This is a genomic window from Carboxylicivirga sp. M1479 (genome assembly GCF_007097485.1).
In the GTDB taxonomy this organism is placed as follows: Bacteria; Bacteroidota; Bacteroidia; order Bacteroidales; family Marinilabiliaceae; genus Carboxylicivirga.
The window spans coordinates 115,343-173,013 of record NZ_VKDE01000004.1 but is presented as its reverse complement, the minus strand read 5'-3'; the positions used below and the strand labels follow the sequence as shown (position 1 = coordinate 173,013).

30 protein-coding genes and 2 tRNA genes (2 of these 32 running past the window's edge) are annotated in these 57,671 nt (G+C 38.1%); 10 read left to right on the top strand and 22 right to left on the bottom strand.

Features of this window, described 5'->3' with window-relative positions; genetic code table 11:
* From mnmA to FNN09_RS04175, 7 genes are all read right to left on the bottom strand, one after another.
* Positions 1-72: the 5' end (the start) of a tRNA 2-thiouridine(34) synthase MnmA gene (gene mnmA, locus FNN09_RS04205; protein ID WP_255434006.1), read on the bottom strand. 1,035 nt of this gene lie to the left of the window's left edge; 72 of the gene's 1,107 nt are visible here — the first part of the coding sequence; it begins with the start codon at positions 70-72; its stop codon lies off the left edge, out of view.
* Positions 73-257: 185 nt separating this feature from the next.
* Positions 258-1,034 carry a prephenate dehydrogenase/arogenate dehydrogenase family protein gene (locus FNN09_RS04200; RefSeq protein ID WP_143300230.1) on the bottom strand — a complete coding sequence of 259 codons (777 nt, stop codon included), beginning with the start codon at positions 1,032-1,034 and terminating at the stop codon, positions 258-260.
* Between the two features lie 76 nt (positions 1,035-1,110).
* Positions 1,111-2,208 (bottom strand): bifunctional 3-deoxy-7-phosphoheptulonate synthase/chorismate mutase type II, encoded by a 1,098-nt coding sequence (locus FNN09_RS04195; protein ID WP_143300229.1) that lies wholly within the window; start codon positions 2,206-2,208, stop codon positions 1,111-1,113.
* Between the two features lie 2 nt (positions 2,209-2,210).
* A complete protein-coding gene (locus tag FNN09_RS04190) occupies positions 2,211-3,392 on the bottom strand; it encodes a pyridoxal phosphate-dependent aminotransferase (protein ID WP_143300228.1) in 1,182 nt (393 codons plus the stop codon).
* A 4-nt stretch (positions 3,393-3,396) separates the two neighbouring features.
* Positions 3,397-4,296: a prephenate dehydratase gene (locus tag FNN09_RS04185; protein ID WP_143300227.1), complete on the bottom strand. Its 900-nt coding sequence runs from the start codon at positions 4,294-4,296 to the stop codon at positions 3,397-3,399.
* Positions 4,297-4,612: 316 nt separating this feature from the next.
* The gene (locus tag FNN09_RS04180) at positions 4,613-6,697 is read right to left on the bottom strand and encodes an ATP-binding protein (protein WP_143300226.1); all 2,085 of its coding nucleotides are present in this window, start codon (positions 6,695-6,697) and stop codon (positions 4,613-4,615) included.
* A 22-nt stretch (positions 6,698-6,719) separates the two neighbouring features.
* Complete coding sequence (locus FNN09_RS04175; protein ID WP_143300225.1) at positions 6,720-8,588, bottom strand: ABC-F family ATP-binding cassette domain-containing protein; 1,869 nt, start codon at positions 8,586-8,588, stop codon at positions 6,720-6,722.
* Between the two features lie 183 nt (positions 8,589-8,771).
* Between FNN09_RS04175 and FNN09_RS04170 the strand changes: the two genes are divergently transcribed.
* Positions 8,772-9,107: a hypothetical protein gene (locus FNN09_RS04170; RefSeq protein WP_143300224.1), complete on the top strand. Its 336-nt coding sequence runs from the start codon at positions 8,772-8,774 to the stop codon at positions 9,105-9,107.
* Between the two features lie 113 nt (positions 9,108-9,220).
* On the opposite strand, the gene FNN09_RS04165 is transcribed toward FNN09_RS04170, so the two are convergent.
* Complete coding sequence (locus FNN09_RS04165; RefSeq protein ID WP_143300223.1) at positions 9,221-10,357, bottom strand: 1-acyl-sn-glycerol-3-phosphate acyltransferase; 1,137 nt, start codon at positions 10,355-10,357, stop codon at positions 9,221-9,223.
* 231 nt (positions 10,358-10,588) lie between these two features.
* Between FNN09_RS04165 and FNN09_RS04160 the strand changes: the two genes are divergently transcribed.
* Positions 10,589-10,933, top strand: coding sequence for an STAS domain-containing protein (locus FNN09_RS04160; RefSeq protein ID WP_185968864.1), 345 nt, complete (start codon positions 10,589-10,591; stop codon positions 10,931-10,933).
* A gap of 18 nt (positions 10,934-10,951) precedes the next feature.
* On the opposite strand, the gene FNN09_RS04155 is transcribed toward FNN09_RS04160, so the two are convergent.
* Positions 10,952-11,299 (bottom strand): carboxymuconolactone decarboxylase family protein, encoded by a 348-nt coding sequence (locus FNN09_RS04155; RefSeq protein WP_143300221.1) that lies wholly within the window; start codon positions 11,297-11,299, stop codon positions 10,952-10,954.
* A 36-nt stretch (positions 11,300-11,335) separates the two neighbouring features.
* Complete coding sequence (gene miaB, locus FNN09_RS04150) at positions 11,336-12,697, bottom strand: tRNA (N6-isopentenyl adenosine(37)-C2)-methylthiotransferase MiaB (RefSeq protein ID WP_143300220.1); 1,362 nt, start codon at positions 12,695-12,697, stop codon at positions 11,336-11,338.
* A gap of 301 nt (positions 12,698-12,998) precedes the next feature.
* Here miaB and FNN09_RS04145 point away from each other — a divergent pair, with 301 nt between their 5' ends.
* The 3 genes from FNN09_RS04145 to FNN09_RS04135 all read left to right on the top strand — a co-directional run bounded on the left by FNN09_RS04145 (position 12,999) and on the right by FNN09_RS04135 (position 16,341).
* Positions 12,999-13,838 carry a universal stress protein gene (locus FNN09_RS04145; protein WP_143300219.1) on the top strand — a complete coding sequence of 280 codons (840 nt, stop codon included), beginning with the start codon at positions 12,999-13,001 and terminating at the stop codon, positions 13,836-13,838.
* A 39-nt stretch (positions 13,839-13,877) separates the two neighbouring features.
* Complete coding sequence (locus tag FNN09_RS04140) at positions 13,878-14,321, top strand: SPOR domain-containing protein (RefSeq protein ID WP_143300218.1); 444 nt, start codon at positions 13,878-13,880, stop codon at positions 14,319-14,321.
* Positions 14,322-14,439: 118 nt separating this feature from the next.
* Positions 14,440-16,341 carry an amidophosphoribosyltransferase gene (locus FNN09_RS04135; protein ID WP_143300217.1) on the top strand — a complete coding sequence of 634 codons (1,902 nt, stop codon included), beginning with the start codon at positions 14,440-14,442 and terminating at the stop codon, positions 16,339-16,341.
* Between the two features lie 351 nt (positions 16,342-16,692).
* Here FNN09_RS04135 and aspS read toward each other — a convergent pair whose 3' ends face one another.
* Entirely contained in the window at positions 16,693-18,450 is a 1,758-nt protein-coding gene (gene aspS / locus FNN09_RS04130; protein WP_143300216.1) for an aspartate--tRNA ligase, read from the bottom strand.
* Positions 18,451-18,645: 195 nt separating this feature from the next.
* Here aspS and FNN09_RS04125 point away from each other — a divergent pair, with 195 nt between their 5' ends.
* Complete coding sequence (locus tag FNN09_RS04125) at positions 18,646-19,092, top strand: nucleoside deaminase (RefSeq protein ID WP_143300215.1); 447 nt, start codon at positions 18,646-18,648, stop codon at positions 19,090-19,092.
* Between the two features lie 60 nt (positions 19,093-19,152).
* Here FNN09_RS04125 and FNN09_RS04120 read toward each other — a convergent pair whose 3' ends face one another.
* Positions 19,153-28,989 (bottom strand): T9SS type A sorting domain-containing protein, encoded by a 9,837-nt coding sequence (locus FNN09_RS04120; RefSeq protein ID WP_143300214.1) that lies wholly within the window; start codon positions 28,987-28,989, stop codon positions 19,153-19,155.
* A 410-nt stretch (positions 28,990-29,399) separates the two neighbouring features.
* Here FNN09_RS04120 and FNN09_RS04115 point away from each other — a divergent pair, with 410 nt between their 5' ends.
* A complete protein-coding gene (locus tag FNN09_RS04115; RefSeq protein WP_143300213.1) occupies positions 29,400-29,756 on the top strand; it encodes a PleD family two-component system response regulator in 357 nt (118 codons plus the stop codon).
* A 409-nt stretch (positions 29,757-30,165) separates the two neighbouring features.
* On the opposite strand, the gene FNN09_RS04110 is transcribed toward FNN09_RS04115, so the two are convergent.
* Together FNN09_RS04110 and FNN09_RS04105 are read right to left on the bottom strand one after the other, a co-directional pair.
* Positions 30,166-35,994: a GEVED domain-containing protein gene (locus FNN09_RS04110; protein ID WP_143300212.1), complete on the bottom strand. Its 5,829-nt coding sequence runs from the start codon at positions 35,992-35,994 to the stop codon at positions 30,166-30,168.
* Between the two features lie 207 nt (positions 35,995-36,201).
* A complete protein-coding gene (locus FNN09_RS04105) occupies positions 36,202-38,583 on the bottom strand; it encodes a T9SS type A sorting domain-containing protein (RefSeq protein WP_143300211.1) in 2,382 nt (793 codons plus the stop codon).
* A gap of 326 nt (positions 38,584-38,909) precedes the next feature.
* Here FNN09_RS04105 and FNN09_RS04100 point away from each other — a divergent pair, with 326 nt between their 5' ends.
* Positions 38,910-39,602, top strand: coding sequence for a DNA-binding domain-containing protein (locus FNN09_RS04100; RefSeq protein WP_143300210.1), 693 nt, complete (start codon positions 38,910-38,912; stop codon positions 39,600-39,602).
* Between the two features lie 174 nt (positions 39,603-39,776).
* Here FNN09_RS04100 and FNN09_RS04095 read toward each other — a convergent pair whose 3' ends face one another.
* On the bottom strand, positions 39,777-40,871 hold the full coding sequence (locus FNN09_RS04095; protein ID WP_143300209.1) for a MaoC family dehydratase N-terminal domain-containing protein: 1,095 nt from the start codon (positions 40,869-40,871) through the stop codon (positions 39,777-39,779).
* A 708-nt stretch (positions 40,872-41,579) separates the two neighbouring features.
* Here FNN09_RS04095 and FNN09_RS04090 point away from each other — a divergent pair.
* Positions 41,580-41,652: transfer RNA gene (locus FNN09_RS04090), tRNA-Lys, on the top strand.
* A gap of 67 nt (positions 41,653-41,719) precedes the next feature.
* A tRNA-Lys gene (locus FNN09_RS04085) sits at positions 41,720-41,795 on the top strand.
* A gap of 290 nt (positions 41,796-42,085) precedes the next feature.
* On the opposite strand, the gene FNN09_RS04075 is transcribed toward FNN09_RS04085, so the two are convergent.
* From FNN09_RS04075 to FNN09_RS04045, 7 genes are all read right to left on the bottom strand, one after another.
* Positions 42,086-42,898 (bottom strand): DUF4843 domain-containing protein, encoded by an 813-nt coding sequence (locus FNN09_RS04075; protein WP_185968863.1) that lies wholly within the window; start codon positions 42,896-42,898, stop codon positions 42,086-42,088.
* A gap of 16 nt (positions 42,899-42,914) precedes the next feature.
* Entirely contained in the window at positions 42,915-44,375 is a 1,461-nt protein-coding gene (locus tag FNN09_RS04070) for a RagB/SusD family nutrient uptake outer membrane protein (protein WP_185968862.1), read from the bottom strand.
* Between the two features lie 38 nt (positions 44,376-44,413).
* Positions 44,414-47,320: a TonB-dependent receptor gene (locus FNN09_RS04065; protein ID WP_143300206.1), complete on the bottom strand. Its 2,907-nt coding sequence runs from the start codon at positions 47,318-47,320 to the stop codon at positions 44,414-44,416.
* A 71-nt stretch (positions 47,321-47,391) separates the two neighbouring features.
* On the bottom strand, positions 47,392-47,814 hold the full coding sequence (locus FNN09_RS04060) for a DUF4625 domain-containing protein (protein WP_143300205.1): 423 nt from the start codon (positions 47,812-47,814) through the stop codon (positions 47,392-47,394).
* Between the two features lie 135 nt (positions 47,815-47,949).
* Positions 47,950-50,172 (bottom strand): T9SS type A sorting domain-containing protein, encoded by a 2,223-nt coding sequence (locus FNN09_RS04055; RefSeq protein WP_143300204.1) that lies wholly within the window; start codon positions 50,170-50,172, stop codon positions 47,950-47,952.
* A gap of 114 nt (positions 50,173-50,286) precedes the next feature.
* The gene (locus tag FNN09_RS04050; RefSeq protein WP_143300203.1) at positions 50,287-52,236 is read right to left on the bottom strand and encodes a T9SS type A sorting domain-containing protein; all 1,950 of its coding nucleotides are present in this window, start codon (positions 52,234-52,236) and stop codon (positions 50,287-50,289) included.
* Positions 52,237-52,292: 56 nt separating this feature from the next.
* Positions 52,293-57,671 carry the 3' portion of a S8 family serine peptidase gene (locus tag FNN09_RS04045; RefSeq protein ID WP_143300202.1) on the bottom strand. 2,256 nt of this gene lie beyond the right edge of the window, so only the last 5,379 of its 7,635 coding nucleotides appear in the window; the start codon falls outside the window, past its right edge — the gene reads right to left on this strand; its stop codon occupies positions 52,293-52,295.

The following is a 57,671-nucleotide window of genomic DNA, read 5'->3' as shown; positions in this document are numbered from 1 at the left end:
TTTATCTCTCATATGTGCTAAAACTGCTGCTAAATTAGTAAAAGAGGATGATATGTTTACTTTTTCTCGCACGATCCCGAACTGTGGGAGGCAGCGCTCCCTTACCTCAGGAATGTAGGTGTATTTAGCTTGGGATCGATAACTCCCAGCCTACGGGAGATTGTAGAACAGTATATTTCGTTGTAGCATTACTTTTAAAAAAAATGCCTGCCAATCACATTTGATTAGCAGGCATAGTTATCACTATTATTGGTGTTCTACTCCTTTATATTTTCTCGTACTTTATTTAAAAATACCTGCATACCCTCCGTATCCTTTGCATCAATAAGTGCTAACAAGTGCTTTAATTGAAAGCGAATATTTTCAACCTGCTCGTAGGTAAAAGGATTAAAAAGAATTTCAGTCAACAAATGATCTTCTTCGGACAACAAACCTTTAGCAATATTCATGTGCTTGTTAAAAGTTGTACCTGGAGCCTTCTGGTGTTTCATACATGCACCAAAAACCAAAGAAGAAGAGAAAGGTATTGATAAAGAGTAAGCAATTGTTTCATCATGACCATCAAAACTATACTCATGAATATTAAGTCCTAATGATGCATAAAAATCTTTGAAAAAAGCTTTACCCAAATGATCACTCTGCGTAATAATAATGGCATGATGCATGCTTAAATCCTTCAGGTTAGCAAAGGTTGGTCCAAACATCGGGTGAGTAGATACATAGCGTAAACCACTGTTTTCGTAAAATGATTGCAAACCTGTTTTTACTGATGCAATATCAGATAATATGCAATCTTTTGGCAAATAAGGCAGTACCTCTTCAAAAGCTGGCAAAGTATACTTTAAACTCACCGCATTGATGAGTAGCTCGGGACCAAATTCAGTTATTTCTTCAAATTTAGTCAGTCGCTGTGTATTAAACACATATCGAAGTCGTGCTACATCTTTATCAAATATAGCTACTTCGTGCTGAAGGCAAAGGGCATCGGTTAGCCAAGTGCCCATTTTACCAGCTCCTAGAATTAGAATTTTCATAGTTGTTGTTTCAAGTAGTGAGAAATGAGAAGAGAGTTTGTTCATGCTCTCGTTTCTCACCTTTTTTATCTCTTTTCTATTTCTTTGCCAATTCCTTGTTCATCACAATATTCTGACGATTAATCGACTCCTCGTGAATATGTTCGTAAACTTTTACTACAAACTCAGGATTTAAACCTACATCCTCAGCCTGCTTACGGCGGTTGTTCATTACCTCATCGTAGCGACGTGTTTGGAGAATGGTAATGTTATTTTCGTGCTTGTACTTACCAATTGCCTCCGAAATTTTCATACGTGACTTTAATCCTTCAAGCAATTGCTTATCAAGGCTATCAATTTTCTGACGTAATTCATCCAAGGTAACACGCGGCGTATCGCCAATGGCAGAACGACGTACTACCAAATTACTCTTAATTTCGCCAAGCACCTCTGGCGTTACCTGCTGACTAGCATCACTCCATGCTTTCTCAGGACACATGTGCGACTCAATAATTAATCCGTTGAAGTTAAGATCCATGGCCTCCTGAGATAAACCAGCAATCATTTCACTCTTACCGGTAATGTGACTCGGGTCTGTAATAATAGGTAACTCAGGAATACGACGACGCAACTCAATAGGAATTTGCCATTCAGGATTATTTCTGTATTGGCTTTTATCGTAGGTGCTAAAGCCACGATGGATAGCACCAATCATTTTTACACCAGCACGATTAACACGCTCAATGGCACCAATCCATAACTCTAAATCTGGGTTAACCGGATTTTTAATTAATACTGGTTTATCAACACCTGCCAAGGCATCAGCCACCTCTTGTACAGCAAATGGGTTAGCTGTTGTACGGGCACCTATCCATAACATATCAACACCAAATTTAAGTGCTTCGTATACATGGTGAGCATTGGCCACCTCAACAGCCACAAACATACCTGTTTCTTCTTTTACCCTTTTCAACCAAGGTAAACCAACAGTTCCAACACCTTCAAAGGCGCCTGGTCGTGTACGGGGCTTCCATATACCTGCTCGGAATATTTTTACGCCTTGAGCAGACAACTGACGAGCGGTTTCTAATGTTTGTTCCTCTGTTTCTGCACTACATGGTCCTGCAATTATTATCGGACGCTTTAATTCTAAGCCTGGTAATGCTAAAGGTTGTAAATCTAGTTTATGTTCCATGGTTAATTATTTTTTATTGCTATAATTCGTTGTTTTGCTTCTTCTAAAACGGTTTGGTTCGTACATAAACTAATGCGTATGTACTTTTCTCCTTTACTACCGAATATAAATCCTGGCGTGATAAAAACATCACAACCATATAATATCTCATCAGACAGCTCTCCACTATCGGCATAAGAATCTGGTATTCGTGCCCAAACAAACATACCTGTTTGATTAAGGTCGTATGAACAATTTAACAGATCCATTATTTCATATACCAATACCCGACGCTTTCTATACTCAGCATTGACTGTGTTGTACCAATCGGATCCTAATGAGAGTGCTTTGGCGGCTGCCAACTGCAGGGGCTTAAACATGCCTGAGTCCATGTTGCTTTTCACCCTCAAAATGTATTGAATAAATTCAGGGTTCGAAACAGCCATGCCAACCCGCCATCCTGCCATATTGTGAGATTTACTCAGCGAGTTTAGCTCAATGGCCACCTCTTTTGCTCCTTCAATTTGCATAATGCTTTGTGGCGCATCATTCAAAATAAAGCTATAGGGATTATCGTTAACGATGACAATGTTATGCTTGCGACCAAAATCTATTACGCGCTTAAAAAAGTCAGCATCGGCATTCGCTCCAGTGGGCATATTAGGGTAATTAATCCACATCAGCTTCACTCTACTTAAGTCGCTTTGCTCCAACTCATCCAGATTTGGCAGCCAGTTATTATCTTCATCCAGATCGTACTGAATAAGATTGGCTTGGGCTATTTTACTTACCGATGCATAAGTTGGATAACCAGGGTTAGGCACTAACACGCCATCACCCGGATTAACAAATGCCAACATGATGTGCATAATACCTTCCTTAGAGCCCATTAGAGGTAACACCTCGTTAACGGGGTTCAAGTTAACTGAATAGTTTTGAGCATACCAAGTGCTGATAGCCTCACGAAGCTCTGGTATTCCAATATAGCTTTGATAACCATGGTTACCTTCGGCAATACTTTGCTTATTTAACTCCTCCAGCACTTGGGGGGCGGGTTGTAAATCAGGGTTACCAATTCCCATATTTATAATTTGCTTTCCCTGCTTACGAAGCTTATCAAGTTCCTTTAGTTTAATTGAAAAATAGTATTCCTCAACTGTTCCAATTCTTGTAGCTGGTTGTATGGTGTTTTGTATCTGTGTCATAATTTTACAAAGCTTGTTCGGTGGTTAATTGACCGTTCATTATCGGGTACGACTGACGACCCTTCTCATACTCACCCAATGACTTTAATTTGCTTGTTAGCGGACGAATGGCATCTAAAGACTGGAGGTAACGCTTATAATCGCTAAAGGTTAAATCGATGTAAAACAAATATTCCCACTCCTGTCCAACAATTGGTAAGGATTGAATTTTAGTTAAGTTAATGCTATAAAAAGCAAGTATGGTCAATATCTTTGAAAGACTACCCTCTTCATGCGGAAGTGAAAAGACAAGCGTTGACTTATTAACCTTGCCTTGTTCCAACAACTCATCTACTTCGGTCTTCCCCTTATCGGTAATAACCAAAAAGCGGGTATAATTCTTTTTGTTGGTTTCAATGTTCTTAGCCAATGTTTCAAGCTCATACATTTCTGCGGCTAATTCTGAAGCAATAGCTCCAACACCAGTTAGCTTATTGTCAGCTATTCTTTTGGCACTCAAGGCCGTATCTTCCGACTCAATTAACTTAATGTGTGGATAATCTTTAAAGAAGCGCTCACATTGCGCAATAGCCATAGGGTGCGAGTAAACTTCTTTAATGTCTTCAATGGATTGACCTGGCAGTGCTAAAAACTGGTGCTTGATACGTAATTTATACTCTCCAATAATTACCAGGTCGCTATCTTTTAACATGGTATAATTCGGTAGTAAACTCCCAACCAAAGTATTTTCAATTGCGATAATACCGTAGCAATCACGATCTTTCTTCAGTGTTTCAAACAAATCAGGAAAGGTTAAGCATGGGATGATATCAATTTTCTCCTCCTCAAAATAGTCTCTCGCAGCTATTTCGTGATTGGCTCCTGGCCACCCTTGTATTGCAATTCTTTTGTTTGTTGGTTTCATGTTTTGAGAAATATGGTCATAAAAAAAACCCGCCTGTATGAGGCGGGTTTTTAAATATTTTTTCGTTTAGTTTATATCATAGAACGCCCACCTCTTTAACTGTCGCTAAAAAAGAAATAATAAAAGTTATAATATAAATTGTGAGCCATCATTGTCTTGTTATGTTGGGTACAAATGTATGAATATATTTGTTATTGCAAAATCGTTAGTGAATAATTTATAGAAAAATTAATTTAACACTATTGAGGCAAGCATACTTATAAGTCGTAAGCTGACAGGTATCATGTTTCTAAGTGATAAATTCTCTGGTAATGATTTATTTTTGGGCATTTAATAAATGAGGCATCATTAATCCTGATTCTTTTTTGGCACTTTGTTGCTGAAAAGGGTGTTTTATACAGAATTCACTTCCTACTCCGACTTCAGATTCTAAGCTTATAGTCCCTCCCATTTGTAGTATTAAATCTTTGGCTATTGTTAAGCCTAATCCCGAACCAGGTAATTTACGTGTTTGCTTGTTTTCAACTTGAGAAAAACGTTCAAATATAGCATCATGTTGTTCATGAGGAATGCCTATGCCTGTATCTTTTACAACTAGAATTAACTTATCACTCTCCTCCGAAACACGAATCGTTATTTGCCCCTCATCGGTAAATTTTATGGCATTGGTTAATAAGTTGAAAATAACCTGTTTAAACCGAACCACATCTGTTTCTATTTCAAGTTGTTCACCAACATTAACTTCCAATACAATATCTAAATTCTTGCTATGCTTTTTAACTTCACTATTAAACTGTTTTTTAATCTCTTGCAAAAAATCAAGCACATTAATACAAGAAAATTGCAACTGCACATGACCAGATTCTATTTGTGAAAATATTAAAATATCAGAGATCAGTTTTAGTAATTGATTCCCATTGGATTGAATAATTCGCAAGTAACTACGCTTATCATTGAGAGATAATGTATCATCTTCCAATAATTCAGAAAAGCCAATTATCGCATTCATTGGCGTTCTAATTTCGTGTGACATATTTGCCAAAAATGCAGATTTCAAATAGTCTGATTGTTCCGCTTTCTCCTTCGCTTTTATTAGTTCATCTTCGTACTTCTTTTTATCTGTCACGTCAGATAAAATTTCTACAAAACCAATTGAGCGATGTTCTGCATCATAAACTGTATGTGTTTTATGTGTAAACACTTTACCTGAAATCTCACTGACATGCTCCCTAACTTCTGTTCTATTTGTTTTTAAACACGTTTCAAATTGACAAAAATCGCAAGGCTTATCTTTTTGAAAATATACTGAGTAGCATTTTTTACCTATCAGTTGTTCAAATGGCACAGACGTCGCATTCTTAAAAGCATCGTTGGCCCACACCAAATTGTATTCATTATCCATAAAAACCACCTGCTCATCTAAACTATTTAGAATCAAGGTCTTTTCTTTTTCTAATTGTAGAATAGCATTCGCTCTTAATTGCCCAATTTCATTGGCCACATCTAAACTCTTGGCCTTTTTTCGTACTGCACTTCGCAGTATAATTAGAACTAGTACCAATACAAATGTAACTGCAAAAAGAATTAGCACGAGGCCCCTTAGCCAATAAGGTGTTCGTCGTTCACCCTTAATTAACCATTGGTTGATAACCCCCTGGTAATATTCCGGTTCCTCATTTTTTAAATACTGTAATGCTTCATCAACCTTATTAAGAGTTGGCTTAGACAGAGGACCTCCTGCAATGTGCACATTTACAGGATTAAACAATATTGGAGTAGCTTTAAGCTTTTGACTTAAATTTTGCTGGTAGCCAAATAATTTATTCACTGCGCCCGCATCTGCAACACCTGAGTTAATTTTATCAAACACTTCAATAAGATTATTGCACCAAATAATCTCAGCTTCTATTTTGAAATCTGCTAATAACTTTACCAATGCAATAGCATGTACATCACCGTTTTCAAGAGCTACTTTCCTATTCTCCAGATCGGTAATAGACTCAATATCATTTGATTTATTACAATATACAATCCCCCAGTTGGTATATATAGATTCTTCAGAAAAATGAATAAATTTTTCTCGTTCACGCGTACGTGCAACAGTCGTAAGTAAATCTATTTTTCCATAATGAATGGCTTCAATACCATCTGTAAGAGTAGTTGGCACGTATTCAATAGTCCAATTATTAATTGCTGCTACTTCATTAATAACATCAATAAAAATACCCTTTGCTTCATTGGTAGAATCAATGGAACAGAGAGGTGGATTATAATGAACCCCAACCCGTACATATTCACCCGTATTGGCATATGAATTTGTAACCTGCAAAAACAGGCTAAGAACTAATAAAAGAAAGACAGGTTTTATCATAATTTGAGCAATGCTACACAAATATAACATTTTGCCCCTATTTAAAAGACTATCAACCTTCTTCTATTTCTTTAAGCTCTAACCACCTAATCTCTTTTTCATCCAAGGCATCCATTACAAGAGTAAGTTCCTGAGATGCTTTAACCAAGGACTCGGAGTCCATGCTCCCCGAATTCAATTCATTCTGTAGTACTTCTTTTTTCGCCTCAAGCTGCTCCAAGTCAATCTCCAATTGCTCTAGTTCACGTTTCTCTTTGTAAGACAGTTTCTTTGCTTTAGACTCCGTTTTAACAGACTTTTCAGACTTTGGCTTCTTTTCTGTTTTTGTTGCCTGACGCTCTTCTGATTTTTTCTCTTTGTTATAATCACTATAGCTGCCAACGTAATCCTTTATTTTACAATCACCCTCAAAAACAAAAAGATGATCAGTTACTTTATCTAAGAAGTATCGATCGTGCGACACAACCATGACACAACCTCTAAAATTAGCCAGGTAATCTTCTAATACATTAAGGGTGAAAATATCCAAATCATTGGTTGGCTCATCTAGTATCAGGAAGTTCGGATTTTTAATTAACACAGTCATCAAGAACAAACGCTTTTTCTCGCCCCCACTGAGTTTATTCACCTGCACATAATGCATCTCATTGGGAAACAAGAAATACCTCAAGAATTGCGTTGCAGACATACGTTTCCCTTCGCCCAAAGAGATGTCCTCTGCAATATCTGATATGACTTCAATTACTTTTTTATTTCCATCAATCTTAATTCCTTCCTGTCGATAGTAGCCAAACACAACCGTATCACCCGTTTCAACCTCACCAGAATCAGGCGTTAATGCCCCGGTTAAAATATTTAAAAAAGTTGATTTACCAGTTCCGTTTTTGCCAACGATACCAACCTTTTCGTAGGGTGCGAACTTATACGAGAATTCCTTTAATAACTGCAGGTCATCAAATGATTTGGATACCTTATGCAGGTTAACAACTTTTTTACCCAAACGTGCTTGCGCAATTCCAAGTTCCAGGTTTTGCTCATTAACATTTTGATTGGCTTTGTCTTTTAAATCATGAAAAGCATCAATGCGATATTTTGCTTTCGTAGCCCTTGCTTGTGGCATACGATTCATCCATTCCTGCTCTGTTTTTAAAAGATTACGGGCTTTTTCTATTTCAGTTTTCTTGTTTGCTAATCGCTCCTGCCGTTTCTTAAGAAAATAAGAATAGTTGCCTTGGTAAGTATAAATTGTTTCGTCGGCTAATTCAATAATTTCATTACATACCCTATCTAAAAAATATCGATCATGCGTTACCATTAATAAGGTAGCTTTCGATTTTGATAAATACTGCTCCAACCAATCAACCATTTCTAAATCTAGATGGTTTGTAGGCTCATCAAGAATTAATAATTCTGGTTCGCTAATTAATATGCTGGCTAAAGCAACACGTTTTTGCTGTCCTCCAGATAGCTCTGAAACAGGCTGATTAAATTTTGTAATTTTTAGCTGAGAAAGAATTTGTTTGATTCGTTGCTCATAATCCCAAGCCTGCAAAAGGTCCATTTTCTCAATTAAAACTCCAAGTGCTTCTTGATTGTTGGTTTCAATAGCTTGCTCATAAGCTTTTATAGTTTGTACTACATCACTATCAGTATTAAAAACCTCTTCAATAACCGTATGATTAATATTCAGGTATGGATCCTGTGGCAGATATCCCATATTAATGCCAGATCGTAGTGTTATTTTCCCGTCATTGGCGGGAATTTTATCTGCCAAAATATTTAAAAGTGTAGTTTTACCTGCTCCATTGCGAGCAATTAAAGCAATTTTCTGTCCTTCATTCAGCCCAAACGATATTTCATTGAACAAACGAACGTCGCCCCAATTTTGGGTCAGGTTTTCAACCGATAAATAATTAATCATATACCTTTTTTAAAGAGCTTCAAAGGTAGCATTAAAAACTGCATGTCGAGTTAATACATCGACACATTAATAAAACCGTTTACACAATATATTTAAAATGTAGCAGCAAAAAATACTGGAATAGAGTAAGTGTAATAGGCTCATCAAATGTCTTTTATTTGAATCTAACTTAATTCCTAACTTATGAAACAGTTTATATGCCTACTCGCACTCGTATTTGTAATTTCATCGTGTGATAAAGATGTAGTCACTCCGAATCAGGGTGAAATTAACGCCAAACAAATTAAACAGGAAGTTACTAAATACAGCATTTCGGGTGTTTATGTCTACGAGCCTTCTAATGATGATAATGGAGAATGGGAAATGCCTACAAATCAAAAATTAAACTTTACAATTGAAAATAATTTTCTGATTGTGAATGACTTTGCATATTACAAAGTGACCTATGATTTGAGCAAACTACTTAAATACCACGTGAATTACGACGACAAAACCATTACATTGTATTTTATCAATTAGCTTTTAACGATGGCACATGGTGAATAGTTGCAAAACATTTTCTTAAAAATACAGAAATAAAAAAAGCGGAGTAACTCCGCTTTTTTTTATTTCATATATGTCTTACAAACAAATTAATCGTTCGTATAAAAGTTTTTTACTGGATTACCATACATCTCAAGCAAGGTATTATGCAGAAAATCCTTATCTCCATCAATGCGAGATAAATGCTCATCTAAATAGGCCAGAAAGGTACTTTTATCTTCGTCGGTATATTTATTTACATGCCTTTTATGGTTCGTAAATAAATCATCAGCAATAAAATTACCAGGATAAAACTTATAATTATTGTGTATTTGTGTATCAATAATTTCAGCCAAACCTTGTAACTGATCATTCTTAGCCATCGACTCCAAATCTTTTAGCTCGTGATTAATTGGCGTACCAAAACCAAAGTGCACACGTCCTTTTCTACCACGAAGTCCAGCGCCCATATGCTTCAAATCGTCGGCCTGAGTTTTTTTATAGTCCTCATTGTCACGCTTCATTTGAAATTCATGAGCCTTTAAGTAATCACACGGATCATATTCGTAAGATATGGACAGAGGAACGATGTTGATTTCTTTAAAGTTCTCACCAAAGCTGCCTTCGCCACTCATATTTAGCATTTTAAGTAGGCTTACCTGCGTACGGTCATCACCATCTTTTGAACGGCCTTCTCTTTGTGCAATCCAAATACTTTGATTCCTCTGAGTTAAAGCCTGACGAATGTAAGCCGATAAGCGCTGGGTACTTTCCATCATTTGTCGCACTGGCAAATTACGTTGTACAATAAAGGATTTATTAAGCTTAACTAAATCTGTTATCCACGGGTAGATTAATAAATTATCACCAATAGCTATCTCTGTTGTGCTAAAGCCGTTTTCTACCATTAAAATATTAAGGATAGCTGAATCTAGTACAATATCACGGTGATTTGATATAAATAAGTACTGCCCATTGGGATCCAATTGATCAAGTCCTGAGTGTGTAATTCCCTTTGTAGTTGTTCGCAACACTTCTTTCACATACGGATAAATTACTTCCGTTTGAAATTCACGAATAGACTGTATACTTAATAGTTTTTTTAAAAATTGCTCTGTGGAGAAATTGGGATAGAGAAATTTGATTAATTCTAAGAAACTCACTTCATTAATCAAACGCTCAAACACTTTATGAATCTCTTCATCGTTATAAGGACGAATTGAATCAAAGCTTAAATCTTTTATCATCTGTATTCTATATAGTTTGATGCAAAATTAAGGCAAACTATCGTGTTTACGAAATTTAAAGCATTAATATACGCATTCATCATATATTCAAAATTGGACAAGTTCCATATTTTGGAATGCATTCCGCAATACAGACAAAAATAAAAACATCAAATACCTAACATATTGACATAGAGTGTATTTAAAAATATGGCACACCCATTGTTTTATCATGGACAAACACCCAAGATTATGATACGAATAAAAGTATTTAAGAACACCACGTTAATATCCTTTGATAAACAAGAAAGTTTAGATCTTAGAACATCTAGACAATTCAAGAATCAAATGATGGATATATTAAAGAAACCTTTTACAAATCTTTTTGTGGATTTAGAAAAGGTAGAAAATGTTGATGCAGAAGGGTTGAATACTTTAATGGCGGGCCAGCGTTTGTCGGAAATGAATCAAAGTCAGCTGAGCTTGTTTAATGTGAAGAAGGAAGTGCTTAATTCAATGAAAAAGTACGACCTTGATAGTTATTTCTTTTTTTGTGACCGTCCAAAGCCCTTTTCTGATGACCTATTAATGGTTTAAGTAAAGGCTCCAGGAGGCTTAGGCCTCCTGGTTTATAATTTCCCAATATTCAATAGCTCGTCGGGTATGTGGTATAACAATGGTACCACCTACAAGATTGGCTACAGCAAAAACTTCCATCATTTCATCGGTGGACACACCTTGTTCGTGACATTTCTCAAGATGATACTTCACGCAATCGTCGCACCTTAAGACCATTGAACTAACTAAGCCAAGCATTTCTTTTACACGAGTAGATAGCGCACCTTCCATATAGGTATTAGTATCTAAATTAAAAATACGCTTCATTACCTTATTATCACCAGCCAGAATCTTCTCATTCATCTTCTCGCGGTACTCTCTAAATTCTTTTACTTTCTCATTCATAAGCGAATCCTATATAATTATACGTCCACGAATATACTAAATAGCATCACCTTTTAAGGTTCCTTGCGTTGCTTCTCTAACAACAACATTAACAAAGTCACCAATTTGATAATCTTTACGCGGAAATACTACAACTTTATTTTGCGATGTTCGTCCGTATAACTCGTCTTTTGACTTTTTTGATACGCCTTCAACTAAAACCTCGAATGTTTGCCCAATATCCAACTGGTTATTGTCGAATGATAAAGTACATTGCAGGTCAATAATTTCTTGCAACCTTCTACTCTTAATATCCTCAGGTACATTATCTTCTAAATTCTTAGCAGCATAGGTTCCAGGCCTTTCTGAATATTTAAACATGAAAGCATAATCATAGGCAGCCCATTTCATAAGGCTCAATGTTTCTTGATGATCTTCCTCCGTTTCGCTATGAAAACCGCAAAAGACATCGGTTGACAAGCCACAACCTGGTAAAATTCGTCTGATTGCTTCAATACGTTCCATGTACCACTCACGATCATATTTTCTATTCATCAATTTAAGAATACGCGAACTTCCTGACTGCAAGGGTAAATGAATATATTTACAAATATTGTGATGCTTGGCCATTACTTTTAGCGTTTCGTCGCACATATCCTTGGGATGAGAAGTACTAAAACGAATGCGCATACCTGGAAAGTTGCCAGCCACAAAATTTAACAAGGAAGGGAAGTTCATGGCATTACAGCCATCAGCCTCAAAATTGTACGAATTCACATTTTGCCCGAGCAATGTTACTTCCTTAAAGCCCTTATCGTACAAATCCTGAATTTCCTTTTTAATACTTTCGGGCTGACGGCTCCTCTCTCGCCCACGTGTATAGGGCACTATACAGTATGAACAAAAGTTATTACATCCTCGCATAATAGAAACGAAGCCGGATATTTTATTGGTACTCAAGCGCGAGGGTATCACATCTGAGTATGTTTCATTGGTAGATAATTCAACATTAATGGCTTTATCACCTCGCTCAGCCATACCAATTAAATTAGGCAAATCTAAGTAGGCATCTGGACCGACAACAATGTTGGCACCATGTTCAAATAAAGTCTCTTTTACGCGCTCAGCCATGCACCCAATAATACCAATAATTAAATCTGGTTTCTTTTTGCGCATTGAAGTCAAGTGCTTTAAGCGACCTAAAACTCGCTGCTCAGCGTTCTCCCGAATAGAACATGTATTGATAAAGATAGCATCGGCTTCCTCCATTTCGTAGCAAACACCATAACCATCCATCTCCATTACCGAAGCCACCACCTCACTATCAGCTACATTCATTTGACAACCATAGGTTTCGATAAATAGTTTCTTACCATTTTTGGTTCCAATTAAAGGCTTAACGTCACTAAACTCCATCATCTTTACTCGGGATTAATATTCTAATTAATTGTCCTATTTTTTTAGAGATGCAAAGTTAATGCTTAACTGCTGACTGACAAGTAAAATCATTCTGAATTAAACACATCAATAATGCTATTCCAAAATTTGGAATCAACTACTTTCTCCTCACTACTAGATTATTAGCATTACATTCCTTAACTTGAATGGTAGAAGTACTTCAAACAATGTCATTTGAAACCAGACATAAGGATGTTTCATAAACAGGAGCATGATTAATTTTGGCGAGTTCCATCTGACAAATTAAAATAAATTTAAACAGATGAAAGAAGTCCTAATTCCTGTAGATTTTTCCGATGAATCAAAAGTTGCTTTAGAATATGGTATTGACATAGCTAATACCATGCAAGCCAATGTGAGAGTTATTCATATTAAAACCAACAACCTTATTGTTCCATTTTTCACTTCGGATAAAATATACGACAAGATAAATCCAGACATTTCAGCATGGGCAAAAAAGCTACACCAAACTTACTCTGAGAGATACAACGTTACAAATGGTCGGTTTGATTATAAAATAAGAGAAGGTAATGTGAGAACAGAAGTGTGCAACCAAGCGAAATATGGCGACTCAACGCTAATTGTTTTAGGTTCTCACTACGAAACCTCTCAATCAACCTGGCCAGGCAGTGAGGCTTTTCGATTAGTGGCTCATTCGCCATGCCCTGTTTTGGTGGTCAATAAACGTATGCAATTGAATAAGCACATCAATAGTATTGCTCTTCCCATTGATTATAATATTGCTAGCAGAAAAAAAGTAGCAGCTATTGCTGGCATTGCCTGTTTGTTTAAAGCACGCATAAATGTAATAGGATTAAAATCTTCCAATTTAAAATGGATGAATAAACGCATTTCTACATTTGTTAGGCAAGTACAGCTATTCATTCAAACAACATCGAAAATAGAGGTTAACACCGAAATATTGACAGGAAAAGATTACGCGAGCAACTTAATGCAATACTCAAAAGCACAAGCGATTGATTTAATAACCACTCATGTTCACCATACTAATAATCCATTCGTTCGCATTTTTCAATCGTTTACCAATGATCTTATCAATCAATCGGTAAAACCACTACTGATAATTCCTACCAAAGATTAAATACTATTAACTATATTTGCGCCCAATAAGCTTTAGTAGATGAAGAATATACTTATAATTATTTGCTTGTTTTGTTCTGGTATTCTATTTGCCCAAAACAATAACAACCTAGCTCACAAGCTCCAGGAGCAAACGGAAGGTGAGGGGACAATTACTATTTATGACGAAGAAGGGATTGAAGAGTTAATTGACATTCAGGTTGAAGTTAATGAGCGAATAGGAGGTGTTGAAGGGTGGCGCATACAGTTATATTCTGGTTCGGGGCCTGTTGGTAAGCGAAATGGACTGAAGGTAAAAAGTAAATTTTTAAACAGCTTTCCTCACAATGAGGTTGATCTATCGTTTACCTCACCATTTTGGCGTGTACGAGTTGGCAATTATCGGCACAAACACGAAGCCTTACCGCTTTTAACCGAGGTGCGAGAGCTATTTCCGAACTGCTATATTGTGAAGGATGGAAATGTAAAAATGAGTAAGTTTTAAAGAATTATAGAATCATCAAAAGCCGGAATCAATCCGGCTTTTCTTTTTTATTACATCGCGTTGGGCGATTAAAAAAATAGCAATAAATTTGCGCTTTATTTTTTAGAAGGGAAAAATCATGAGTGATCAAGTTAAGCACGAGTGTGGGATTGTTCTTATCCGATTATTGAAGCCACTGGAGTACTATCAGGAAAAGTATGGTACATGGCGATATGGCTTAAACAAGCTATATCTGTTAATGGAAAAACAACATAACAGAGGGCAAGATGGAGCAGGTGCTGTCAACCTAAAGATTGATCAGCCAGCGGGCCAAAAATATTTTTCAAGACATCGCTCTAATAAAGCGAATCCGATTAAGGATGTGTTTGAAAAAATTAACGCACCATTTATAAAGCAGCAAGACAAAGATGCCGCGAAACTAAATGATGCTCAGTTCGCCAAAGAACACTTGCCATTTGCTGGTGAATTGTATTTAGGTCATTTACGATATGGTACTTTTGGAAACCATAGCATCGATTACGTTCACCCGGTTATGAGGGAAAATAACTGGCGCTCACGAAACCTTACATTAGCTGGGAACTTCAACTTAACCAATGTTGATGAAATATTCCAGTCTTTAACGGAACTTGGTCAGCACCCGAAAGATTATACCGATACGGTAACTATCCTAGAAAATGTTGGTCACTTCCTTGATGAAGAGAACCAATTGCTTTTCAGAAAATATAAAAACGAAGGTAAAAACAACCTAGAGATTTCTGCCTGCATTGAAGAAGAACTTAATATTCGCGAAATATTAGAACGTTCAAGCCGACGCTGGGATGGAGGTTATGCCATAGCAGGTGTTGTTGGTCATGGCGATGCCTTTGTTGCACGTGATCCTTGGGGTATTCGTCCGGCATGCTATTATGCCGATGATGAGATTGTAGTAGTAGCCTCTGAGCGACCTGTTATCCAAACGGCCATGAACATTCGTTCGGTTCAGGTTAAGGAGTTAAAGCCAGGTCATGCATTAATCATTAAAAAGAATGGTAAAGTATCAGAAGAGTTAGTTCGTGTTCCGCAGGAGCGTCGTTCTTGTTCTTTTGAGCGCATTTACTTTTCACGAGGTAGCGACCGTCAAATATATGAAGAGCGCAAAGAGTTAGGCCGTTCACTTGCCAAATCCATACTTGAAAAAGTTGATTATGATATAGAGAACACCGTATTCTCTTTCATCCCTAATACTGCTGAAACAGCATTTTATGGCATGATGGAAGGTGTTCGTCGTGAAATGGATCAAGTTAAAAAACAGCAAATACTTGATTTAGGCAATGATATTGATCCTGATCAATTAGACAAAATTTTAAGTCTTGAACCAAGGGTTGAAAAAATCGCTATTAAGGATGTGAAAATGCGCACCTTTATTGCCGATGACGACAGTCGTGATGATATGGTTGCTCATGTTTATGATGTGACCTATGGCATTGTTAAAAATGGCGTTGACACACTTGTTATTATTGATGATTCAATAGTAAGAGGAACAACACTTAAACAAAGTATTTTACGAATACTGGATCGTTTACATCCTAAGAAAATTATTGTTGTTTCATCCGCTCCACAAATACGCTACCCTGATTGTTATGGTATAGATATGGCAAAGTTGAAAGACTTTTGTGCTTTTGCTGCTACCATTGAACTACTTAAAGACACAGGTAAAACAAGCATAATTGACACGGTTTATAAGAAGTGTAAAGAGCAGCAATACCTTCCTAAGGAAGAAATTGTTAATCATGTAAAAGAAATTTACGAATCTTTTACGGCAGAGCAAATATCAGCTAAAATAGCAGAAATGTTACGTCCTGAGGATATTGATGCCGATATTGAAATTGTGTACCAATCGATTGAAAATCTCCACAAAGCTTGTCCTAATGACAATGGTGATTGGTATTTCACAGGTAATTATCCAACTCCTGGAGGCAACAAAGTGGTTAATACTTCATTCATCAACTTTGTTGAAGGAAATACAGGAAGAGCCTATTAATTGTTCAAAAGAACATTAACTCATATAATTAAACCCATTGTGTTTTATCACAGTGGGTTTATTTTTTTTTCAATCACATGTACGATTCTAGATATCTACATTTGTTTTCATCTTTTAACTTCCAGTAACTTAAGTGATATGCTTTTTGGCACAAGGCTTGCAATATACCTATCAGATTTTTTTCATAGATTTGGGTTAGGTTAGTAAAAAGGACTTTAGGCAACGGCTTAAGAGTCCTTTTTTTTGTGAACTAAAATAGCTTATCTCAACTACCACTCACTTTCCAAATATCATAAAGCAAAAAAGGCTCTCCTAACAGGAAAGCCTTTCAATTTTATATTTCATGAAAGATTATTTCTCTTTCACATTTAAAGCAATATTTAAATCATCAAGCTGCTCAACTGCTACAGGTGAAGGCGAATCAATCATCACATCGCGACCCGAATTGTTTTTAGGGAAAGCAATTACATCACGTATTGAATCTAAACCGGCAAACAATGAAACCAATCGATCGAATCCGAACGCAACACCACCATGTGGAGGAGCACCATATTTAAAGGCATTCATCAAAAATCCAAACTGATTCTCAGCTTCTTCTTCAGTAAAACCTAATAGCTTAAACATTTTCTGCTGCAACTCGTCATTAAAGATACGAACAGAACCGCCGCCAATCTCAACTCCGTTAATTACCAAGTCATAGGCATTAGCTCTTACCGCTCCCGGATCTGATTCCAGCATATCCATATCCTCTTGTTTTGGTGAGGTAAATGGATGGTGCATTGCATGGAAACGTTTTGAATCCTCATCCCATTCTAACAATGGGAAATCAACAACCCACAATGGAGAGAACTTATTTTTATCACGTAAGCCCATGCGCTCACCCATTTCCAGGCGTAATTCGCACAAGGCATTAAGTGTTTTATCTTTACCACCAGCAAGAATCAATACTAAATCACCTTCCTTAGCATTAAACTTTTGTCCGATAGCCTTTAATTCATCTGGAGAAAAGAATTTATCGATCGATGACTTAGTGGTTCCATCGGCATTAAACTTGATATAGATTAATCCACCAGCTCCAATCTGAGGTTTCTTAACAAAGTCAGTCAGTTGATCTAATTGCTTTCTTGTGTAAGAGGCACAGCCATCAGCACAAATACCACCAACATATTCTGCTTCGTTAAACAATTTAAACGATGATTCTTTCACATCATCTGTTAACTCAACAAACTTCATTTCAAAGCGAGTATCTGGCTTATCTGAACCATAATATTTAATGGCATCGGCATATGATAAACGTGGGAAAGTGAAGTCGAAATTCACACTCTTAACCACATTAAACAAGTGCTTGGTAAGGCCTTCAAATGTATTTAAGATGTCCTCTTGCTCAACAAAAGACATTTCACAATCGATCTGAGTAAACTCAGGTTGGCGGTCGGCTCTTAAATCTTCATCTCTAAAGCATTTCACAATCTGGAAATAACGATCAAAACCACTCACCATCAACAATTGCTTAAATACCTGTGGTGATTGAGGTAAAGCATAAAATTCACCTGCGTTCATGCGCGATGGCACAATAAAGTCACGAGCTCCTTCAGGTGTTGATTTTATTAAAACAGGCGTCTCTGTCTCAATAAAATTCTGCTTATTAAGATAGTTACGAACCTCAAAGGCTATTTTATGGCGTAGCACAAGATTTTCGCGAACAGGATTACGACGTAAATCAAGGTAACGATACTTCATACGCAACTCATCGCCACCATCGGTTTCATCCTCGATAGTAAAAGGAGGCAATTCTGAAGAGTTAAGCACAACTAACTCGTCAACAAGAATTTCAACTTCACCAGTTGCTATTTTGTTGTTTTTATTGCTTCGCTCTGCTACTTGTCCCTTAACCTGGATAACGTATTCACGACCTAAGTCCGTGGTTCGTTGGCATAAATCTTTATGAGTTTCCTCGTTAAACACCAACTGTGTTATTCCGTATCTATCTCTCAAATCAATGAAGGTCATACCTCCCAGGTTTCTTACCTTTTGCACCCATCCACTTAGGGTTACCGATTGATTGATATGATCAATTCTTAGTTCTCCGCACGTATGTGTCCTGTACATTGCTATTACATATTTATCGTTGCCAATGATTAATTGTATGCGACGATATTGACGTTTAAAATTATCTTTGCGAAAATAGTAAGAAAATGAATACAAAAAGCCCTTAAGACTTTTAGAATTTCTTTTTTTAGTTAATTGTCTCCAAAACATGACTTTTATCATCAATTATCCACGAATTCTGCAAATTTATTAGCAATGAATGAAATAAGTTTTTCCGACCAATACTTTATGAAACAAGCTTTTGTTGAGGCTCAAAAAGCAGATGAGAAAAATGAAATACCAGTTGGTGCCGTAATAGTATGCAACAACCAGATTATTGCGCGGGCTCATAACTTAACGGAAGCACTTAATGATGTTACAGCGCATGCCGAGATGCTGGCGATAACATCGGCCGCTGAATTTTTAGGAGGTAAATATCTTTCTGAATGCACTCTTTATGTTACTTTAGAGCCGTGTGTGATGTGTGCTGGCGCTCTCAACTGGTCTCAATTAAAACGCGTGGTTTACGGCGCAAGCGACGCCAAGCGTGGCTTTGCTCGATGTAACCCTCCACTTTTACACCCCAAAACAGAAATAAGCCACGGTATTATGCAAGACGAATGCAAAATGATTATTCAGGAATTCTTTGCTAAAAAGCGATAATATAAAAAAGCTGGATAAACGTAAGTTCATCCAGCTTTTTTATCTATTCTAACTATTCAATTAACGAACAAATACTTTCTGCTCGTATTGTTTATCATCGCCTAATACTTTTACAATATACACACCTGGCTGTAGGTTCAGTTCATCTTTAAATGATGCGCCATCAAATGTTTGATTAGATATCAATCGTCCATCCAGCGTATAAAGCATTAAGTGCTTCTCCCCTAACCAATCGCAATTCACATGCAGCGAACTTTTGTTTTGAATAAATACATTCACTTCTTCGCTTGCACCTTCGTTCTCATCTTCAATACCGGTTGCTACCTCGGTTTTGCTAAAGTGCAATATAAAGCGCGTATTATTTTCCTGCTCATTGGCTGAGAAAGTATATTCTGTAGTGGCATCCATATCTACAATAACTCCCACCTCTGTATCTTCCAGTTGAAGTTTATAATCATCAACTAAGCTTGATAATCCATCGATTGTAATGGTGTGAACACCTGCAAATTTTGGTTTAAAGCCTAGGGTAACTGAGCTATTCGACACATCCTGCGGAAGCACATTAATCACCAGTGATTTTTCATCAACTACAGAATAAATAAAGGAATAATTACTACTTGTTGTAAATTTCTGCTCCGAATCAATGCGTGAATATGCAAAATCGCCGTTCTCCCTCAAGGCAATAACGCCCTCGTCAGTTAATTCGCCATTATTAAGCTTCACTCTTATTACATCAACATCCGTTTTTTGCGACTTCAAAGACACCTTGTTCACATCATGAACTCGATTACCCTGTCGCATATAAACCATCTGACCATTGTGACTTGGTTCGGTTTGAATGTAGAAGGCCTGCCCTGGAGCAAGAATACCATTGGCAAAAGTTTCAGGTGACGACAAACCTGAGATGGTGTTAAATGTCTCAAAGGTCTTATCGCTATTTCGAGTGGACACCGTAACATAAACCGTTCCGGTTGTGTGCTCAAAATCAGCTCCACTTATTGTTTGCTTTGGTAATTTATAGTACGAAGCATAAGGGTTGGTCATGATCTGCCAATCATCTTGTAGTGGCATTTGATAAGTTGCTAAATTATTTAATGTTCCTACTTGAGTAACCTCAGCACCTGCATAACGAACCTTAAACAGGTACCCTTGCAATTCATTCTGACCACTTAAGTCGTAAGTTCCTACATTAGAGGATACTTTGTAGAATGAACCATCATTAATTAAATCGTACATGGCATAATCATTGGATTGCTCATCACGTATCTTTTCATATTCAGCCATGGTTGGATTAGCAATCGCATGACCAATAAACCACCAACGCTCATTATCATAAGCCCATTTCATCGCAACATTACCTGTAACCGTTCCATGCGTAATTAATGAACTTGGATTGGCATTGGTATTTTCTACAAATAACAAACCGTTAGTAGTTAAATTACCATTAACCGTCAATTGAGCCCCAGGGTTCATGGTTAGTCCGCCCGTATGATTAATGGTTAAATTATTTACTTGAGCAACCAGAACATCATTTGGAATAAAAGGTGCAAGTCCATCATCATTTAAAGTAATATCGGTGCCAGCAGATGGAATAATGCCTCCGGTCCAGTTAGTAACGTCGAACCAGTTACCAGTAGTTCCCGTACCCTTCCACGTAAACGCTGGAATATTTATTGAACCAAATGTGAAATAATTCCCTTCTCCTGCAAATTCATTGAATACAGCTGCCAAATCTGTCTTAACAGTTTGCATAGTTGTATTAGGCGTTGCAATATCCACTTCGCCCCAATTGAAAGCACTAAGCCATTCTACAACTCTAAAGTTTGCATCTGGATTAACACCACTTAAATTATCCCAACGCAATGTTACTTCGGCCTTGCCTGATGCTGGTCCTTGAATACGCCAATATTCATTTTGACTAACAAATTCGATATCTCCACTCACACTATTAGGATCTTTGCTATCATTTCCTGGATTATTATTAAAATATTCAGCTGTCCAATAATCAGCACTACCGGTTATAGTATTACTAATCAACACATCTCCTAGCCTGTCTGCATCTCCAATCGGGAAACTAAAACTTTCTCCGTTATTCACAAGTTTAGTTAAAGGACCTTGAACATACGAGCTAGCCCCACCACCTATAACGGAAGAAGCCGAGGCACTATTAACAACGAATGCATCTTCATTGATATTATAGATGATACCATTCTTTAAATTTAAATAACTATCCACATTTACACTTACTTTCAATTCAATGCCAGCAGGGTTATTCATTTCAAGGTAATCAATTCCGTTTGTTCCAATAAAACTACTTGTTCCATCAATCAACTGAAGAGTTGTACCATTAAAAATAATTTTAGCTCCATTATCTCCTGAATCAAAAGCTCCTCCATTAAAATAGAAGTTTTTCTTCAACGAAATATTTCTGTTGTGTTCGTTAATAGCCTCAACTCCAACTATACTCAAATCACCTTTAACAGATAAATCCAAGTTAGGGAAACGACGTTCGCCAGTACCACTTAATATCACATGGTTTAGACTATTAATATCACTTAAAAAATCATAATCTGTACTTCCTGAAAATTCAATAGTACCGCCGGTTTCTGCAAAAAAGTCGTCATAAACACCAGCTGGCAGGCTTCCCTGATCCTCCAATTTAATTCGTCCTGTTCCGCTCACATCACCAACACGGTGACCAAAAGTAGATCCAATATTTAAGATTCCTGCTGCCTGTACATTGGTTCTATACACTGAAAGGAAATTATTTGGCACATCAACATCGTGAGCAACATAAACGATGGAACCTCTCGGCCCACCTGCAGGTACGGTACCACCAGAAACTGGGTAGGAGTCCCAAATATTTTCATTGGTCCAATCTCCATCCATTATTGTTATATATGACGGAACCTGATCAGGTATAGCTTCATTAATACCAGCTGTATAAGCACCGCTAATACCAGCATCATCAGTACCTGCAAAATCGAAAACTAACTCGTTGGATGATTCATCAATTACTCCAGAACCTGAGAATTTATTCCAATCACCTGTTCCATCTGACAATAGACGAGCTGTGATGTAGTCCGTCACTAAATTAGCACCATCAACATGAGCGTCTTCCAATACAAATTTCATTTTCACCGTAGCGGTAAAATCTGAGATTTCATCAGATTTTAATTCCCAATGGTAATGAAGAACATTATTTGGATCATCCACACTTGGGTGATACTCATTAGCAGGCTTAACGGTTAAACTACCTGTGTTTGTTCCATTATTGGTCATCACCACTGATACAGGAGTATATTTACCACCCGAGCCCATTGGATAAACAAAACTATAACTTGGATCAACACCAAAAGTCACTTTCGGGAATATCTTTTTAACACCATTATCGGTAAATGAGATATTATTCTGAATCATATTATTTGACGAGAAATCTTCAAGACCATGCTCAATGATACATGTTTCAGATAGCAATAGTAAATTCTTATCGATATTAAATATACCTGTTTCTAATCTCAACTTATCATTAATAGTAAACGCATTACCAATAGGTATATCAACTCCTTCAGGGTTAAAAATCGTTAACATTCCAATGACTCCACCACCACTTAATTCTTGATTTAACGATCCCGTAAGATATAATCCCTTGCCAATACCACTATACTCATGAGTTCCAGCAAAATTGACATAGCCCTTAATTGAAATCGTATTTTCATTATCATATATGGTTCCTGCCTGAAAATCAAAAATATTATCAACTGTTAGTTCAGTAGTACCCGTTTGTAATACTAAATCTGAATTCTCAGTTTTTGTTAAATTATAAAACACGGTGTTACCGATAATTTGCTGAGCTGCATTACCTATTAAGGTCGTAGTGTTGTTATTATGAGCAAAATTACCTGCATTGCTAAAATTACCTCCAATATTTAAATCTAAACCATTGGCAGCAAAGCTTGCATTACTTTCTATTTCAAAATTCTCCTCTATTGTTAGAGGCACCGTCAACAAGTTCACACTAAGATTAACATCGTCTTTTAGCAACACATTTTTTAATGGTATTGATGAATAAACGCTAATTCCATTCACACCACTCGTTTGTACCGGATCAAAGGTAATAGTTGTACCAGACCCTATGGAATAATTTTCCGGCTCAAGATACAAGGAAGCAACACTCGCATTGGCTTGTCCATTTGCGATTTGCAATAAACCACCTGAATGTTCGAAGTTACTACCAACACCTAATACCTCAAGTACCCCCCTGGTTCCTTCTGGAGCACTGTACTGACCAACAATAACATCTCCACCTGTTTGTATATAATTTAATATGCCATCATCTGTTGCTAAGCCTCTTCTTATCTGAGAACCAACCGTTAATGCACCCGAACTAACCTCAATGCATGCATTGCCAGAAGCTGAATATTCAATGAAGTTATCACCTCCACTCATATCAACTGTTCCACCAGAAACATAAAGGGCTCCATCTAAGGATATACCAGAATTCCCTAAGCAAGAAGCTGTACCTTGAGTTACCTCAAGTGCTGCTATAGAAGGTATTGAGAAATTATCGCCTCCGTTAGATAATACCCAATTTGTATTATCCTTATTTAGAATTAGAAGTCCACTTTTTAATTGTATAGGTTTTAATTCCGATCCGCTATTTGCTAAAGATCCTAATGTAACTTCAGATAATAACTCAACAGACTCTGCTAATCCATCAGTTTTATTTATAATCAATTGGTTAATCGATGGCACATCAACAAACTCTTCCCAAATTGAATTACCATTTCCATTAAATTCAATATCTAAATAACTCTTAGATTCTGAGTAAAATCCTTCAATTGAGGAGCTAGCACTGACATTAATAATATCTCCTCCTAATTTTATTATATGTTTAGCCGATGTAGAATTCTGCTCTTCCACAATGATGCTTGTGTTACTGCTAGAGTTATAATCAATATTTCCATTTACAGTTAAACTCTTGTTAGCACCGGCCGCCTGAAACTCAACTGTCACACCGCCATTACTAAACACTAAGTCGTCTTCAACTACAACATCAGCATTTAAAGCCGAATTAAGCTTTATGTGGTTAATGTTTTTAAAAAATCGAATATCATTATGCACGGTTATGTCAATTGCAGGCAATGTGATATACTGTATAGCTCCACTAGTTCTTCCAGAATATTCAAATTGAAGAACTGGATATTCTGTTATAGAAGTCCCTATTTCATATCCATCATAATACACATTTGAGAGATTACCACCATCTGCATCATCAATTGCAGAGTTTGTTCCAGGGAAAGCTCTCGAATAAGTCCACAGTGTATTCGGAGCGTTCATAAATTGACCAAAATCACCTAATGGGAGATCTGGACCCGAAACAATAATCTTACTACCATGTGTCTCTGTCAAATAAGGATCAACTATATCCGGATCTAAGTTACTAACTACACCAAAATTACAATCAGAACCATTCTGACCAATCGTGACTGTTGAACTTTCTCCGGATGCATATCTTAAAATGCATAAACGAGCAATATTAATAGCCTCATAATCGTCATGTGTTTCACTAATTGCTACTGCATAATTAGACGATGTGCTACCTACAACACAAATATCACCCGCTGCTGGTAATTGATTCTTATTATTAAGTGGGTTAGCCCCGTCTGCCGTAGTAGACCATGTCGTATAATCGTGCCACTCACCATTTTTTCTGGCATACAGTACTCTTACCGAACCATTTATTCGCGAATTCTGAGCAGCAGTATAATCACCTTCTGTCAATACTCCGGAGCTGTATTTTATTTTATTATTATTTGTGTTTATTGTTCCTACGGTATTCTCCCATGTACTAAAATTAACCAACCTTCCGGCGACATAGTTATTTTCATTACCATCAATATCAACATCTTCATATACCATATCCATTGTAACATCAGGCACAGCCGTAAAATCCAATGGCTGAATATTCCAATAATATTGTAAAGCATTGCTTGTACCTCCTACAAGAGAAGGCTGTGCTTTATTTACTGGATTAACATTAATATAACCCGCTGAAGTAACATTACTCACGGTTACCTCCACAGGTGTATACTTTCCTAATACACCTACAGGAAATCCTAAAACAGTACCATCAGCTATTGATGAATCAACATAAAGTGATAAACCTCCATCAGATGCATTACCATCTGTATAAAACATCTCCTGGGCAGCGTTACCTTTATTTATTGAGTAATTATTGGTTGTACTCTGTTGATGGAAGTAGTCCAACGTTAATCGATGGCTTCCTAAATTTATGCGCCCATGGTAATACGATATTCTACCTATTTTAACATCACTTGTTAGGGTGATGATATCGGTTTTAGGTGCTGGGTTCATTTTAATATTTCCTAATTCAGCACCATTTTCTGTGATGATGCTAACATCAGCATCCTTAAACATGATTAATGCATCAATATGCGTTGTACCATGTTCATAAACCCCAAGCTTACCAATAGACGAAATTTCAATTGGCCCATATAGTCGAAGGGACTGAGCCCCTTGGTCAAGTGTTCCGCCTATTACTTGGGTATTGTTTTTCACCTGTATTAGTCTTGCATAAAAATCATTTGAAACATTAGCCGCTTCTTTCTCAGTATCTGATTGAATTAATAGAGTTTTATCAGCTGGCTTGTCAATAACAAGATTATGCAAGTATAATTCCCACCCATCATCAAAAGGGTGACCAATATAAAACACCCCATCTTCAGATCCGTTAAATGTTGTGGTATTGGTTGCAGATGCATCATACAAATAACCTTTATTATTACTAACCTCAGTCGCATTGGCATCAATTGAGAAATTACGACCAATGGATACATCAAAACCATTATGGTCTAAAAAAGTATTGGCATTTATTGTTAAGTCATTTAATATCGTCAGTTCAGTTTGAAGATCAATTGTTACATCGGCACTTGCATTAGCTCGTTCCACCTCAAAATTATAAAAGGGAACTGTGGTATTAATTTGAAAATTTGTATTTCCGTTAGCCAACACCTTTACCAGACCTCCGGTAACATTGGTATTTGCAGGCGCACTTGAAATATGTATTCCGTTCGGATTATTTGAAGTAGTTCTTAAAACACGCAACTCACCACCAGACATAGTGAAGGACATATCCGAGGTATTCAGATTTAGCATTGCATTGTCACCATCAGGACCATAGTCACCACGAATTTCGACTAAACCGCCAGTCTGTTTGTATGAGAAATCACCACGGGAAGCTGATGAACTAATTCCAATTTGATTAACACTTAATACACCACCATTCACTTCAATTGCACCCGGTGCCTCATCTCTAAAGTTAATTGCTTCTCCTTCTCCCTGGTATAACGTTCCGTTATTAACAAGAAGCTTACCAAATAAATACAAGCCCGTATTCCCACTTGATGTCCTTACTCCATCTGGTGTTCCTGGTGCAAATGACAAGTTGCTGTAATCGGAATTTTCATTGGCCGTAACACTAACATATACGTTTGGACCATCCACTTTTATAGCTGCTGGATAACCGATCGTATAATCACGACCTCCCTCAGTTAATGAAGAAACGTATACCGCACCAGAAAAAGTCAATGTACCGGCTTTCACCCATAGTGCTTTTCTCATTTCAGGGTTATCAATTACTCCCGTATTCCAACCTTCATCATTATCACCAAACAAAGTAAAATAGGCCTTATTATCAGCATATGTTATTAACTCATATGTTCGATCTACACCTTTATCAACAACCATCATGTATAAATTGGTTGTGTTATAACAATCAAATCGGGTATTGCGGGCACCTGTAAATACAAGAGATGCAGCTCCATTCATTGCTCTACTGTTATAATCAGGCACTGTTTGATTCGTTAAACGGATGTTTCCATAATTACTAATATCTCCACCGACTGTTAATACGTGGAAGCCTTTGTGGTAATTACCATAACCTGATTGAGCCGAACTATTGTATGCATCAGCCGTTCCTACACTAATTCCTCCATCAGCTTTTACAGAAATATTCCCATCCACGGTAATATTTAAGGGGTTTAAGTTATCACCATCATTAATTTGCAAAATACCTTGTTCAACAAATAAATTTCCATTGATATTTAGGTCGTTGATAAATGTTAGGCTATTGGCCTTATCATCCAAACTTATTTCAACATCGTAAAATGTTAGTCCACTAGATATGGAAATAATACCCCCATAATACTCTACCGTTCCCTCTCCTTGACCCTTTGTTACAAAATGAGACGCATCACCTGCCGGAAAATTATCTGCAGCCATAAGAATACGACCATTACCATTGATAACTGAGAATGAATGTCCACTTGCCTGCGCCATATCTAAACGCCCCTCAACCGTAAGTTTATCACAAGTCAGGTTATTTACATCCATGGTGACTGTTTTACCAGTTTTAACCACAATATTATCAGTTAACAGGTTTGGATATGCGCTAGCTGGATTATTTGGTAATGACCCGGAAGGATCTAATGTCCATATATCTGAATCAGTCCAATTACCAGAAGCCAATGTATACCATGTTAAACCAGGAATTCCCTCTACGGGACTAGCAGTTGAATTAGTGGTACCTAATGTATAATACCCATCTGCTATATTGGCATCAGCTACATCAAAAGCAATTTGATCGCTATCAGCAGCAACAACACTTGCAGTAACAATTGAGTAATCTCCGCTTGTGCCAGAACGATATAGTAATTTATAATTGACTAAATCACCTGGGTTTTGACCACCAATACCTTCTGGCAAATCAAAAATAATTTTAGCATCAAAGTTTCCTGTCTTTTGAACATACCAATCTCTTTTCCAAGCTTGTGCAATACCACTTGGCATATCAATAGTTGTAGGGCCATCGTTCACAACATTATTATGCGCAAAGAATATAAAGTCTCCATCACTTAATCCACCATTATCCTGCACATAAAACCCAGCACTTTGCGATAGAGGAAGAGTTTCGCCACTTGCTTGCCCCATTCCAGTTAAATCGCCAATGTAATTGGGATTTGTGTAGGCGTCATTAGCAATTGTTAAATTATATGTCTCGGCTAAATAATTTTCAACAACAATACGTTGAGCAGCATTAAGTTTATCGCCATAAACAATTAATTCAGCAATATCTCCATCCCAACCAGCACTGGCATCCTTGGGACCTTTTCCAACATAACCTGCAGCAGTACCACTAATCGTTCCTGTAATAGGATTTCCACCATACGACAATGCATTGGTAACTCCATCGAAACCAATACTAATCTGATCTCCAGAGTTCCACCAAACGGTAATAAGCTGAGCACTGGTTGATTGAACATTTGAGCTTGTTTCTATTTGAGATGAATTCCCTGCACGCAAGCCTATTTTAACGACATCATCACCACCTCCTGAAGCACCTCCAGAATCATAGCGTATAGCAAACTGATCATCACTACCATTGGGAGATCGTGTATCGAAAAATCCTCTGTCGGTATTTATTTGGTTGGAGCGAATAATGGCAAAGGTTGTTAAACCACTTAGTCCATCAAAATAACTGTCCATATCATCATCTGTCAAATGGTCTCCTGATCCATCAAATGAAATAACAGCATTCCCATTTATTCCTGTGGTATTGTTATACAATGGTTGATTGACACCATTTGTTTGAATAAAGTCATGCCCATTCCCTGATAAATCACTCCAAGTGGATAGTTGGTCATTGTTGGACAGGCCTGTTAATGCAGCAGCTTTTAACCAAAGTACATTATGAGGATGCCCATTACTTCCATCACTATTTCCAATGCCTGCTGGACCTGATTGAGCTGAGGCTAAATGCCCACAAAAAAACAAGATATAAACAACAGTTAAAACCTTAGAGTATATATGCTTCATACTAATAATTTTTCTTTACAAATAACTTTACAAGCCATAATAATCTGCAAAACTACAATTATTCCGTATTCTAATACTGATATAACGCATGGAGGTTATCAGCAATCCACACACCACCACTATTAACCACTATTAAACAGCACGTTACTAAAATCAAGACACATAATATTATTTTGATTTTTTGACAAACAGCTCAATTATGTAGATTAATAACGAATGTCAAGCTGCAAGGGTTCAAATACCATAAAACCACAGGTACATATGACGAATTGCCGTTTTATTATGACGAACCAACCAAAAACTTACATCAAAACAATAAACTCACATAAAACTAATTATCACCCACTTACACACAACAATAAAACATCAAATACGTTATTAAATAGTGATAATAACAAGAAAGCATAAGCATGAAGAAGATTCTGATAGTTGATGATGCACCGGACAGTAGATTAATTTTAAAAAGTATGCTTAGAAACTATGATGTAGATGTAGTTGAGGCATGCGATGGCAATGAAGGTTGGAAAAAGATTGTTGCAGAGCAACCAGACCTAGTTCTACTTGACCTTCACATGCCCGAGAAAGATGGTTTTACCATATTAGAAGATTTGGAGGAAGAGTGGATGGGTATACCAGTCATTGTGGTATCAGGAGATACCCAAGACGAAACAATTGATGCTTGCAATTATTATGGTGCTAAAGCATTTTTAAAAAAGCCGGTTATTTTAGAAGAGTTCAAAGAAGCGATTAAAGTATTACCCCTCTAAACTATAATCTTAAGCCCGAGCTAAACTATCGGGCTTTTTTATACTCATTCATCGCATAACAATAGTAAAGCATCGCATCTTGATGGTCCTTTCTTCGTGTTCGCTTCGATACCACCTTGGGTCTCCATCGGTTCAACTACGCTCCCAGCGAGGCTGATCCCTTTCAGGTACGCTTCTAGTATCTGGCTGATACCTCCATGGATCAGGATCCATTAAGCCATGAGGTTTTATAACCACGAAACTCAAAGTTGCATAGTATTGCACATTATAATGAGAATATAAACAGGAAACTGAGAGTAAAAAAGCTCAATAAAGTCCCTTTATTTTTTCGATAAGCATATCCAAAGTAAAAAGACAAAAAACGCCCAACTAATAAAAGTCGGGCGTCTTTAGTTATATCTGATTTTATCTACTTCACAAATACCTTTTCCTGATACGAATGATTGTCGCTGCTTATTTTAACAATGTATATACCTGGTAAAACATCAAGTTGCTCTTCATACACTTCTCCTTCAAACTGCTTCATCATCACCAATGAACCAGAAACAGAATAAACCCCTACAGTTTTCTGCCTGATGTCCCAATCGCACTTAATGGTTAATGAATTTTGTTCTTTTATATAGATATTAACATAGCTATTCGCTTCATTTATATCGCCAATATCAGTTGGAACTTCTGTTTTAGGCATGTTAAAATGCAAGACAAAGCGATCATCAACATCACCAGCCTCGGTTGTAAATTCATATACCGATTGACTATCCGATATTGACGTTACAGCCCCCGTCAACTTATCTTCAAGCACAAGATCATAAGCATTAGTTAGTGATTCAACACCTTCAATGCGCAATACATGCTCACCTACTTTGGCTCTGATACCAACTGCTTGACTATAGTTTTCACTGACACTTGGCAATACGTTTATCACTGCCATTTTGTCTCCAACAAGTGAATAAATGTAGGACAAGCTATTCGTATCAAAACGTTGCTCTGAGTCCATACGAGAAAAACCAGTATCACCATTTTCTCTTAAAGCTACAACTGCTTCATCGGTTCCACCACCACTATTGCTTAACTTTATACGAAGTACATCTTTTATTGGAGCAGGTGCTGTCTTCAATGACGTTTTGCTAACATCGTGAATTCTATTGGCGGCACGCATTGACATGGTACCGGCACTGGCCGTTTTCACATAAAACCCTTGACCAGGTGCTACAATACCTTTAAATGCTTCGGGCGAGCTTAGTCCGGTAAGAGTATTGTATGTTTCAAACGTTTTATCGCTATTACGTGTTGAAACCGTTACATACACAGTACCTGTAGTATTCGCAAAGTCAGCTGTTGGTCCCGTCTCCATTGGCAACTGATAATAAGATGAATAAGGATTGGCTATAATTTGCCAATCACTTAAAAGTGTACGCGTATACTCAGCATCATCATTAATCGTGCCTGTGTGAACGACTTCACCTCCTGTATTTTTTACTTTAAACAAGTAACCTGCTATTTCATCGTCAGCTCTAAACAAATAAGTATCTGCTTTAGCGGACAACTTATCGTACGTGCCACCATTTAAATAATCGTAAAGTGCATAGTCATTACCTTGACCAGTTCTAATATCTTGATAACTGCTCATGACAGGATTAGTTATTGGATGACCTATAAACCACCAGCGTAAGTTATCGTAAGTCCATTTAAAGGAAATATCACCTGTTACAGTACCGTTGGTAATTAAGGAAGCTGGTTTGGCATTGGTGTTTTCTACGATTAAATCACCATTGTTAGTAATGTCGCCATTTATTGTCACCAAACTACCTGAACGTATTGTTAATGAAGCATTATCAGAAATCTCTATATCATTCATATTTGCCGCACCATCTATTATTGGAAAGGCATCATTAAAATAAGGATGTTCGGGTATATAAATATCAGTACTCCCATTAGGCACTGATCCTGTTGTCCAGTTGCTAGAAACATTCCAATTCGTATTCTGTCCTAACCATCCTTCGGAAGCTATTACAATTGAGTAATCTTCAATTTCTCCATTTGAATTAGTGCATGGATTGCCAGTACTACTTCTTTGTGAAAAACGCACTCTCATTCTTGTAGTACCAGAAGTTGCATTAGCAGGCACTGTTAGCTGCCCAGACAATACTTGTGTTCCTGTACGATTAGTGTTTCCAATTGAAAAGCCCTCTCCACTATCAGCGAAATCATCATCACCATTCCAGTCGACCCATACAATTGCATAACCAGTACCAGAATTATTACGAACTCCAATAGTTACATCATAAGTTTCCCCTTTGGCAAAACTAGCAGTCTGATCAAGATATTCTACATAACCACCATCATCTCCCGTTACATTGTTAATACTCTCAATAATAACATTCGTAATATACCTATCTGTAGAGTTATTGCTTGGTTGGCAATAATTACTAATGGTTACAGCATCCGATATATTTGATGTAATACTTGCTGAAGTAGCACTTAGAGTAACAGTACCTGTTTCGGTAAAAGTCAAGTCCGCAAATATGGCAACACCATCAACGGGCGATGCAATTGCATTAGTCATAGCTAAAAAACCACTTGCCCCATCATCATTCGTAAGCACTATATTGGCAGCATGCTCTAAATCAATATTCCCATTGATATCAGTGGCAGCTACTTCAGGAGCCTGACCAAGAACGGTATTAATTGTTGCATTAGATGATGGCTGTTGCGAAAAACGAAGTTCGGTTGCAACAACTTCTATTGGTATTGCGCCACTCTGAGTATTGCTTAACTTAATAAAGTCATCTCCAAGACCTGTCACCATATCACTCCCAGACACTTGAAAATCAAAACTATCGCCATCTGAAATGTCGTTAACATTTAAATCAGACTTCAGCCATACTTTTAGTAAATAATTTTCTGCAACATCCTGATTCTCTAATAAAATTATGTCTGTTCCTGTAAAGGTTATTCCAGAACTCAGGATCGTCCCTTGCATTCCTTCTGCCGGCAAATCCGTTCCGAACAACCTAGCTCCTTCCAAAGCATCACTCCAGTCCGCGATGGTATTTCCGCTACCTTTATTTATTACTAACTGTTGTATACGTGTTATATCATTATATCGCGAAGTCTTATCTGTTAGGTCAAATGAAAAAACATCCACAGCCTCAGCTTGAGAATTTGCTATCGATGAAACTGAAGTAGTTAACTTTTGTCCATTTGTGATTCTGGATGTAGGATCATAAATACCACCTACTTCAATATTATCAATACAAAATGCAGGTGAGTAATATGCCGATCCGGTGCTATTCCATCTAAACTCAATTGTTTGGACACTACCAAGAAAAGCATCCAGATTAATTGATTCAGAAGACCATGTACCTCCTTCCCCTGAATACTCTTGGCCAACTTGTGTAGAACCTATAAAAACTGACCCATAATCATATGTAGGATTACCTAAACTCATCCAATCAAAAACTAAATAGGCAGTGTGTAAGTCTGTTAAATCAACACTAATGGACAAGGTAGCCCAATAAGTTCCTCCATTTTCATAATAACCTGCGGTAGAACCATCTGCCGTAATATACGATGATCTAATACCGCTAGATGCAACATCATTTCCGCCAAGAAGCCATGAAGCGGAGTTAATATCAGAATGAGAAAACGACCACTCAGGATAGCCATCCGAACTATCTTCCCAATCTTCAAACATTACTGATACTTTTGCAGGCGTATTAGCACTCACCTCAATACCTGAAGAATATATACCATTACGAGACGACCACGCTTTATAATAGTAAATTGTACCATAGTTAAGCGGAGAATGATCGAAGGTTAAAATATCTCCGTGATAGAGAATGGTGCCGCCACCAGGTAACAGATCACCTACATCATATTCGACACCCTCCTCAGGCACATCAAAAATCCCATCTTCAGACCATGCTATTAATAAATCATCGCCATATGTATTCTTTACCCATTCAAGGTTATTTAAGAGATCATTTGAATTAGTTGCTGAAAATGAAGCAGGATTAGCAATTGTACCAGAAATCTTGATATCATCAATAAGCAACCCAGGATTCTCTGGACTTCCAGATGTATTATTATACCAACGGAAAGCTAGCGTACGTATGTCATCAGCATAAGAAGATACATTTATCTCTTCCGTATTCCAAGACCCAGAAGCATCTCGATACTCTTGATTTCCTGATATCCTAAAACCATCTAAATAGCATTCTCCGTAAGCCCTATCTCTTCGTCCATCGGCTTTCCACTGAAAGGATAACTTTGCTGTTTCAAAACCTCTTAGATCAACATCCAACTCTAAATTTGTATTAGTCCATTCTGAATTATCATAAGCAGAAGTAACACCCTTGTCAAAAGAAATGTATGCTGACTTTGAACCACTGTTAGCATCTGCGCTTCCATTAACCCAGTTATTGTACGATACAGCGCTAAAATTCCATTCCGAAACATCACCTTCAAAATCTTCCGAATAAGGAAGGTTGACAGGTATTGTCACATTTTCAGTAATGGAACTGGAGTATGCATTACTACTAACAGACCAAATTGTATAATTTAAAATACCTGAGAAACTCCCTATGTGTGAATACGATGTGCCAGAACCAACATAAATAACCCTACCACCGCCATCGAGATAATCGCCAACAGCGTAAGAAACCCCACTTTCCGGTCGGCCAACTGCGCCAAACGATGAATAGGCAATAATTACATCATCATTATCAGTACTTTTAGTCCACAAGAGGTCAACTTGCTCTGAAGACACAGCTGAACCCGCAAAGCTCTGCGGACGTGCAACATCACTTCCAGTAATTCTTATCTCGTCGATGCAAAGACCAGGATCAACACCAGAAGTCCAATCACAGTAGAACCATACGCCTAAATCAAAATCACTATTTATATATCCTGAAATATCGATAACCTCCTCAACCCATGCCTCTTGACTCACCAACTCATCACTTATGGTTGTATTGTTTTCATAAATACGACCATAATCATACCCTGCTTCAGCAACACACTTCCAATAAAAAGATATTTCGGCACTCTTAAATCCAGATGGAATAGTAATACTCTTTTGTAGTCCAGCCCATCCATTGCCCGTTTCATCATAAGTTGCTGAATTACCACCATCTTCGGATATGTATGCAGAATTGCTTCCAAGGTAAGATTCTGCAGAGCCTATTGCCCAACTATGATCTCCGGATAAAGAGCCTAATGTCCAACTATTGGCATTTCCATTTTCAAAATCCTCATAAAATATATCTGCCGAGGTAAGGCCTTTAACGGTAAGTTTTATCTCCTTAGAGTATTCAACAGAAGCATTAACAGACCAAATACGAAGATAATTACTTGCACCTTCAACAAAACTAGTATAGATAAGGTCGGTTTCACCAACACTCCCAACAAAAATAATTTCCGCACCATCACTTAAAGTTGAACCTACCGAATAACTTGTACCATCAACCGGTTTATCTGTTGTATCCGAAGAATACATAGCAATGATTACATTATCATTGTCACTATTTAATGTCCATGATAAATCAGCACTTGAGCCGGCTAAGTTAGAGTAAGTAAAACTACCCGGAGCATCAACTGAACTAATTAGGCCAGCATCGGAAACCGCATTATTTAAATCTGTATTACCTGATTCATCATTGATAAAGTCGGTTTCGTCACCTGTGGAAACGCCCATCCAACCAGGGATATCAATGGTCGCATCCGGATCCAGCACATAAACATCTCCTGAAGAGCTACTTCCTCCGGACATAGTAATATCACCACCTACTACCACATTACCTGTTGAACGAATAGTTGTATTACTTAAGTAAGCATCTCCAGCAATTACAATATTTCCGGCTAGTCTTGTTGAACCTCCTCCATAATTATAAAAATCACCATGAACAATCAGGGTGGCTCCATCCTGAACCCTTAGCTCTTGGGTTGCATATAAATTTCCAAATATCTCAACAACAGCACCACTTAGTATGCGATCACTACTCCAACCAGAATGCGTATAATTTCCATTTACTGTAAATGTCCCACCTATTCTCCCATCAGCAGCAGATGTAAAATCTCCTGCTGTACTTACACTGCTATTTGCTGCTATAGACCATCGTTGATTAATACTGCTCCCTGCCGCTATAACAGTTCCATCTGCATAAGGATTCTGTGCCTTCACTACTGTCCCCCACAGAAGTAAAGTCATTAATAATAAAATGCGATTACATTTCATAGTGTACTTTTAGATTTCAAGGTTTAGAATTCAAAACCAGTTCAAACAAATGAGCTGGATATTCGAAAGTATTACACGTCACCCGTTATAAAAGTTACACTATTAACATACATTAACGTTAGGTGGCGCATAGCTGCCACACACACTTGTATGTACAAAAAAAGCCCCCATCAAATGGAGGCCTTTATAAGTTATTTAAAATGAGTCTTAAGGGATGAATATCTTTTCTGAATATTCCTTATGACCATCGCTTACCTTTACTAAATATATACCAGACGGTATATTTAAATAATCGTTAAAAGAATCTTGGTAGAATGATTGTTTGATAAGGAGCTGCCCGCTCATAGAATAAACTTCAACATTTTTTTCAGCAGCTTCACCTTTATAGGTAATAAATAGCTGCTTGTCATTTTGAACGTATATAGAAATACCGTTATCAACCTCTTCCTTATTTTCAATATCAGTTGGTATCTCTGTTCTTGAAACTTTAAAATGTAATACAAAACGATCGTCGAAAGTACCAGCATCTGAGGTAAACTCGTAAACTGTTTGACTGTTAAGCATAGGCGTAACAGCGCCGGTTAGTTTATCTTCAAGTAGCAATTCGTATTCATTCGTTAATGACTCAATCCCGTCGATAGACAGTTGGTGCTCGCCAGCTTTGGCATCAACACCAATTGTCTGCGAATAATCGTCTGCAAGCAAAGGTAAAGCATTAATAACAGCCTTATTTTCTTCCACAACAGAATAAACGTAAGATAAGCTATTAGTTTGAAAGCGTTGCTTTGAATCCATACGAGTGTATGCCACAGTTCCCTGTTCGTGCAGAGCAATAACTGCCTCATCGTTGGAGTTATTGGCATTTTTAAGCTTAATGCGTAAAATATTTTCTTCGGTTACCTTACCTGACTTTAAAGATGACTTAGCGGCGTCGTGCACACAATTGGCAGCTCTCATTTTAACATTACCAGTCGAATATGTTTCCACATAAAAAGCCTGACCGGGTGCAATAATACCATTCTCAAGCACAGGATCATCCCCTGACGGGGTTCGTATATTCATTAGCGTATTATAAACATAGAATATCTTGTCACTATTACTTGTTGAGTGCGTGACATACACCGTACCAGTTGTATGGTAAAAATCAGCATTTACATCTGTTTCATCTTCCGTTGGTAACTGGTAGTAGGATGGATAAGGATTGGCAACGATTTGCCAATCGTTGTCCAATAATCCGTGTGAATAATCTGAATTATTATTAACCTGCCCCTTCATTGTTAACGTTGTATTATCATCCTTCACTTTAAACAAATAACCTTTGATAGGGCTTATGCTTGAAAAGTCGTGACTGACCTTATCTGACAGCTTTGAATAAGGACTGGCACCGCCAACATAGTCGTACAAGGCATAATCACCACCTCCATCACGTATCAACTTGTAGCTATTACTTAGTGTGGCATTGGAAATAGGGTGACCAATAAACCACCAGTTATTGTTGTTGTAGGTCCATTCAAAAGTAATATTGCCTGTAGTTGTGCGAGCCGTCGACTTATACACCTCACCATTAACAATTAAGGATGTTGGATTATTATTTGAGCTATTAACAACTATATTGGCATCATCAGGAACAATGATATCTCCATAAACAGTTATTTGGCTTCCTCCAATTCCAACATCATTTACATTTTCTATAGATAAATTGGCGCCTGACTCCAAAATAAGATCACCATATATCATCACCTCACTATTAATTGGCACACTGAGATTTGCACCCTGTTGAATTGTCATATTCCAGACATAATATTTACCATTACTACAATCAAGAGGAAAGAAGTCAGGGTTCGAATCCCCGGATGGATTAGTCGGTATCGAAACATTTTTACCTTTTGTAGGCACTATCCCGCCATCCCAATTGCCGGGATTATTCCAATCTGTTTCAGAACCTTCTTCATCTCCTTGCCAACTGGATACAGGTATATTATCACCATCTACATTTTCAACAAAGTCATCTAATATTTCACCAGGCAAAATTCCGGAATCAATCAAGCCTCCCAAATCTCCATTTGTACCAGTTCCACCAAAGCCACTCCCGTCGCCTTCATCACTCAAATACACGTTCCCATTATTCGTTTCCGTTTCCTTATCTCCTATTGAAGTATAGGAACCTCCTACTGCAAATGTACCTGAAGATTCAACAGACGCAATTGCAGTATTTGCGGCATCGATTAAAACACTCCCATAGACAACGAGTACTCCATCAAGTGTAAGCTTTCCATTTCCTTTATTACTTCCGACAAATAAATCACCAGTTATTATGAGTATACAATGCTCATTAACTTTTAACTCACTCGTTCCGTTCGCCTTTTCAACATGCAAATCTCCTTCAATCTTAACAATTACGGTATCAGTAACTGTACCGCCAGAAATCGCTCCTGATGTTATGGCTGTGGCTGCCGTATTTCCATCGTAAACAGAACTAGTGCTGGCAGATAATGCACTTCCATCTGGCAAAGTAAGATTCTGACCATAAATCCCTAGCACTCCAGCAAAAGCTATAAAAAGAATTAAAACTAAATTCCTATACTTCATACCAATTTATAATTTATCATTAAAGTATCTTAAATCCACTAACTTTTGTACGCCATACCAGCCAAAAAGTTACATCAAACTAATTATCAAGCTAATATACACACACGTTAGTAAATTGTTTTACGCATCAAAAATAATACTTTTATGTACTAACGAACTAATTTATTTGATAATCATACTGAATTACTCGATTAAAATAACGCTTATGCATTAAGGGTTATCCCACTCAAACATCTTATAAAGCAGTAACAGCACTAACAAATATCATAGTTAAAGTAGCCACCTTTCTATATCTTGATTTTTTAAAAACATAACAAACAATACAAATGCCCTTAAAATACAGATTAACTCCCAACACCCTCCGCACCTATTCAGGCAAATACCTGGCAATACCAAGCGATAATGAATCGCACACAATGGATGATATTATTGAGATGATGATTGCAAAAGGCTCCACCGTAACAAAAGCAGAAGCACTAGCGGTTATTGAGGAATATCATCAAGCCATTGAAACATTAATTACGGAAGGTGCCCGGGTGCAGACCGAGTTATTTTCAATATCCAGCTCCATCAATGGTTGTTTTAATTCTGAGTCAGAATCATTCAATCGCGATCACCATCATGTTAGCATCAATTTAAAAGCCGAAAAGCGCCTAAAAAACTGCCTACACAAAATTAAAGTTAAGAAGCTTAACACTGCCAAACGTGAACCCAGCATACAATCTCTGCTTAATCACTTCAACAAAAGCAAGGATAGTAACTTTAGCGCCGGTCAGCTACTATCCATCAAAGGCGTTTATTTAAAGTTCAACGAAGCCGATCCACAACAAGGGGTTTATTTCATCGACAAGCACAAAACATCGTTTAAAGCATCTAATGTGATTAAAAACAAACCAGGCGAATTAATGTGTTTTATACCTGACGCACTTACAAAGGGAAATTTCACTTTAGAAATAAGAGCTATGGTGTATCGTACAAAGACTATAAGAACAGGTAGCTGCACGATAAGCATCGTATAGTTGTCGCCCACACAATCTGACCCAATTGGGTCAGACACTATAACCCAGTTGGGTCAGACACCATAACCCAACTGGGTCGCATTGTGTGACCCAATTGGGTCGCGATATACTAATCAATAACAACAAAGCCCGTCGACAGACAGGCTTATAATATTCTATTAGCTTATAATGCAATTACTCAACTTTACGCAGTGCTTTCCAATCGGCCACTAAACAGATTTTGCCTTTCAGATGCGGACATTTTTCTTCCAATACTCTCTCAACATCGGCAGGGCGCTGTAAACCATTGAATAGCTCCAATGGAAAATCGGCATCGGATAGCTCCAGTTCCGTATCAACATTACGCAAACCAAAGGTACGTACGTCAATCTCTTCGAAGCCTGGCATTATTTGGGTGCTACTTTTTATGTACGAAAATGCACCCACACGATCTTCGGCCACAACGGGCACCACATGAAACGCGCGCTCAACCTGTGGTAATAATAGCTGTCGGAATTCTCTTCCTGAAATACCCAACACCATAGACAATACGATACCACCAGAAATAATTATTTCACCGGGTTTATAACGCTGATAGTTGTAATGTATCGGGTGCGTATTTTTAAAATAGGTGGCCCAAAACAGATTCTCGCTTTTACCCACCGGCCTAACAAAGGGGTGCAAGAGTAAGTCTCCCTCGTTAAAGTCATCAATTTTATTCTCTATGGAAATACCACGCACACGAGCAAGTATTTTCTCTTTAAAATGATGATTTTTCAAAGGCTCAACATGATCTATAGCGGACTCACTATTAACATCAATCTTTGGAAATAAAGTAACACGCTCCAAACTAAAAACAGGATCACCTTTTTGGTTGGATAAAACATGTTCCGACACAATAGTTGAATACTCCCCATTGGAGGTAGTGCGAATATCCTTAATGCGTATAACGCACGAAAATGTATCACCTGCAAATGCTGGGTTTAAATACAAAGCATTTCGTATTTCAAGATGTAGAAGGCTTGAGTGTGCAAAATTTTCAACGCCCAAACTCAAGGTGAGATTCATTAAAAAGCCATAAGGCAAAAACATCTCATGAAAACCTAGTATTCCCGCAAATTCGCGACTATTTTCTGGGTAAGAAGATGTAGGCATTAAGCCGCTCCATAAGCTATGAACCGACTCATCTACAGTGATATTAAAGTGACTGACTATCTCCTGACCGATGGTTACGCGGTTAAGATCCAAGCCGTAATTAACTTTTCTATTTGGTTTAATAAATCCTTGCATGGTTGAATGTTGTGAGATGCAAAAATAAAGCTTTTACACATACAATTTATGCTAGAAACAAGCCACATAGCTACAAATTAAGTTTCCACTATCAATCCCCAAAGCAAATCAACAAAACAACTTTCAAATTGCTGATGATTACTTACTCATCGTGTGAGATAATAAGCAGTGCGGGATATTTTTTTTACCCTATTAATAGTAATCAGATTAATCAGCTGTTATATTCTTAACTATCTAAAGTGTTTTTGTGTAATCTCAATAGTACTATTCATGATTATTCGATCTCCAAACCTAAGTCAGCCATGGCAAGGTTAGTGTCATCCCACTATGAGGAAACAATAACAGCAACTGTTTTTTCTAATTCACCGGTAACCATAAAAAGAATAATTCACTTCCATTTTTACACCCTTTAATTATGATAGGTTTAAAACACAACATTTCAAGAAATGTAAAATCCCTCGGTACTATTTAGATAAAAGACAATAACGAAATACTGAATAGATATTATTCGATATAGTCAGGAAAATTGATGAAAAAAATATTCGACAACTAAAGTTCATCTTGTCGATTTGAAAATCAATACAAAAGGGATTCTTAGAACGATTCTGATCATGTAAACGCAAAATATTTTTTGACTTTTTTTACTTCAAAATTTGCATTCAAAAGAAAAGCATCTATCTTTGCACCGCAATTGAGAAAAACAAGTACGACTCAGTAGCTCAGCTGGTAGAGCAACGCCCTTTTAAGGCGTGGGTCCAGGGTTCGAATCCCTGCTGAGTCACTACTTTTTAAAGCTCTAAAAGAAGAGTTTTTAGATTGCAAAAAGCCAATAAGATTGGCATTGGATTGACTCAGTAGCTCAGCTGGTAGAGCAACGCCCTTTTAAGGCGTGGGTCCAGGGTTCGAATCCCTGCTGAGTCACCAAACAAAAGCTTCGTTTTTACGAGGCTTTTGTTGTTTATGGAGCCTGGTGATTGCAAATAATAATTTCGGATCAGAACGGATCAGAACCAAATTCTGGGTCTAGGCATAAATTTTACAGAGTCTATACAGGAAAAACTTCACATCGCTCACACCTCTAAACTGCCGACGAAACTCTTTGATTTTAGCATTGAAAGACTCAATTGATAAATAACTTGGCCTTTCACCTCAATAAAAAAAGGACTGTACCTTATTTTGATACAGCCCTTTTAACAATAATCGGAAACCACTTATTAATCTATACGTTTTATCTCAAAGGTTCCTAAATCCCAACCCTGATTCGATCCTTCGGGATATATGAAGTACTTTAATCCAGTAATGCTACCCATACAGCTATTATATTGTCCATCCTCCACACTTCTGATCCAAGCATTGTCGTAACCAGCATCCGGGTCGTCAAAAAAGAACTGATTAAGTATTGAACAGGTATTCTCATCAATGGCAAAAGATATTTTAACGGGTGAAGAAGTGCCCCACAAACCAGTAATGTTTACTGAGTATGGATCATCGCCAACAACTGATTCTACTTCGTATTCGAAAATATTCTGCCAGTAATCAGTTTCTACCACTTGAAAAGTACCCACGAAGGCCATCTGATCGAATTCACAAAACTTATATAACTCTAAGTTATAGGCATTTTGGAATGAAGCTACTTCATCTGTATTTGAGCTCGATAAGCTTAATTTAAGAAGCTGTCCTGTTGGTTCTGCGCCTGTGTATAAACCTCGAACTTGCACTTCAGCAATCACCTCACCTGCATCTACTGTGACAGTTGGCGTTAACAGTTCAAAACTAAGGCCTTCAACAGCAGTTGATTCATCGGTGTCTACCACAACATCAAAAACACGTGATACATCCAATGCTTTAGTTACACCAACTTCAATAGTAATAACAGGGTTTGATTCATCAATTAGCACATTCCCTTTTGTTTCAAGAAAATGTATTAAGGATGGTCCATCGTATAGTTCCACATTGTTCTCCTGACAAGCACCCAATAGCACTAGCAAAACCATAGATGCATAAACTTTTATAAGAATCTTTTTCATTTCTATAGTTTTAGAATTAATAACCTGCATTTTGCTCAATATTCTCATTCCCATTTAACTCAGAGGTTGGAATAGGCCATTGCCAACGATAATCATCAGCCGCTATTTGTAAATCATTAGCCGTTGAAGTATTAGCCTGTGGCACACGCTCAAATCCTTTACCCATGCGCTTTAAATCAAACCAATAAAAGCCTTCAAACATGAGCTCACGCTTCCGCTCATCAGCGATGTATTCTTTTAAATCATCACCAGACAAACTAATACCAGTAAAATCTATGATTCGTTTCGACAGCAATTCATTGATATCATCGCGTGCTAAATCATCCGTGTTGTTATAGGCATGCGCTTCCGCACGAATCAAATACATCTCTGCTAAACGCATTGGTTTTGGCATGTTTAATCCCTGAGATGTATAAGCCGGATTGGTTGGATATTTGCGTATTAAATGCCCAGTCCAACCAAAGCCAGTTTGTGTGTAAGTGAGGTAAGAAGTGTAGCGCACATCCAAAGACGGGTTAAAGCTATTTACCCACCACTCGGCCGGAATATAATCGGGCAATGGCAAGGTGTTGCTATTGTTACGATTATAAAAGTTATAACCTGGAGCAGCACCATAATCGGTAGGGGAATAACCAACTCGCCAAATTATTTCGCTGCCTGAATCATGCAACCACATATTAATAAAACCCAAACCTTCTGACAAGGCATAAGACGGACTTTCGATCAACTGGGTGGCATAAGCAATTGCACCATCGTAGTTTTTCATATCCAGCAGAACTCGGGCCATTAATCCCTTTACAAAATCTTTGGTAAACACCATGTTATCGTAATACATGTTGTCTTGCAATAGAACCTCGGCATCTTCCAAATCATCAACTATATACTTATACACCTCAGCTACTGTGTGCCTTGATGGAGATGTAATGTCGTTATTAGTGATATAGGGTACGCCCAAATCAGTTGCAGAAGTGGTGGCATTATATGCTTTACCGTATAAACGCACCAGATTGTAATGCAATAACGCCCGGCCAGCCAAGGCTTCACCTTTTAAACGGTTAATATTGTCTACATCTCCCTCAATCTCATCTATCCCATTTAAAATGTAATTTGTGTTGTAAATAGAAGCATAGTGATTTGACCAAACAGCACCTACTTCAGATGTTCCAGGATTAATTTTCCAGGCATATAAATCACCCATTTGATTGGTAAAACCGGCTGATGCCAATGAAGCATCGGTCATTATATCGGTTAAAACAGTTAAGTAGGTTCCATACGATGCCGATGACTTAAAACCAGCGTACATACCATAAAGCAAAGTTTGAGCATCCTTTTCATTAGTTATGATGTCTTCTTTCTTGGTGCTGTCATACGGATCTTTTTCAAAAAAGCTTTCGCAGCTTACCAATGCCACTATTAGGAGCAGGCTGCTGGTATAATATTTTATTTTGCGATGCATATCTTTAATTTTTTCTTTCATTATCAAGTGATCAACGATTACTAATAGTGAGCTTATCATTAAAATCCAAGGTCAATACCAAACGTGAATGTTTTCACATGTGGATACATATTCAACTCATTAACCCCATAAAATTCAGGATCGATACCGGTGTATTTAGTAAAAGTCAACAGGTTTTGTCCTTGCGCATAAATACGTGCACTACGGAAGAATCCGGTTCTGTTAAGCCATGATGGATTAATATTATAAGAGATGTTCAGATTCTTAAGTCGTAAGAATGAAGCATTCTCCAATAAACGTGTATCAAACTGATTATCCTGATATTCAGGAGAAGGGTGCTTGGCCTGATCACCGGGTTGCTTCCAGTAATCTAACATTTCGGTGCTTTGATTATAGCTCATAAACATACCCTGACTCTCGGTAAAATAACGTGTGTTATTTATAATCCATTTGTCAGCCATCCACGAGAAGAAAGCAGTTAATTGCAGGTTTTTGTATGAAAAGGTGCCTGTAAATCCACCTGTCAATGGTGGTAAATACACTTTGCCATCATGTAATTGGCGGTCACTATCAGAATAGGTATCAGTAACGCTGCCATCTGCACGATACCAAAGGCCTTTACCGTTCGACTCATCAACACCTGCCCACTCGGTTAAATAAAATGTACCCAAGGGCTTGCCAACCGTTATTTGTGTATAACCCTGATCAATGTTTTCTAAACCGTTGTATAGCTTGGTTACTTCATTTTTATTGTAAGCAGCATTGGCATTAAAATGAAATGTAAAGTCTTGCAACTTCAATATCTGCGCATCCAATTCCAGTTCAATACCTGTATTAGTCATCTCGCCAATATTTTCCATCCTACCCGATGTACCACTGGTAATAGAATAAGGTATGTAGAATAACATATCCTTAGTAGTTTCTTGATACAAATCAACTTTCATGCGGTACTTGCGCATAAACGCCATATCTAGGGCCACATTGGCTTTAAGCTTTCTCTCCCAGGTAAGGTCATCGTTCTGATGTTGGTAAAAATAGGCCGCACTTTGATTCATATACGTACCATAACCAAATAACGCCAGGTGCTCATAATTTCCAATGTTATAATTACCTGTTTCACCTATACTGGCTCTAATTTTTAACTGATCGAGCCATGAAATATCTTTCATAAACTCCTCTTCCTGAATATTCCAACCGGCACCAGCACTCCAAAATGTTCCCCAGCGGTTATTCTGACCAAAGCGTGATGATCCATCGCGCCGGATACTTAGATCAACGAGGTATTTATACTTATAGTTATAAGCTAAATTGGCAAAAAAGGAAGCCACGGAGTAATCATAAGCGCTGCCGCCCCAGGTATCGGCTTCTGCCGCCACATTTAGTACTTTCAAATCTTTGGGTAGATTTTTAGCTCCTACGCTAAACGACTCAGAGTTATTACTAATCAATTCCTGACCAAGCAAAAAGTTAAAGTCATGGGCATCATTAAGCATTAGCTTATAGCGCAAGGTATTGGTTGGTGTAATGCGAAAGTTACGCCTGAATGCACGCGTAGTTTTACCATGCGTAGCAGCTCCCCATTCAGAATCGGGATGTAAATAGCTCGTTGCGGTATAATCGTAAAAATCGACACCTACATTGGTTTTGAACACCAGGTTTTTGGCTAATTCAACGTCAAAAAATACACCTCCAACAATCTTTAAGGTGTTATTTGAATTATCGTTTAACATCAATTGTTCGATGGGGTTAGCCCAAGGCAGTCCTTCATTATTGTAATCACCGTTTTCGTCGTAGGCCTTTAAATACGGATTAAGTAAACGAGCAGAGAAAATTGGATTGTAAACATTGTTGCCTCCTGTAATGGTATTGCTGTTGGTTTCGTATCCAATGGTCAAATTCGTTCCCAAATTAGCTTTCTCCGATATTTTATTATCCAGATTCAAGCGAAAGTTCATGCGGTCAAAATCAGAACGGTACTGTATACCCTCTTGGTAGTAATAGCTACCCGACACATAAAACTGTGTTTTTTCATTTCCTCCACTTGCCGATAGCTCGTGCGACATTGTCATGGCATCGCGCAAAACCACATCGAGCCAATTGGTATTGGTTTTCATCAACTCCAATTTTTCTTCTGGAGTGTAATCTTTCAAACCAGTCTCTTCTTCATACTGAATCTTTTGCTCAGTATTCATCATTTCAAAATTATCGCGTGCTATTTGGTTAAACCCATACTGACCGCGATATTGTATCTTTGTTTTACCCTCTTTATCTCCGCGCTTGGTGGTTATAACAATAACACCATTACTGGCTCTACTACCATATAGCGAAGTGGCCGTAGCATCTTTTAATATCGATACATTTTCAATATCGTTTTGGTTAAGGGCACTAAACTGACCAGCTGAAATAGGGATTCCATCCATTATGTACAAAGGATCGTTACCGGCATTAATTGAGCTAATACCGCGAATACGTACAGTGGCAGCAGAACCGGGAGCACCCGAGGAGCCAACAGCTATTAATCCGGGGGCTTGTCCTTGCAGTACCTGGTCAAAACTGGCAACAGGCACTTGCTCAATCTTATCGGCTGACACAACTTCTACCGAACCTGTATAAGTACCCTTCTTTTTAATGCCATACCCAGTTACAATTACTTCATCAATTGACTCTGAATCCGACTCTAACAAGATGTTAATTACTTGCTGACCCGTTAAGGCTACTTCTTGTTGTTCATAGCCAATAAATGAATATAAAAGTGCATTTGCTTCTTGTGGCACCTGCAAATTATAATTCCCTTCAAAATCAGTCACGGTCCCTATTGTTGTTCCTTTCACTACGATAGTGACGCCAATCATTGCTTCGCCATTGCTTTTGTCTTTAACTGTACCACGTATTGTGCTATTTTGAGCAAATAGTGGTTCAGAAAAGGCAATACAAAGCAAGAGCAGATAATAAAATACATGCTTCATGTCGATATTTTTGTAGTTCTTTATTTAGTTAATCTCTGATCTATATTATATTACACTTATTTAAGTGTGAATTATTTTATCTGAATAGGTATCTCTGTCGTACTATAGTTTAGGGCTTTATCTACAGTCAGTACCTTGAGCACATAGTCACCCGATTTAATTTCGTTAGGTATCATCAACTCGAATAAATACTGTTCAATCAACTCATCTTCCAATCCGGATAGAGGAAATGTTTGAGCATCTGGCTCCCAAACCTCATCCCAACCACGGGCTGCTTTTAGACCCTGACTCAAATAAAAGGTGCACTCTTTTAATTCTACATCATCAGTGAAGTATCCGGTGAACATAAGGGTGTTACCACGATAGTACATCGTATTATTTGTTGGCAATTCAACCCTAGCTACCGGAGGAGTGGTATCTTCAACTTCATCTTTTTGACATGCCAGCCATATAGGCATAAGGAATAGACATACTATCAAATACTTATTTTTCATGCTTATTGTTTTTAGTTTGTTGCGTGGGTATGATGATGCAAACACTGCTAAGCAGAATAAAGAGCTTGCATAAATCGACCATTAGCATTCATTAATAACTACCCTCCCCGTTGAGAGGGTAGTCATGGGCAATGATTAATGTTTATTAATCTTTGTTATCTGTTGATTTCTATTTCTATCAGTGGTTTTAATGATGTAGATACCATTCACTAACTCAGCTATGTTTATTTGAGAAATTGCTTCTCCATCGAATCGTTTAATTAGTGCACCTCCTGTTGAGAACACTTCTACCGAACGAATTGCCACTTCTGATTGAATATTAACAAAATCTGCAGTTGGATTAGGATACACTGACAAGGTGCTACTTTCGTTTTTATCAATTGAAGTAGGAACAGGCACCAATGAAACCGTTGGGCCTCCTTGTGTTGTCACATCACTTGTTAAATCAAATGATATTGTTTGAGATACATAACCTGTCATTGAAACAGTAATGTCGTAAGTACCTAAAGGAAGATCCATAATAGTAGCAATGCCAAATCCAAACTCATCAGCCATAGCATCGTTGCCGGTTGTTCCGGTCCAGGTATCAACACCGTCGGTAACCGATACAGTAGCACCTCCTAATAATGTTGGATCAATTCCAATAGATGGTCCAATAGGTGGTGTTACCGATGCATCTTTAACGATGACTGGCAGGTTTTCAGTTGGAACAGGAACCAATGAAACCGTTGGGCCTCCTTGAGTTGTTACATCACTGGTTAAGTCAAATGATATTGTTTGAGTAACAAAACCATCCATTGAAACAGTAATGTCGTAGGTACCTAATGGCAAGTCCATAATAGTAGCAATACCAAATCCAAACTCATCAGCCATAGCATCGTTGCCGGTTGTTCCGGTCCAGGTATCAACACCGTCGGTAACCGATACAGTAGCACCTCCTAATAATGTTGGATCAATTCCAATAGATGGTCCAATAGGTGGTGTTACCGATGCATCTTTAACGATGACTGGCAGATTTTCTGTTGGAACAGGCACCAATGAAACTGTTGGGACTCCTTGAGTTGTTACATCACTGGTTAAGTCAAATGATATTGTTTGAGTAACAAAACCATCCATTGAAACAGTAATGTCGTAGGTACCTAAAGGAAGATCCATAATAGTAGCAATACCAAAGCCAAACTCATCAGCAACAGCATCGTTGCCGGTTGTCCCTGTCCAGGTATCAACACCGTCGGTAACCGATACGCTGGCGCCGCCCAATAATGTTGGATCAATTCCTATAGAAGGTCCAATAGGTGGTGTTACAGATGCATCTTTAACGATGACTGGCAGGTTTTCTGTTGGAACAGGCACCAATGAAACTGTTGGGCCTCCTTGAGTTGTTACATCGCTTGTTAAGTCAAATGATATTGTTTGAGTAACAAAACCATCCATTGAAACGGTTATGTCGTAGGTACCTAAAGGCAAGTCCATAATAGTAGCAATACCAAAGCCAAATTCATCAGCCATAGCATCGTTGCCGGTTGTTCCGGTCCAGTTATCAACACCATCGGTAACCGATACGCTGGCGCCGCCCAATAATGTTGGGTCAATTCCAATGGATGGTCCAATAGGTGGTGTTACCGATGCGTCTTTAACGATGATTGGCAGATTTTCGGTTGGAACAGGCACCAATGAAACTGTTGGGCCTCCTTGAGTTGTTACATCACTTGTTAAGTCAAATGATATTGTTTGAGTAACAAAACCATCCATCGAAACAGTAATGTCGTAGATACCTAAAGGCAAGTCCATAATTGTAGCAATGCCAAAGCCAAATTCATCAGCCACAGCATCGTTGCCGGTTGTCCCGGCCCAGGTATCAACGCCGTCGGTAACCGATACGCTAGCGCCGCCCAATAATGTTGGGTCAATACCTATAGATGGTCCAATAGGTGGTGTTACCGATGCATCTTTAACGATGACTGGCAGGTTTTCTGTAGGAACAGGCACCAATGAAACCGTTGGGCCTCCTTGAGTTGTTACATCGCTTGTTAAGTCAAATGGTATTGTTTGAGTAACAAAACCATCCATCGAAACAGTAATGTCGTAGGTACCTAAAGGCAAGTCCATAATAGTAGCAATACCAAAGCCAAACTCATCAGCAACAGCATCGTTGCCTGTTGTTCCAGTCCAGGTATCAACGCCGTCGGTAACCGATACACTGGCGCCGCCCAATAATGTTGGGTCAATTCCAATGGATGGTCCAATAGGTGGTGTTACCGATGCATCTTTAACGATGACTGGCAGGTTTTCTGTTTGACCAATTACACTACCAATAGCCATTATGGCAGCCATTAAAAACATTGTAAATCTTTTCATAGAGTTTATTTTAAATTAATAAATGATGATAAGGTTGGTGACTTAGAAAGTAAGGATGAGACAGAGGGCATGTCACTCCATCTCTCCTCACTTTTTCACCATCAAACCTATAATCTATTTCTTCGTGATTTTGAATGTCGAGCTTCCAGAATCGAAATAATTAATGACCATAACATACATGCCATTTTGCAGATCAGAGACATTAATTGTATTAATATCTGATGCTTCAACTGTTTTAACACACTGACCTGTTAAACTGTAAATTCGCACCGCAACTACTGTTTTTATTGCTTTAATATTGATTATGTCATGTGCCGGGTTTGGATATACCATCACCTCATCCAAATCTTTATCAGATATATTTGTACTGTTATCTACTTCCATTGTTAAGCTTTTTTCACTTGAACCTGCTCCAATCCAAACACGACCATCACTAACCGTTTTGTATCCATTGGCACTTAAAATGTAATTGTACCAACCGCTAGGAATGTTTAAAACAACATCTTGTCCAGCCGCATCTGTACTTAAAACATACGTTTCTAAACCGTTATCTAATGATAAGCTAGCACCCTCAATAACAGCCTGCGATTCACTATCGGTAATGGTAAAACGTGCATTAGCAATACTAAATTCGGTAGCTGTTAAATCATTGCTCCAAATATTAACATCTGTGCCATTACTTGCTTTCTCAGCGACAAATAGCGTATTGCCATTCACCACTAGATCCGTTATTTCACCCCAAGCGTAATTACCATTATCGGCACCTCTGTGTAACCAGTAATCGGCATCTTTAAAACCTTGTGAAATAACAACATTACCCGATAAACCATCCCACATAGCATATGCAACACCATCGGGCACCTCAACCATACCTTTAAACTCTTTGCCTGCCAAATCTTCAACAAGCACCGGTACAGGATTGCTTACGTCTGTTCGAACGGCATAAATCCCCTGACTACCACCTGTAGGTGTTGCTGTGAAAAATATTTTATTCCCACTCAAAACCAGGTTAGAAACTTGATCATCTTCTGTTACAGCATTTAAATGAATTAGGGTTGCCACATTTTGCTCATCAACAATAACCAGTTTGCGGAATTTATTCTTTGCCCCATTGATCCACTCTTCTCCAACTCCATAAATGCGATTATTACTTTGTAAGGGTTTATCAGAATGGAAAAGAATATCTGTCACTTCATTAATCACATCTGTATTTAGCTTGTCAATGTAATTCATCGACAATGCTTCTCCTGAACTAGATGTCATGCATACATAGTAATAATCGTCGGTTACAATTAGATTATCCCAATCGGCCACTTCGCTTCCACTATTAACAACTAATTCAACTTCACTATAATTTGGATCATAGTTCACTTTAAAAATTGACGAATAATTGCCATTACCGCCAGGAGAATCGGCTAAAAAATAAAAAGCCCCATTGCTGACAGTGCCACTCATTTGGCCTGCACTATTCGCGTAACTCATTTTAATTTGCATACGAGTACCGGGCACGAAAGAATCTGGATCAAGTTCAGGGTCAACTTCCCATGTTTCATCAATACCATTGGACTCATTTATGATTGCTTCAATATTACCAAATCCATCTGTTGGGCCCTCAGCCATAAAGTAATACTTAACATCGCCAGAGCCGTAGTCAACACGAAAAACCTCTGTAACAGCAACCGTTGGATCCGATGAATCAAGCAATAATGACGATGCCCCAGATGTTAAAGAACGAAGTTTATCACCAACACCATCTGACACATTGTTTCCATAATAAAAAGCTTGTGAATCTCCTGCCCAGGATGATAAACGATTTCCACTGCTCAATACGAGGGATTCTGATGTTGCAAAAGCACTTCCATCCAAGGAGTATGTCACAAAATCATCGGTTCCATCATTGGCAATGTAAAGGACTCCATTGGAATACGCTTTAAGCTCCGACAATGATCCTGTAAAGGTTTCAATCAGATTAACATTTTGGCTCGGGGTTACAACTCCTCCCTGCGAGTAAGCCACTTGATACAAACTAAGGCTAAGAAGCCAAAAGAATAAACGTTTTTTCATATTAAAGATATTAACGGTGAATAAAGCTCCTCCCTTTGCAGGGAGGAGATATTGGTTTATTGTTTCGTAAATTTTCGGATGATCACACTTTGCTTAGTGTAGAGCTTTAGCATGTAAACGCCAGACTCCAGCTTGGCAACATTAATTGTTTGTAAAAAAGAGTCGTTGGTAAAGCTTTGCATTTGCACCACACTACCTTTCACATCAACTATCTGAAATTGCTCTAAATGCAAGGCACCAAGTGAAACATTAAGGACGTCTCTCACCGGATTAGGATAAATACTCACAGCGTTTTCAAATTCATCATCAATACCGGTACGATGTTTAATAAAAACTGGAAAGCCTGTTTCTAACTTAGCTCCATGCTCGTCTTCGGCAAGCACATTTACATACACATACCCTGGCGATACAGGTGAAAAAGCAATGGTAGAGTTGGTCGATAAAATCTTAAGGGCATCTGACTCTTCAAAACTGATTTTATATACCACCTCATCACCATCAGGATCACTTATATAATCGCTCAAATCTAAGGTGTAAGCGTCATCTGTTTCAATTGCATACACTTGCTCGCCTATTTCAGTGTGTTTTATTGGCGCCCGGTTTACATCTGCTACGTTTATATTTAAGTTAAATTGCGTGGTATTCCCATGTGTATCAATACCCTCAACAACAAAACCATGCTTACCGGCAGCATTATAATCCGGCATAAATACAATATCAATCACATTGCCATTTACTTCATAAGTAAAATGCTCTTTATCTTCTAATACTGTAAGACTAAATTCATCACCCTCTTCATCTGCAGCTATTAGCTGATATTCCAATGTATCGCTTTCAAAAATGGAGTAACTTAATTCGAAGCCATCGGAATATTGTGGCCCTTTATTACGGGTTAACGAGATTGGCAACTTGGTTTCGGGCACATACGGATCATTGCTTTTAAATATTACCGATCCAACATTTACACCTTGCTTGGCATAGGCCGAATTAAAAGCCAACTCCAAACTGAGCTCATTACCGGCTGCCACATTTCCTGCTTCTTCAGCATTTAATACGCTCCACACATTACCTCCTGCTTCCATTTCGGCCGCACGGGTTATCCATCCCAGTGTACCATAGCCACTTTCGGTTGTTTCAAACATATCGTCGGCATTCCCAAAATAATAGCGTTGGTAAACCTCGGCATCGCCATGGCTGGTTCCTTGAGGAAAACCAATAAACTCATCATAGGTAAATTGGATATAGAACTTCTCGCCCGAGAAAAAGTACAGGCTTTCGTCCAGTTCAACCGTTATCAACTCTCCGGTTGATGAGGCCAGGCTTGCCGTATGATGATAGCGTTGTGAATGAAGTACCTCACATTCGAAATAATCTTCAGAACCACCAAGTATAGTAATATCAACGTATGAATCTAACATTTCGCCCCATGCATACCAGGTCATTGCATGCGTAAGGTTGAAACCATCTTGAGGAGCATAAAAACCTGTAGCCGATGTAAAACTCATGCTATTGCTACCAAATCCAACATTACCACTTGACGAATTGGCTTCTTCGTACTGCAGTACTCTGTTAAATTCTTCCATTTCGTAGGTGTTGACAGATTTTACAGAACTAAGGGCAAAGTGCTCTAACTTTGTAATGTTAGCTGTCGGCATTATTTGTGCCGATGCCCTTGGTGAGGTATTAACGAATGGGTTAATATTACGCTCAAATACCACGCTCACTTCGTAATCCAATGCCATTGATCCATTGTTATTATCGATTATAAAGCTTCTCACTTCTTCATGCTCATTGGTATCGGCGTAAACGTGAACACCATCGGATTGAATATTAATAGCCGGAGGCATTGTAAATACCGCTGAAACAGGAATTTTAAGAGGACTGTTATCCAAATCACAATAAACCAATATGGTATCTTCTACCAAACCTTCTTGCATTGGAGTCACTCGTAAATTAAATGCCTCACTGTCGAGCGGTTTTAGATTATAATTAATACGCTTGCGCGAGATATCTACCCAACCATCTTCTGCTGAATTGGTGCCAAACTTTTTATCATCGCCCATTACCAGGCCACTATTAAAGCCAGACATCAGCTTTATATTTTTGATAAATAATGACCGCGTTCCATTATTGGAAAGTGTAAATTGATAATCGTATCGTTTGTACGGAGAAGTGTAAACTTCATTGTCATGATCAATCATCATGAGCTGCCCAAGGCTTAAAGTATCTTCCACCACAACGCTATCCTTACCGATAATATCCAAGCTTACCGGAATACTATAATCTGGTGCATCAGGCGTGTTATTACGAAAGATTAAATCATCGGTATATTGCCCGTGGTATAACGACTGTGCATTTAGGAACACTTTAAAATCACTGGTACTCTGTGCATCTACTGTATATGTTTCTTCGGGTAAAAATGTGATGATGGTACCATTTTTTATTATACCATTGGTTTTGGCCGAAACCTGAAAACCTTTTGTACCATCCTGGTTTTCGATGCCCACCAAAGAGCCATTAAAAAGAATATAACTCAATTCTTCATCTTCCAGCTCATACATGTATTTGATGATGCCATTTTTATATATCCACACCTCAACAGACGCAGGCTTACCTCCACCATTGGATCCTAAATCCTGGTAGCGAATTACAAACTTATCAGTATAGGCCTTGGTGTAAATACCAGTATTCGGGTAAACGCGTGGATCAGATGAACCGTTAAATCCAAATAACGGTGCTAAAAATGCATTAACATCAGCTTCATTAGGAATGTAATGACTTGGCCCCCACTCCTTGGTTTCCTGATCGGGCACAAACGTGATGATACCCGTTATGCCAACATAAAGTGTATCGTACTGCTGACCATAAAAATTAACCTCAAATGGCATAGGCACAGTCATCCAAAAGCTATCAGAATCTAGTATATCTTCGGGTGTTTTTAACTTATCGCCAGTTGTTACAACATCACTCGGAATGTATAAGGCAGATTCAACATTGTGCTCTATTGTATACATGTAATCCACATCTCGTTGATATACATCGGCATTGGATGGCAATACATTCAGCCACTCATTGGCACTTGGCGTTACCTTCATGGCATTTAATCCTGTGTTTTCGATTGTTACATCCACAGTCTTCGATGCACCGTAATTTAATGTCTCAACTATTTCTGTTTTATCAGATGAGATAAAAGGCGCTTCCACCACATTGCATTTGGTATGAATGCGGATGATTTCTCCATCCTCTTTGCTAAGGAGTAAAACGTCTTCTTTTAGGCCAATCGCATCGGCTGTAACAGCTATGGTGTATTCCGAAATAGTATTTGGCCTCAACTCTGCTGGCATATAACCTTCAATTTCAAACAAACCATTTTCGAAAGACATAGCGCTTAATCGGCCAACGGCTCTACCATCATTACCCACAACAAATTTCAGAGTTTGAACAGCTCCTTCAAACACATTACCAAAATCAATCGTACCTGGTTCAAACGTGTAGTTCGCCTCTCCTCCCGTTGTAATGTTCAGATTAATTGTATGGGTAACAGGATTGTTAATTGGATCGTTGCTAACAATATTGATGCGCTCTTCGAAATCGGCCACATATAACTCTTCGGTAGTACCTGCATATTCTATCAGTACTGAATCACCAACCTGTATGGTTCCAAAGGCATTCGTTACATTTTGCAATGAACCATATCCAGGGTTTTTGAAATATATTTGATTACCTGTGGCAGGATAAGTCCCAAGTATAAACGGATCGCTTCTACTTGTTCCATAACCATTCAATACCAGGTTATCACCTAAATCATAATCCTCAATCATGATGAGTGTACTCGCCCTATTGAATCCAAGTGAACGAGTTCCTAGTACATCACCTAAATCTTTATAATTAAAGTCGATATCACCATTTTGGTGCAAAACAATCTGAAAAGTTATCTTTTCGTCTAACCAACCAACACCACCAAAAACAGAGTCATCCCAAATATAACTGCCGTGTACAACATCCTGATACTGCAGAATAAATTTACCTGGCATTTGCTGGTATAGAATTTTCCCTCCTTTGGACAGGTCGAATGGCATGCCCCAGGCAGAAATTAGTTTACTAGGCTGTACATAACTATTATATCCAGCAGGTTTGGCGTTGAACCAACCATTATTCGCCAGTGAAAGTGCCCCTTGGTTGGATATGTAACAAGTATCGTACTCGTTACCAAAATAAGGAAAGCTAAAGCCTAACAAGGCGTCTTCTAAAATAACACTACCGTCAAAACGGAAATTGTCACTAATATCTATACCTGTATATTGGATATCAATCCAATCAAAAGCATCATTACCTAGTTCAGACACATTTTCACCAGCCACGTAGCCAAAATTATGGATGGAATTGGGATCAAAATCAGGCATGTTAGAACCATCGGCATATTTTGGTATAAAGTAACGCAAGGGATAATCGCCTTCGTTAGCTAAATAGAACTCGCCGGCATAGGCTTCTCCCAATGCCAAACCTTCAATTAAACTAGTAGCGGGGTTTAAAACAGCTTTTGCAGGAAGCGTACCTGCACCATAAAGGTAAAAAACATGCTTATCGCCATTAGTGTTGTATAGGGTAACTTTAGAATTGATGGCTCCTTCCTTGCTAGGTGCGAAATAAAAAGATAACTCAATAGAACGTTCACCTGAAATCACACGAGGCATACTCCCTAACAAGCTAAAATCTGCATCTTCAATTGTAATATCAAGCGGCCCGCTATCATCGCCAAAAGCCCCCAATCCAACATTACTGATAGTGATGCTTTCAGTTGCATTTTCGCCTATGAAAATATTTCCAAAATTGACGATATCCGAGCTTTCCAGCTGGTGCTTTTGACCTAGTACATCAAACTCAACCTGAAGTGTTTTCCAGTTGTTCTCATACCCATCGCCAAACACATCAATATTGGCCGTATAATTACCGTTGATTAATTGACTGGCATTAACTGTAACATCAACAGAAGCACTTTCGTTGGGATTTAAATAACCCGAGCTTGGCGACATCTTAAAGTAAGTATCTAATTCAACCAATTCGTTCAAGGCAATCACATCCCACACCTTAGTATAGTCGTAGTACACATCGCGCAACAGGTCCCATGTTTCCCCCTGATCAGTGCTAAAATATTGATGATCGGTAGACCCTAAAGTTAGACCCTGGGATCCCAAAAATGGATATTTATATCCTGGTGGCACATGAAATACCAAGAAAAACTCATCGCCTTGCTTAAAGAACATTTGCTTGTCGAAATCAATCGCCTTAAAAAATGGACCAGAACCATCAACTGTAAATGTTTGAGTGTGAATTAAACGTGCGGTGGAGATATCTCCCCCCTCATACACCTCCACATATAAATGCTCCTTTGGTGCTTCATCAAAAAACAGTCCTATTTCAGCACCAGTCAAATT

Excerpts from the sequence above, each read along its gene's own strand:
- FNN09_RS04100 (WP_143300210.1), top strand. The coding sequence starts at position 38,910 with ATGCCCTTAAAATACAGATTAACTCCCAACACCCTCCGCACCTATTCA.
- FNN09_RS04170 (WP_143300224.1), top strand. The coding sequence starts at position 8,772 with ATGAAACAGTTTATATGCCTACTCGCACTCGTATTTGTAATTTCATCG.
- FNN09_RS04050 (WP_143300203.1), bottom strand. The coding sequence starts at position 52,236 with ATGAAAAAACGTTTATTCTTTTGGCTTCTTAGCCTTAGTTTGTATCAA.
- FNN09_RS04155 (WP_143300221.1), bottom strand. The coding sequence starts at position 11,299 with ATGAATGAGAAAGTAAAAGAATTTAGAGAGTACCGCGAGAAGATGAAT.
- FNN09_RS04065 (WP_143300206.1), bottom strand. The coding sequence starts at position 47,320 with ATGAAGCATGTATTTTATTATCTGCTCTTGCTTTGTATTGCCTTTTCT.
- FNN09_RS04110 (WP_143300212.1), bottom strand. The coding sequence starts at position 35,994 with ATGAAATGTAATCGCATTTTATTATTAATGACTTTACTTCTGTGGGGG.
- FNN09_RS04190 (WP_143300228.1), bottom strand. The coding sequence starts at position 3,392 with ATGACACAGATACAAAACACCATACAACCAGCTACAAGAATTGGAACA.
- FNN09_RS04145 (WP_143300219.1), top strand. The coding sequence starts at position 12,999 with ATGAAAGAAGTCCTAATTCCTGTAGATTTTTCCGATGAATCAAAAGTT.
- FNN09_RS04120 (WP_143300214.1), bottom strand. The coding sequence starts at position 28,989 with ATGAAGCATATATACTCTAAGGTTTTAACTGTTGTTTATATCTTGTTT.
- FNN09_RS04175 (WP_143300225.1), bottom strand. The coding sequence starts at position 8,588 with ATGATTAATTATTTATCGGTTGAAAACCTGACCCAAAATTGGGGCGAC.
- FNN09_RS04105 (WP_143300211.1), bottom strand. The coding sequence starts at position 38,583 with ATGAAGTATAGGAATTTAGTTTTAATTCTTTTTATAGCTTTTGCTGGA.
- FNN09_RS04180 (WP_143300226.1), bottom strand. The coding sequence starts at position 6,697 with ATGTTATATTTGTGTAGCATTGCTCAAATTATGATAAAACCTGTCTTT.
- FNN09_RS04060 (WP_143300205.1), bottom strand. The coding sequence starts at position 47,814 with ATGAAAAATAAGTATTTGATAGTATGTCTATTCCTTATGCCTATATGG.
- FNN09_RS04115 (WP_143300213.1), top strand. The coding sequence starts at position 29,400 with ATGAAGAAGATTCTGATAGTTGATGATGCACCGGACAGTAGATTAATT.
- aspS (WP_143300216.1), bottom strand. The coding sequence starts at position 18,450 with ATGTACAGGACACATACGTGCGGAGAACTAAGAATTGATCATATCAAT.
- FNN09_RS04135 (WP_143300217.1), top strand. The coding sequence starts at position 14,440 with ATGAGTGATCAAGTTAAGCACGAGTGTGGGATTGTTCTTATCCGATTA.
- FNN09_RS04200 (WP_143300230.1), bottom strand. The coding sequence starts at position 1,034 with ATGAAAATTCTAATTCTAGGAGCTGGTAAAATGGGCACTTGGCTAACC.
- FNN09_RS04075 (WP_185968863.1), bottom strand. The coding sequence starts at position 42,898 with ATGAAAAAGATTCTTATAAAAGTTTATGCATCTATGGTTTTGCTAGTG.
- FNN09_RS04160 (WP_185968864.1), top strand. The coding sequence starts at position 10,589 with ATGATACGAATAAAAGTATTTAAGAACACCACGTTAATATCCTTTGAT.
- FNN09_RS04165 (WP_143300223.1), bottom strand. The coding sequence starts at position 10,357 with ATGATAAAAGATTTAAGCTTTGATTCAATTCGTCCTTATAACGATGAA.
- FNN09_RS04095 (WP_143300209.1), bottom strand. The coding sequence starts at position 40,871 with ATGCAAGGATTTATTAAACCAAATAGAAAAGTTAATTACGGCTTGGAT.
- FNN09_RS04070 (WP_185968862.1), bottom strand. The coding sequence starts at position 44,375 with ATGAAAGAAAAAATTAAAGATATGCATCGCAAAATAAAATATTATACC.
- FNN09_RS04055 (WP_143300204.1), bottom strand. The coding sequence starts at position 50,172 with ATGAAAAGATTTACAATGTTTTTAATGGCTGCCATAATGGCTATTGGT.
- FNN09_RS04195 (WP_143300229.1), bottom strand. The coding sequence starts at position 2,208 with ATGGAACATAAACTAGATTTACAACCTTTAGCATTACCAGGCTTAGAA.
- FNN09_RS04140 (WP_143300218.1), top strand. The coding sequence starts at position 13,878 with ATGAAGAATATACTTATAATTATTTGCTTGTTTTGTTCTGGTATTCTA.
- FNN09_RS04185 (WP_143300227.1), bottom strand. The coding sequence starts at position 4,296 with ATGAAACCAACAAACAAAAGAATTGCAATACAAGGGTGGCCAGGAGCC.
- miaB (WP_143300220.1), bottom strand. The coding sequence starts at position 12,697 with ATGATGGAGTTTAGTGACGTTAAGCCTTTAATTGGAACCAAAAATGGT.
- FNN09_RS04125 (WP_143300215.1), top strand. The coding sequence starts at position 18,646 with ATGAATGAAATAAGTTTTTCCGACCAATACTTTATGAAACAAGCTTTT.